Genomic DNA, 57,671 nt, shown 5'->3' on the forward strand with positions numbered 1-57,671 from the left:
GGTGTTCAACGACGGACTGCGTGCGCGGCAGGAAGCCCGCGAGCAGGGTCTGCCGTACCTGTCGGACGCCGAACTGTCCAAGCGGGTCACCGCAGCCAAGGCGACCCCGGAACGAAGGTGGCTTTCCGAGGTGTCCTCGGTGGTCCTGCAACAGGCCCTCGCGGATCTGAATGTGGCGTACCGCAACTTCTTCGCCTCGATCTCCGGCAAGCGCAAGGGCCGCAAGGTCACGCCGCCACGGTTCCGTTCCCGCAAGGACAACCGGCAGGCCATCCGCTTCACCGCCAACGCCCGGTTCAGGGTCCTCGACAACGGCCGACTCAGGTTGCCGAAGATCGGCAACCTGGAGGTGCGCTGGTCGCGGACGCTGCCCTCCGCACCGTCCAGTGTGACGATCATCAAGGATGCGGCGGGCCGGTACTTCGCGTCGTTCGTCGTGCAGAGCACGCAGGACGAGACGCTGCCGCCGGCCGGGGCCGAGGTGGGTATCGACCTGGGGCTGACCCACTTCGCGGTCCTCTCCGACGGCACGAAGGTCGCCGCCCCGAAGTTCCTACGCCGTACGGCCCGCAAGCTGCGCCGGTTGCAGCAAGACCTGTCTCGCAAGCAGCGTGGCAGCCAGAACCGCAAGAAGGCCGTCGTCAAGGTCGCCCGCGCCCACGCGCGGGTGGCCGACACCCGGCGAGACTGGCAGCACAAACTCTCCACGGCGATCATCCGCGACAACCAAGCGGTGTACGTCGAGGACCTGTGCGTCGTCGGTCTCGGCCGACCCGGCTCGCCAAGTCCGTGCACGACGCGGGATGGGCCAGCTTCACCGCCATGTTGGAGTACAAGGCCGCCCGGTACGGGCGCACCTTCGCCCGGGTGGATCGGTTCTACCCGTCCACCCGGATGTGCTCGAACTGCGGCCGAATCAACGACAAGATGACGCTCAACGTCCGAGCCTGGGACTGCCCCTGCGGCAGCACCCACGACCGGGACGTCAACGCGGCCATGAACGTCCTCGCGGCGGGACGCGCCGAGAGCCTAAACGCCTGTGGAGCGCAGATAAGACCGGCACTCGTGCCGGCACCACGCGAGGAAGCAGGAATCCGCCCGGACGCCGCGTGTGCCACCCGCAGCGTGGAGGGAATCTCCGCCCGTCCTTCAGAGCGGAGAGATCGTCAAGTGCTGGAACTCAACGTGAGCGAGCAGCTGAGCGCAGCCGGCGACCTGGAGAAGTCCGCGAAGCTGCTGACCCGGCTGCACCGGGTCGCCGTCGACCCGTTCCGCGAGGCGACGTAGCGCCCCTTCAGATGATGAAGTGCGTCCAGTAGGCCAGCCACACCACGAACAGCGCGCCCTGCACCAGGCCCAGCGCGGCGCTCAGCCAGGCGTCGGCCGTGGCGTTCCTGGCCCACCTGGCCAGGACCAGGCCGACCGGGAACGCGGCGATCAGGTAGCGCAGCAGGCTCTTGTACACCGGCGGCCCCATCGACAGCGGCGCGAGCACCATCAGCACCGCGTAGACGAAGTAGGGCAGCCCGAGCCGGCGGAAGCCGGCGACCACCACCGCCAGCACGGCCACGGCGAACCAGACCCGGACGGCGTCCCGGTGGTCACCGGTCAGGCCGTTCCAGAGCACCGGCAGCGGATTCTGCACGACGATCCCCCAGCCCTTCTCCTGGGCCTGCTTGTAGGCGAACCAGTCCCCGCCCTTCCACCGGCAGAACGCCATGAAGGTGAGCCAGCCGGCCGGGATCAGCAGCAACGGCCAGCCGGCGCGGACGTACGTCCAGAGGCTGCGCGGGTCGAGCCGGTAGCGGTGCTGGCGTAGCAGGACCAGCGCGAGCGGGACGGCAACCAGGAAGCCCACCGAGCGGCTGAGCCCGAGGAAGTAGCCCAGCACGCCCACCGTCACCCACCGCCCCCGCTCGGCGTAGTGGAAGGTGGCCAGCGCCAGGCAGAGGAACAGCGACTCGGTCAGCGCGGCCTGGAACAGGAACGCGGTGGGTAGCAGCACCAGGTAGCGGGTGAACCGGCGGGCGGCGGCGGCGTCGCCGAGCAGGGTCTCGCCTAGCCGCAGGGCGTAGTAGAGCAGCAGCAGGAACGCGACGTTGCTGATCAGCAGCAGCGCCATGGCGGTGTCGCCGCCCAGCGGGACCGCCACCACCCGGGCCAGGAACGGGTAGAGCAGGGGGAAGCCGAACCCTCCCTTCCACTCGCCGGTGAGCGGCTGCCGGCTCAGGCCGTCGTAGATCAGCGCGTCCCAGGCGAACCACATCGAGATCCAGCGGTGCGGCGAGATCGCCGCCTGGTCGAGGCGTGTGTTGATCTCGTCCGCCGGGGGCGCGGCGGGCGCCCCGTCCCAGGCGGCCAGGGCGATCACCCCGACCAGGGCGAGGACGACCTTCGCGCCGACGAACAGGGCGAGCACGTACCGCGAGCGCTCGGGCACCCGGGCGACGAGGTCGCTGGCGTGGCCGAGCAGGTGGTCCCAGCGCGCCGGGAGACCGGTCGCGGGCGCGCGGCCGTCCGCTGCGGTGTCCCGCGGCCCGTCGGTCATCTGGCGCTTCCTCACGGAGTCGGTCCGACCCGCGACCCACCCACGGCGGCCGCGAACCTGCCGGCCGGGCATCCCCCGCCTACGCCGGCTGACACCTCTGCGCCCCCACCGCCCGGCTCCGAGCGGCATGATCAGGAGTTCCGGGCCGGCGGATGTGAGACAGCGCAGAGAACGGGTAACCGCGCCTGTCCGACATGACCCGAGGGCAGGGAGCGGCGTGAGGATGGACGAGCGTCACGGCACGGTGGTCATCGGCGCGGGCCCGGCGGGCCTGACCGCCGCGTACGAGTTGCTCAGGCACGGCGCGTCGGTACGGGTGTTCGAGGCCGACGAGGTGGTCGGCGGGATCAGCCGTACCGTCGAGCGGGACGGCTGGCGCTTCGACATCGGCGGGCACCGGTTCTTCACCAAGGTGGGCCGGGTCGAGGAGTTCTGGCACGAGATCCTGCCCGACGAGGAGTTCCTGCTCCGGCCCCGGATGAGCCGCATCTTCTACCGGGGTGCGCTCTACGACTACCCGCTCAACGCCGGCAACGCCCTGCGCAACCTCGGCGTACGGGAGGCGGCCCGCTGCATGGGCTCGTACGCCCGGGCGCGGCTGCGCCCGCCGAAGGACCAGTCGCACTTCGAGGGCTGGGTGTCGGCGCGCTTCGGCTGGCGGCTCTACTCGATCTTCTTCAAGACGTACACGGAGAAGGTCTGGGGGATGCCGGCCGACCAGTTGCAGGCCGACTGGGCCGCCCAGCGGATCAAGAACCTGTCGCTGGCCCGGGCGGTGCTCAACGCGCTGCTGCCGCGCCGCAACCGCAAGGACGTGACCAGTCTGATCGAGGAGTTCCAGTACCCGAAGTTCGGCCCCGGCATGATGTGGGAGCGCTGCACCGAGGAGGTCCGCAAGCGCGGCGGCGAGGTCAGCACCGGCACCTGGGTGCGGGCGGTGCACCGCGAGGGCGGGCGGGCGGTGGCGGTCACCGTCGACGGGCCGGGCGGGGAACGCCGGCTCCCCGCCGACCACGTCATCTCGTCCATGCCCATCTCGGAGCTGGTGGCCGCGGTGCGCCCGGCCGCCCCGCCCGAGGTGCTCGAATGCGCCGCCGACCTGCGCTACCGGGACTTCCTGACCGTGGCGCTGGTGGTGCCGGAGGAGTTCTCCTTTCCGGACAACTGGATCTACGTGCACGACCCGGCGGTGAACGTGGGCCGGATCCAGAACTTCGGCTCCTGGTCGCCGTACCTGGTCAAGGACGGCCGCACCTGCCTGGGGCTGGAGTACTTCGTGTTCGAGGACGACGAGACCTGGCGGACCTCCGACGCCGACCTCGTCGCGCGGGCCACCGCCGAGCTGGAGCAGCTCGGCCTGGTGCGGCCCGGCGCGGTGGAGAGCGGGTACGTGGTGCGGATGCCGAAGGCCTACCCGGTGTACGACGACCGCTACCAGCACAATGTCGACACGATTCGGGCGTGGCTGGCGCGGGAGCTGCCCAACGTGCACCCCGTCGGGCGCAACGGGATGCACCGCTACAACAACCAGGACCACTCGATGCTGACCGCCATGCTGACCGCCGAGAACATCGCCCATGGCGCCGGCCACGACGTGTGGACGGTCAACGTCGAGCAGGACTACCACGAGCAGAACGACGACAAGGGCGGCGACGGGCGGCGGGGCACCGGCCGGGACGCGCCGACCGTGCCGGCGCGTACCGTCGGCACGACGGCCGCCGGCCGCGCGGCGGAGCGTCGACCGACCGGGGTCAACTGACCCTCGCGCTCGCACCGCGGAACGACCGGACGCGGCGTGCTGACCGGCGCCGGTCACCGGGTGCTCGGCCGTTCGGTCGGCCCGGCCCGGCTGTCCGCGCCGAGGGGATGACCGTCCCGCCGCCGGGACTGCCGTGGCCGGTCCGAGCGACGGATGCCCAGCCGGAACAATCGAGGCGGTCGTCCGCTGCACCCGCAGGTCACGAACCTGAATACTTTTGCTGATCACGCAGTCCGACCCCTCCGCGGCCGTACCGGCGCCGCGACGGTGGCGTGATCGCGCAGAGGAACGGACCCCTCGACACCGCATGAGCACCTACCGGCGGACCCGTGTCGTCGTGGTGGTGCCCGCCTACAACGAGGCGCCACCATCGCCGCGACGGTCCGCGCCCTGCTGGCGCAGACCCGGCCGGTCGACCGGCTGATCGTGGTGCCGAACAACTGCTCCGACGACACCGCGGCGATCGCCCGCGCGGCCGGTGCCGAAGTCTGGGACATGCCGGGCCCGAACCCGCACAAGAAGGCCGGCGCGCTCAACTGGTCGATCAACCTGCTGCTGCCGCAGCTGCACGACCGGGACATGCTGCTGGTGACCGACGCGGACAGCATCCTGGCCCCCGGCGCCGTCGCCGCCGCCGTCCACGGGCTGCAACGCCGGGGCGTCGGCGCGGTCTGCGCCGATTACCGGCTGGACCACCAGCCCCGACTGCTCGACATCCTGCAGGGCAACGAGTACGCCCGGTTCTCCCGCTGGGTGTGGCGCAAGGGCGGCACGGCGGTGGTGCTCTCCGGCGTGGCCACCCTGTTCCGCGTGCCCGTGGTACGCCAGATCCTGGCCGCCCGCGCCTCCGGCGCGCTGCCCGGCTACCCGCGGGAGTTCTACCACCGGGACCCGGCCACCGAGGACATCGAGATGACGTTCGCGGTCCGGTCGCTGGGCTACCGGCCCCGGGTCGCGCCCGGGTTCGACGCGATCACCGACTCCATGCCCACCGTCCAGGCCCTCGTCACCCAGCGGGTCCGCTGGCAGCGCGGAATGCTCGACTCGCTGCGCCTGTACGGCTTCCGCTGGTGGAACGCCGGCAACTGGCTGCGCCAACTCGGCATCTACACCAGCTCGCTGCTGGTGCCGATCTACCTGGCCGCCGTGGTCGCCGGCTGGTTCCTGGTCGGGACGCTGCCCTGGGATCCCCGCTGGTTGCCGGTGACCGCCGTCTTCGTCCTGGAACGGGTGGTCACCGTCCGCCGGCAGGGCTGGTGGGCCCTGCTCACCGCCGCCGCGCTGCTCCCCGAGTGGTGCTACGAGCAGGTCCGCTCGTTCGCCTACTGGCGGGCGCTGGCCCAGACCGTACGCGGCACCGACCGCGTGTGGATCAACTCCTGAGAGAAAGGCACCCCCTATGTACCAGCGTGGATGCGCTGCCGCTGCCGCCGGATGCTCGGCCACCCTGCCGCTGACCGGGGTGAGCATCGGCTGGTCGCTGATCGCCGGCACCACCCTGCTCATCGCCGGCTTGGCCCTGCTCCGGCTCGCCCCGACGATCCAGGGCCGGCGGGCCCGTACCCGCTGACCGGCACCATTGGCGCGGCGGCCGAGCGGCCGCCGCGCCGCCCTACCCGGTCAGGTCGAGCCGCCAGTCGTTGGAGCGCATCAGGTGCCCGGGCGGGTACTCGAACTCGGTCTCGCCCAACAGGGTGAACCCCGCCTTGCGGCAGACCGCGTTCGAAGCCGGGTGGTCCACCGACGGGTACGCGTGCGCCCACCGGTGCCGGCCGTGGGCGCGGGCCTCGGCCACCACGGCGCGGACGGCGGCGGTGGCCAGGCCCCGCCCCTGGTGCTCGGGGAGGATCGCCCAGCCCATCTCGTAGACCGGCTCGTCGTGCCAGCTCCGTTCCCAGTAGCCGACGCTGCCGACCTTCACCCCGTCGGGCAGCACCACGGTGAACATCCAGCCGCTGCGGGGACCGGGCCCCTGCAGGTACCGCTCGTGCCGGGCGAGCACCTGCTCGTCGGTCTCCGGGCCACCGGTGTGGTGCCGGACCTCCGGCGCGTTGAGGCGACGCAGCAGATCCAGGTCGTCCTCGTCCCACCGCGCGATACGCACCTCGGGCATCCGTCTCCCCCGTCCGTCGTGGGCGCTCATTGAAGCAACCCCCACCGACGGCGTGACGTCATTCAACGAAGTGGTTGAACTTTGACGTCGTCGCGACCACCGTCAACCGCATGGTTGACAATCCGGTGGGGACGGACGCCGTCTTCCACGCGCTGGCGCACGGCGCTCGCCGCGACATGCTGCGCCGTCTCGCCGCCGGCGAGCTGACCGTCGGCGAACTGGCCGCGCCGCTGAAGATGTCGCTGGCGGCGGCCTCCAAGCACGTGCAGGTCCTGGAGCGGGCCGGACTGGTGCGCCGCACCGTCACCGACCGCCGGCACGTCTGCCGCCTGCAACCGGCCCCGCTCGCCGACACCTCCACCTGGCCCACCTTCTACGAACGGCAGTGGACCGCACGCCTCGACGCCCTACAGGCGTACTTCGAAGGGAACGACCGGTGAGCACCGTCGTACGACTGGAACGCGTCATCCCGGCACCACCGGAAGAGGTCTACCGGGCCTGGCTGAAGCCGGAACTGCTGCGCCGCTGGCTGGCCCCCGGAGGCCTGGCGGTGATCCGGGCCGAGGTCGAGCCGCGGGTCGGCGGCCGGTTCCGGATCTGGCACGCCGACGGGCCGGCCGACGTCGGCGGCTTCGACTGCGAGCTGGTCGAGCTGGTGCCCCACCGGCGCATGGCGTCGGTGTCGGCGAGCCGGTAGGCCTGGGATCGGCTGATGCCGAGGACCGAGGCGGCGGTGGAGAGAGTGGTCGTCACGCCCAGTGCGCGAACACGGTCGGCCGTCCACACCTTGCCGGAAGCTGTGGTGGCGGGGTTGCCGGCCGCGGTGTTGGTGTACTTCTCGGTTGGATTCGTGTGGGTGTTCATCAGCGGTGTTCTCCCGAATGTTCTGTGGATGTCGAAGGACTCGGTGGCTCCCGGGCGTGGCTTCGGGAAGGTCGCCAGCAGCGCGATGCTCCGGTTGCCCGGCGGACCTGGCGTTCGTCATTCGCTGCCAACTCGGCGGCAGCGGCCGTCACGAGCTCTGGACCGGAGGCGGACCGTCGTGCCCTCTGAGCATCGAGGACGTCTCGGCTCGGAGGATCTGGAGGAGTTCGGAGACCCGGGTGTTGGACACGGTGTGGCCCGCCCGACGGAGGGCGTCGGCAAGTGCTGCCCGTGTGAGTGGACGTCCGTCGGCAACGAGTTGGTCCCGGACCTGTCTCGCTGCGGGGAGTAGCTCCCCCGTGTCTTGGAAGGGCGGCGCGGACCGTCCGCGGCTTTGTCTGCGGTGACGGCGGTCCGGTCCCCGGGGGCGCGAGTCGGCGTCTGGTGGGCGGACGGTCCGGGCCGTGGACCGCTCCCTCGTCGTCCCGGCGGACCGGTCCGGGTCGGCCTGCTCGGTGGAGGGTGGCGTCTGCGCGGTCTGGTCCGGGGCCTGGTCTGTGGGCGGGGAGGTGGTGGTCGGCGTCGGGGTGTTGGCGTAGCCGAGGGCGATCTTGACCATGACGAGGAAGCCGAGCGCGGGCACCGCCGCAGCGATCCACCCGACGGGTGACGGTTCAGCTTCGACGACCTGCGCCGCGAGGGACAGCGTGACCGCGCAGGCCAGCACACTCGCGGGAAAGACCGTCGAGGTGTGGGCGCGTTTTCGGCGGCGTAGCTCCAGGCCGGAGGCGATGGACATCAGTTCGAGGACGACGGCGTCGGCCCAGGCCAGCCATCCGGGTTGACCGTGGGCGGCGGCGACGTTGTGGACGTGGGTAAAGCTGGCCGCTCCAGCGGCTGCGCCGATGGCGAGCATGATCACGATCTGGACCACGCCCTCAGCGCGACTGCCACGCGGACCACGGTCCGCATCAGATGGTGGTGGAGCCGTGGCGGACCACCTCCCCGGACCGAACCAGGGCGGAGACCCGTCCACGTGCGTAGTGGGCTTCGGCAGGAGCGCGGACGGTCCGTGAGCCGGCGCCGCGGACCGCGGCAGGGGCGGACCGTCCCCCGGTGGACCGGGCGCGGGACGGTACCTCCAGCAGGCTGCCGACGGAACGGTCCCCCGCTGTCACCGGTCTGTCAGTTACGGCGCGCTCGCCGGTGACAGACCGGTGAGAGGCGACGCGCGTTGTTGTCAGGCGCGCGGGCGATGTACCTTCCGCGCTCGCACGCCGGTCGCCGATCATGCCGCCTCCCGGCTGTCCGCGACGTAGCGGGACAGGCCGGCCAAGCGATAGCGCCGGCCTCCGCCGGCTGGTACGGCCCAGACCGCCTCAGCGGGACACAGCCCCGCCGTGGCGGCGTGGTCGCGAGCCCCGGTAGCGAACGGCACCTGTGGCGCCGTGTCGGCGAGCAGGCGGCGCAGGTTGGCCTCCCGGGCGGCAGAGTGCAGCCAGAACAGCACCGGCCACACTCTGCCGATCGTGGCGAACAGCTCCCGGTAGCCGTCCAGCTTGCCGATCAGGACCGACAGTTGCTCGCCGCCGGTGTCGTACTCCACGAAGAACGGCACCGTCACGCCGCCCTGCGCCCAGAGGCCGTAGCCGTCCGGGCGGACCCGCGGCTGGTATGCCCGCACCAGACCCGGATCCTCAGGGCGGGTGAACATCGCCGAGCGCTGGCACGCCGCCTCCGACAACCACTCGACCAACTCGACGTTTGTGTGGGTGCGGGCGTAGCCGGCCAGGTCGGTGAAGAAGCCGTTCACCCCGAGGCGGTGAGCCAAGCTGCGGCTCGCAGTCCAGCGTCGCCGCTCCACGCGGGCGTGGTCACGTCGAGGCGGTCGCTCGTCGCGGGCGGCGGCGACGACCTCGGCGCCGAGCTGGTCAATTACGTAGTGGTACGGATATGAGCCGCCGTCGGCGCGCTGCGGCCGGAACCGGGCCACCAACCGCAACCGATACAGCGTCCGCAACCGGCGCTGGCAGAAGTCCAACGACGAGAACAGGGCGCTCGCGATCTGGAACGAGGTCAGCACCCCGTGGTCGTAGAGCCAGCCGAGCAGCAGCCGGTCTCGGTCGGTCAGCTGCGATTGCACCCGCAGAACCGGATCATCCACCAGCCACTACCTCCCTCCGATGCGCAAGCCGCTGCCCGGAGGGGGAGACCTGAGACAGGCAGGGTCTGTCCCAGCACAGCCAGCCTCCGCTGACAGGCCGGCTGAGCTGCGGTGTGAGTGGAAATCGGGGGTCGGTTCGGGGGTCTGGATCAAGACTGACCCCAACAGGGACGTCAACTCTGACCCCCGGACGGGGGTTAAGCCGGAAGTCGTCATTGCCGCCGGCTACGGCGGCCGTCGAAGGTGTCGGCGAAGGCAAGCGAACTCCTTTGGTTCAGAAAGTGGACTGTGGTGCTGGCGGCGTAGCCCGGAGAACACGGCCTGCTGCCGGAGCGGAAGGATCTGGCCAGGTGCCTCGCCGCGGCCCAGGGGCCGTGCCCGGATCGCGGCCGTCAGCGACGTCCGGCTGACGACCGGCAGGAGCGCCGGCTCATCGATCGGTTCAGTGGAATTGCGCGGGGTTTTCGGTCACGGGTTGAGGGCTAACCTCTGGGCCATGTCCGCCTCCGCGCAGCTACGGCTCACAACGTATAGCGGGGGATGGTGCGACTTGAATCGTCGATCGTCGTGCGACAGACGCCGGAACAGGTGTGGGGCTTCCTCGCCGACCCCCCGAACTCGGTGTTGTGGGATCGGAGCGTCGCCGAGCTGATCCCGCACTCCCCGGATCCGGCAGGGGTCGGCTACGAGGCCACCACCGTCGCGCCGTCCGGCATGCGGCAGCAGCTCCGCATCACCGAGTACCGGCCGAGCAGCACACTGAGATTCGTCCTGCTTGAGTCGTCGATGTTCAAGCGGGCGGAGTTGAGCTTCCTGATCGACCACACGCCCGAGGGCACCCGCATCGTCCACGTCATCGAGCTGCACCTCCACCGGCGGCTGTTCTATCCGGTACTGCGCCTCACCAGCAAACCGGCACTCGCCCGGGACCTCGCGCGCCTGAAGGCGGCGCTCGCCGAGGCGTATCCATCGAAGGCGTAGGCCCACGTCGGACACCAGTGTGCCAGGGCATTCAGCCACCACTCGATCCTCGTCCACGAACGCCGCCTCGTAGTCCCAGTACACCCTGTCCCCGTCCGTGCTGTCTGGGTGGGCCGGCACGGTGCCCTGCGCGTTCAACTTCCGCAGGACCGAGCCGTCCTCCGCCCGGTGCAGGAGAGGGGACCCCTGCCCGAGGTCAACGGTCAGGAGGCGCTGGCCGGACGGGCTAACCGCCAGCAGGGATCAGCTCGTCGCTTCGTGACCGCGACGCCAAGTTCACGCCGACGTTCGACGCCGTGTTCGCCGCCGAACGCTGTCGAGGAAGTGCTGGCGGCGGATGAAGCGGTCCCAGCGCAGACGGGGGTCTCCCGTGGTCTCGGACACGGCAACCGCCAGGGGCGGCGGCAGCGGGACGGTGACGGTCGCTTCGACGACGGGCATCGGCCTCACCCTGCCATCGCGAGCATGTCGACAGCTGCGAAGAATGCCATCGGCCGGCCGGGGCGGATGACCTGTTCGAGGAGCACGACCCCGATACGGTCAGCCACGTCGCACTCTGCATCGATGCAGCGCAGCATCGGCCCGGCCGCACCCAGGTGGGGGTAAGTCTCGATGCCGAGCATCACCGCGTTGGCCCCGATCACGACGATGATGAGGATCTCGAAGGGGCGTGACTCGGCGACCCAAGCGCACCAGCCGGCCACGCCGCGCGACTCCGAGCCGTCGGCCGGAGCACCCCGCTGGAGGGGCACGACCGGCCCGCTCACCAGGCGCCAGGCCCCTCCCCGGCGAGCACGTCCGCGAGGACGGCGGCCGATCGGTCACGACGGGGCGAGGATCCGGCGAGCATGTGGATCGGCCTAACCAGCGCGGAGCCCGCTTCTACCGGGCCACGGCAACGGGGAGGGCGCCGGGCACCACGGACCACCGGGCCGGGGTACGCCCCACGATCTCGCCGTCCGCCTCCACGAGGGCTCCGACCGGCCCGGACATCTCGACCGTCTCTCCCCTGCGCCAGCGCACACCGGGGTGCTCGGCGAGCCTTCCCCGGTAGAGCGCCGACACGACACGGGCCAGGCCCGTCGCGCCCACGGCGTCCACCTCCAGCGTGACGAATCGACCCTCGTCGCCGGAGATCGGCACTCCGAGTCGCATCCCGCCGCTGAGCCGTGGGGTCAGCACGACGGCGGTGTCGAGCAGCCGGCCGAGCCTGGGCTCCTCGGAGCCGTGGCGCAGCATCGTGGTGGGCGTCGGCCGGAGGCGGGCGCGGAAGGCGCCGACGGCGGCGGCCAGCGCCACAAGGTCGACCGGGAGGGTACGCATCCGTGACAGGTTGACCCGCCGTGCGGCCTCGGCGACGAGCCCGACGTGCGAGCCGAGGACGGCATAGCGCACGACGGGCCGTCCGTCGTCGTCGTGACACCGGACGCGTAGCAGGTCCCGGCGCAGCACCCGGGGGTTGCGCAGGCGCGCCTCCCAGGACTGGCGCGGCGGCAGTTCGCGGTCGAAGTCGCAGCTCGAGCCGGCCGGGAGGAACGCCACACTCGCGGCGCACCGGGGATCGGCATCGTCCTTGACCAGGCCCTGGACCACCTCGTGCAGGGTGCCGTCGCCCCCGAACGCGGCGACGGTCGTGGCACCCGCGGCGACGGCCTGGCGCGCGAGTTGCGTGGCATGTCCTCGGGCGTTCGTCCAGCTGAACTCGTACCCGATGCCCTGATCACGCAGTCGGCGCTCGGCCGCCCGCCAGCGGGCGCGGGCGCGCCCGCCCGCGGCGGTCGGGTTGCCGATGATCCAGACCGGTGCCGTCATGCCCCGGCGGGTGCCGGCGCGAGGCTGGTCGTCGGCGGGGAGTAGGGGTTGTCCGTGGGCACCGGCTCGTCGGGAGTCCAGCCGTCACTGGCGGCCAACACCCAACGGTTGGGACCGGAGAAGGCGGGCAGCAGATGGTCAGTCATGAACACCTCGGCGGGCGACGGCGGCGGCGACGGCGGGTCGAACATCTCGATGAGGGTCGCGACGATTCCGATCACCGCGAACACCGCGCCGATCACCGGGATGACGACGCCTCCGAGGGCCAGGGCGGCCACGGCGCAGACGGCCACACCGATGTTGGCCGCCATGATGATGCCGTCGAGTGCCTTGGTGCTCACGGGCGCGTCACCGTTGACCTCGTTCACGAAGTCGATGGTGGACAGCACGGCGTAGGCCACGGCGGCGGCCACGCCGATCACCTCGCACGCCTTGCCCACCGTGTTGTTGAAGGCCTTGACCCAGCTGGTGTTCTCCACGGCCATCTCCCGGCTCGCGGTGTCGGCGATCTCCCCCAGCCCCTGGGCGCCGTAGGAGAACACGTCGTCTCCCCCGAACTTCACCATCATGTTGACGAAGGTCTCACCCACGTCCGACGAGCCCGACTCCTGGAAGAACTTGCCGATTTCGGTGTAGCCGACCTTGCCGGCGGAGACGATCTCCGGCACATTCTTGACGATCTTGGCGGCGACCTCGATAGCGGTCACCACCGCGGACGCCTTCTGGGTGTCCTTGAGGGTGTCCCAGCGCGCGAACGCGCTGGCGGCCATGAACGTGCTGCCGGCGATGGACAGGAAATAGATCATGTTGGCGAAGCCGTAGCCGGCCTTGCCCCACAGGGTCTTGGCGTTGGCCAGCTTCTCCCACACGTCCTTGCCCCCGGCGGCCACCGTGAGGTCGGCGAGCGCCGCGGCGAGCTTGGCGACGCCGTCCGCCGCCGCCACCGCCTTCTCCATCTCGCGGGCCGCCTCGACCATGGCCGCCTGCGCCGCCACGTCGGTGCCGGGGATATCCAGGTTGTCGTGCAGGAAGGCGGTGATGAAGGCCGCGATGGTGTCGCTGAGCCAGGAGCGCACGGCGTCGGAGTCGTCGAGGTTGAGGTGCGAGACGGTACGCGACATGGTCGCGGTGGTGATGCGCTCGTGATATTGGCGGGCCAGGTCGCTGCTGGGCTGTAGGGCCTGCAGGACGGTGGAATGCCGGTTCGCCTCGGCCAACCCCTGCCCGGCAATGATCTTGTTGATGGTCATGTTCATCTGCACGGGGGTGAGGAGCTGGTGGTAGAGCTGCGTGGCCCAGTCTTCCGTGGCCTGGGTCTGCAGGTACTTGTCCAGCCGCGGCGTGGTCTGCGTGAACGACCGGAGGAACACGCCCTGGCTCTGCCGGGTGTAGCCGGGGTGGGCGGCGAGCCCGGCCCGCAGGTAGAACTCGAGGTCGAGCTCCTGGCCGGCGGTCAGCTTGGTTTCCGGAGCCGCCGGGCCGCTTATCTCGTTGAGGCTCTTGCCCAGATAGGAGATCGCGAAGCGATCGGTGTAGAAGGACTTGTCGGTGGTGATCTCAGCGATTCGGGCGGCGCTGAGGTTCGGGGGCACCTGGCCGAAGTACGTCGCCACCCAGTCCTGGGTGCCGGAGTTGTTGGCGAGCGCCCACTTGGTGTTCTCCAGCAGCATGGCGAACTGGGTGTCCTGCAGGGTCTTGGGGTCGGGCTGGAGGGTGAACAGTTCCGCGATCGACAGATCCTGCGGCTGGGGATCCCCGGCGGTGTTGGCCAGTGCGGTGGCGGCGAGGCTCGTCACATCGCTCGTACCCGGATCGGGCGCGGACGTCCGGGCGGTGCCGCGCCACGCGTGCTGGGCGGTCTCGGCCTGGTCGCTGGCGGTGTCGAAGTGCTGGAAGGTTCCGCGGAAGCTGCCTCCGTCCCAGGCGAACTCCACCGTGAACGCCGCCGGGAACAGCGGTCCCATCTCGTCGACCGCCACCGAGGTCATCCCGGGGTCGCCCACCGAGAGGGTGAGCATGAAGTTCTGGTTTTGCTCGTCCACCGAGGGCGCGCACCCGTCGAGGTCCAGGTACCTGTCCGGGTCCTGCGGGTCGCACAGTTGGTAGATCGGGGTGGGCAGGCTGCCGGTCCCGGCGAACTCGTAGCCGATGACCAGATCGAGGCCGGGGCTCCACTGGTCCGGGTCGGCCGGTTCCTCCGGCGACCACGCGGGGAACTGCTGGTGGGGACCGGGTACGGCGCCCGATGCGGCGATCTCGGTCGAGTAGTGCGTGGGCGGGGTCACCCCGGCCACGTCGTGGCGTACCGCGCCGTGCTCGGTGGGGCCCAGGAACAGGGTCCCGGTGAACGCGTGCCCGTCCGGCGTGAACGACAGCGCCCCGCTGACGTATTCGTGCGCGGTTTTGTGCGCGAACCGGACGAAGTCGCGGCCGAACACCGGATCGGCGACCTCGCGGCCGTCGATCCAGAGCCGTCCCGCCCGCAGTGTCAGGTTGGCAACCGCCTCATGCGACAGGTAGTCCGCCGCGTTCCGGTCGTGGACGCGTACCGCGAACGAGCGCGAGATCCGCGACAGGTCGAGCGCTGCGGACCAGAGTTGCAGGGACGAACGGACGGCGGGACGTCGGGGTGTGGCGATCACGCTGGTTCCTCTTCCGGTGGAGGGGTGGGTGCTGACGGCCATGGACCGTCAGGAGAGGCCGGCCGGGGCTGCGCCGTGAGCGGTCACGACCGCTCGCCGCAGGGGTGCGGTGACGAATCGGCCCACCGCGTGCTCCAGCAGGGGCGCGATCGCGCTCAGGTGGGCGTCGACGAGCTGACGTTCACTCGGAGTGAGCCGCGCGAAGCCGTCCATCAGCCGCTTCTCGGTGATGACCGGGTAGTTCATGCCCACGCAGAAGCCGTGTGCGTGGTACGAGCGGGCCCCGTGCAGATGCAGGCCGTGCAGCGTCGCCCCGGCGTCCAGACGCGCCTGCGAGATCTGGTCGATGCGTACCTCGTCATAGCGCAATGGGTCGGTCCTGACGACCCGGTGCACGACATCGCCGACCTGCAGCTGTCCGACCTCGCGGTCGGCGTTTTCCTCCAACGCGATCCGCGGCGAGATGGCCTTCCACCCCTCGGTCGTCCAGAACAGGTGGCCGGCGGAGAAGAACGGGTCGAGGTCGTTGATGCCGTAGATCGTGCAGCCCTCCGGTAGCGGCACCACAACGCGTTCGTCGCTGTGCACCCCGGTCAACCCGCCCTGGGCGAGCACCTCGTCGTCCAGGCTGACCCGCTCGACGGGAATCGTGGTGCCGTCGGCGAGGTGCACCGGGGTGCCCGCCACGAAGCACCCGAAGATCCCTCCACTGTTCTCCGTCACCTGGTTGTCCGGCCGCTGCCCGGTGGTGAGGCCGAGCTGGGTCGGCCGGTCCCGCAGGAAGCCGTCCACCTGGTCGCCGTAGACGTAGAACTCCTCCGAGGTGGTGTAACCGCCCTGGCCCTCCCACTTCTTCTGGCCGATGGCCTGGCTGGCCTGGCCGATGAACTGGTCGGCCGAGAAGCCCGACGCGGGAACATGGTTGGCGCTCTGCCAGGTCTGGGTGATTCCCTTGTCGGGGTATGCCGCGGTCCACGTGGCGAGCACGGGGGCGACCTTCGTCGGGTCGAGCCGCTGGATCTTGTAGAAGACGAGGTTCAGCAGGTCCAGCCAGTTGGCCTGACCGGCGATGAGCTTCGCGATCTCGACGTTGACGAAGTCGTCCGTGGTGACGTGCTCGGCGAGCTGGGTCGCCCACCCGCCGCCGGGGTCGGCGAGGTATTCGGCGAACGAGTGGTCCGCCGTGCGACAGTGGTCGGCGAAGGCGGAGCCGTAGAGCAACTGCCCGGCCTGCACCGCCTCATCCGAGACCAGCCTCGTCCGCCACGCCCCGTCGCACCGTCCCTGGTCGACGGTCTGGGCGAACCCGAATTGCGAACTGCGGGAAATTGCCGAGCAGACCAGCGCGCACGCCACATCGTCCACCAGGCCCGGATCGCTCGGGGCAGCCACCGTCGTGTCCTCGCCGGCGAAGAAGACGCTCTTCACCGACGAAGAGTTCTTCAGCTGGGTGGTGAACATGCTGAGCGCTACAGCCTTCACGTCGTCATCCGTCGACGCGTACAGATCCTCCACGGACAGCGGCACAAAGATCACCCTCTCGTCTATCAGCTCAGGCGGCCGCGAACGCTGTCCCCGGTAGCGGAGTCGAACAGGAACGCCCGAAGTGCTCTCAGCAGAGCGGCGGATTCCGCCGGGGTGCCGGCTGGTCTGGCAATTTTGGGACGGTAGTTCGAGGCAGTCAACGTCCAACGGGGCCGAGCGGAAGTCGGCTATTGAACAGTGCGCCGCCGACTGACCTCATCCAGTGCCTCGCGAACGTCCGACCAGTGACGACTGCGTTCGGAGTGTCCGGGTGACCGATAGTCAAGTTGCCGACGAAATCGTCTCTCGATCCGCCGAGAACGTTGCTTGATGTGGCTCGGACAATCGGGAGACGAATTCGAGCGGACCTGGGCCGACCTGCGTCCGGGAGCGCCTGACGACCGACAGCGCCCCCACGTGGGCTGACGAACCACTCCCGAGGCCAGTGGTCAGCGGCCGTGGCCCTCGCCGAACCGGAGCCGCCGGGAGTCGGCGGCCGGATGCCGTGCTTCGGTGCGGCTGACGCAGAGGATGGCGCTGAAGAGTCCGCCATTCCAGAGCTTTCCGAACTTTGGCATCAATTGATCCGTTCCTGGTAATGGTCATTCGACCCTGCCGACCTCGCTGACGAGAACATCAATCCCCAACAGGAGGAGTCAACAATCCCAAGCGCCGAGTAAGGGGTCTTCCGGCCTGTGAGTAAATGAACGGAGGGGGCGGTGGACGCTGTCTTGTCGGCTTCCAGTGCTCAGCGACCGCCCCACCACGAGGCGCGGTGCGAGTCAGTGACGCAGGGCGAGGGTGACTGTTCCGGTCGTGGGACCGGACGGGTCGACGACGATGGCGTACGTGCCGGTGGCCGGCAGGACGGTCGGTCGATGCCGCCGGAGCCGTTGATGACGCAGCCGGTGTTCAGCATCTTGCCGCCCGCGTGGCATAGTTCGAGCGGGGAGCACTGGTCGCGCCGGGTGCTCTCGGGTACCTCGAGGAACACCCGCTGGCCGGGCGGTGCCGGTGAACCGGTAGCGGGCCACGGCGCCGGGCTGTTCGATCGCCGCGGACACCGCCGGGCCGTTCGGTTGGATGGCGCCGGTGGTGTCCCGGGCGACGTAGACCCGCACCGCGGCACCACGACAAGCCGTGGCTCCTGAGGCAAGCGTCGTCGACTGCATGCTGGTCGCGATGTCAGTCCTTGCCTTCCTGGGGGTTCGTTATCCGCCGCGGATGCTGCCGGTGCTGCTGTTCGAGTCGGCCTGGAAGCTGATCTGGCTCAGTGCCGTCGCCGTACCGCTGTGGAGCTCGGACCGGATGGACCCGGCCACCCAGGAGGTGGCATCCAGGTGCCTGTGGGTGGAGGTCGTCCTCCTCGTCATCCCTGGCGCTACGTGTTCGCGCAGTACTAGGGGTCCGTGGCGTTCACGGCCTTCCCGTCGGCCCCGTGGGCAACCCTGACGGCATGGTGACCCAACACCTACTTCGACCGGGCTCAGGAAGCGGTAGCGGTGCAGGCGGTTGTGTAGGTGAGATCATGGCGTTCGACGTTGCCGAACACCTGCCGTAACGCTGCCGCCGTCTCGCCCCACCACGCCTCCGGTTGCGCAAGGGTCCGCTGGATCCGCCGGGGTGAGCGGGCGGGCCACCCCGGACGTCCGCGAGCGCTTCCAAGCATTGGTGACAGCGGGTACCAGTGGTGCACTTGCGGATCCCGCGACGCTGCCCGTCACGGACGCGCACACCCATACTGGCGAAGGCGGCATTCACGACTTCGACTCGGACGGCGATGTGCGGCGCAGAGACCTCCTGACGGGCGTGACGATCAGCGGCATCACCCTGCCGAACGTCGCAACCCTGCTCGAAGCACTGGTCGCACCGCGAGCGCGCAACGCCGAGCCAGTTGCCTTGCCGCTCCGGCAGTTCGCTCGGGACGTGGCCGCCGCGAAGACCGACTATCAGGCGTGCCGTTACGAGCAGGTTCTCGCCGGGCTCGTGGCCCTGTTGCCCGCCCTGGAACCAACTCGTGCCGACGCCGAGGGTGAGCAGCGAGCGCAGGTCGACGCCTTGGCCAGCGACCTCTACCACGTCGTCGGCAGCGTGCTGCTCAAGGTCGGTGACAAGGGCATGGCCTTGGTCGCCGCCGAACGCAGCACCCGCGCCGCCGCGATCAGCCAGGACCCGGTGGCGATGGCTGCAAGCGCCCGGATCATGACCCACGCCCTGATGAGCAACGGCCACGGCCCCCAGGCGCAACAGCTTGCCGAAGACGTGGCCGAGACCCTCCGACGCGACACCGGACTCGCCTCGACCGACGCGGTCGCCGTCTACGGCGCCCTGCTGCTGCGCGGTGCTATCGCCGCCGCCCGCGACGACAACCGAGGCAACGCACAAGCCATGCTCGCTGAGGCCTTCCATGCCGCAGGACGACTCGGCTACGACGGCAACGACCGGTGGACCGGCTTCGGTGCCACCAACGTCCTGCTGCACCGCGTCAACATCGCGCTGACCCTGGGCGACGCCGGCACCGCCATCACCCTCGCCCGCCAGGTGCCGCTGGACAAGATCGGCCTCGCCGAACGTAAGGCCTCCCTGATCGTCGACGTGGCCCGCGCCTACACGCAGTGGGGACGCTACGAGCACGGTCTGAACGCGCTTCGTAGCGCGTATGAGGTGGCACCAGAGGAGATTCGCTGCCGGCCAACGGTTCAGCGCATCGCCAGCGACCTGGCAGTCCTTACCCGGGGGCACGTTCGCAGCGCTGTCCTCGACTTCGCTCAGCAACCCGGGATTCGCGTATGACTAGCGGCCACCTGCAGATCGTCGTCTGCGCTGCCGGGCCCGCCGCGGACGTGACACAACTGGTCACAACCGCGACAGAGCAGTCGTGGACAACGGCGGTCACCGCCACCCCCAGCGCCCTCGAGTTCATCGACGCGGAAGCGATAGAGAGCTGACCGGGCACCCGGTTCGGTCCACTTACCGGTCGTCCCCCGGCACCCGCCGCTCGCTCCCCGCCGCGGACGCGCTCATCATCGCGCCCGCCACCTACAACTCCGTCAACAAGATCGCCCTCGGCATTGCCGACAACTATTCGATGACGACGGTCGCCGAGCTGATCGGCCGGCAGGTGCCGACCGTGGTTGTCCCGTTCGTCAACGCCGCCCTGGCCGCCCGCGCGCCCTTCCAGCGCGCCATAGCGGCCCTTCGCAATGAGCGCGTACGGGTTCTCCTCGGGACCGACGACGGATGGGAGCCACACCCGCCCGGCAGCGGCAACGGTCGCCAGAAGGCTTTCCCGTGGGCGACGGCGTTCGAAGCGGCGACCCGGCTGGCCGGCGAGGTGCCGGCCGGCAGCACTGATCGCAGCTGACTCCAAAGTGCATCACGACTTCGGAGGCGTGAACGAGATCAGACCCCGAGGTCGGTCAGCCGCCGGACGCTGCCGTCCTCGGGCATCCTCCACACCTGATCATTGGGCCAGTACCGATACAGCACCTTCCTGGTGGTTACAGCGATCCTCGGTCGCAGCGGCTCGCGGACCAAGTCAACCAGCAGTTGCTCTTCCCGCTCGGCGTCCTGAACGATGATCAACACCGCTCCGACCGGCAGCGCCCGGTCGGTACGCCGGTAGCTGGTCAGCAATCCGCCCAGCCCCGAAGTCCGCCGCTCATGCTCGGCGACAACGTCACCGACCGCGCCACGGTCGACGTGCACCAGGAACCGCAGGCACCGCCCGTCCTCCAGCCACACGCCGTAGCCGTCGGCCCGCAGCTGCGCCAGGTCGTGCTGGCGCAACCACGCCGAGGTCTCCATCGTCGCCAGCCACTGGAACAGCTCGCACCGCCCGGGATTTCGCCGCGACACCTCGAGCAACGGCAGGAACAGCAGGGCGTCCGCCGCCCCCGGAGGCCGCTGGCCCAACCGCAACGGAACCGGCCGCCCCGACGCCGTCAGGTCGTGGCGGAGCACCTCGGTCCCCTCGGCGGTGACCTCGTACCACCAGGTGTGGGTGCGGTCCTCCTCGGAGCGCTCGCGGCGCACCAGCCCCGCCGCGTGAAGCCAGACCAGATCCCGGTGAGCCGTCAGCCGCGACACGGCACAGACCAGCGCCACGTCCAGCGTCGACGCCGAACCGTGCTGCGCCAGGAACGACAGGACCCGCCACCGTCGCGACGACAACCGCCGCACGGCCACGTGGTCACCCATCTCCCAATGATCCCTCCGGACACCGGCAGTCCGACACCCGGTTTCCCCAGTACGTAACGGAGAGTAGCCAGTGGACCAACCTGGAGACCTTGGCGCCGGGACGCCCGCGACCCGGAAACAACGCTCCGGGCGGGCTGTTAGGCGAAGCGCCGGCGGGACGTGCGAGCACCCGCGTACTCAAATCGGGGTTCCGGGGCCGATCCTGGAGATCACTGTTCAGTGAATCAGCCGAAGAGCTGAGGACAGAAGTGGCGATGCGGTCAAAGCCGCCCACCGCCGGCTGATCTCCAGGAACAGACTCGCGACCCGGTGTCGATCGCCAGATGGCGCTCTGACGCATGCCTCGCCGGCTCGACGAAGACGGTCCGCTACAGCGGTGCCAGCCCGGCGACCGTCACGGACAGCGACACTGCCGAGCCTCGGATCATTGGCGGGACGGGAACCCCAGCCGGGGCGAGACCTTCGCCTCCGCCATCGGACCCGAGCAGGTGTCCATAACCACTGCACCACCTCCACCGACAGCCGGAACGGTCCCACCGCTCCCGAGCACCCACCGAGCACCCAGCCATCGCCACGGATACGAAAAGGCTCCGGCCAGGTGGAGAACCACCAGGCCAGAGCCTTTATTGCTGGTGCGCCGCCAGGGACTCGAACCCCGAACCCGCGGATTAAGAGTCCGAGGGCCACAGCGGGAACGAGCGACTCGTCCAGTTACAGAAACCGCTGATCGACCTGCTCGACCAGAACGAGAAGCGCCGGCCCAGCGGGGAGAAGTGCCGCCTCGTGGAGCAGCGCGAGCGCCGGCTCGGGCAGTTGTCCGCCGGCCGCGAGCGACGCACCTTAGCGGCCACCTCGGTCCGCACCGCGTACGGGCGGGCCCGGGTCGACCACCTCAACCTCGACTGGTCGCCGACGAACAACCAAGCAGCTCATGCTGGCGGTGACCAACACCGGCCCGGCGCCGCTGGACCTGACCGCCGTGGGGGTGCGCTATCACCTGCGCTTCGAGGGCGGCAACACCTCGCTCGTGCCGGAGTGTGACTGGGCGGCGCTGGGTTGCGACCGGATCCGCCGTACCGTTTAATTCTTCCCGCCGCCCGCGCCGCCGCCCGGCTCGCCCTTCCCGACGCCGACGGTCTACCCGGTGCCGGGCACGCCCGTCCCGGGCTTGTCGACCTGGGCCCGCACCGGGTGGATGCGGGTCACGTCGGGCAAATCGTGGAGGTGGGCGAACAGCTCCTCGTACTGACCCTTCCAGCGGACCGGACCGAAGGCGTGGTCGGTCATCATCTCGGGCGCCTCGCGAGCACCCATGGCCCGCGCCACCGCGCGGTCGACGCGGCCGGGATCCCCTTCCGCAACGCCACCGCCCGGCCGAACCCGAACTTCTCGATCGACCACTGCGACGGCCCGTCGGCGACACCCATTCGCGCCCACCCCCCGTGTAGACAAATACACGCTCTGTGAGGTTCCCGCGGATATCGACCGGCGTGAAGGGTTCAGCGGTCACCGGGGCGGGGTCGGGGCAGCTGCCGGTTGTAGCGCGGCCCGAGGGCGAGCACCAGGGCCTCCTTCTCGGCCTCCGGATTCTCCGTCTCCTTCCAGCGGACGACGCACCGGCTCAGCCAGTGGGCGATGTCGCTGGCCGTCGCCACCGGGCCGGTCCGGTCGAGCTCCTGCCCGATCTGGTCGTGCAGCACCGACGAACCCCGATTGCCGGTCAGGTGCTGGCGCAGCCGGTCCCGCAGGTTACCGGTGCGCCCGACATAGATGACGGTGTCGCCCGCGAGGACCACGTGAACGCCGGCGGCGCGGGGCGCGCTTTCTGCCGTGTCCATCGTGTACGGCAGGGCAGGCGTGAAGCCGGCGAGCAGGTCGTCGTACCCGATCTCGGTCATCCCCGGACGGTATCGAGGAAGCGTGCCACCCGGCAGCCCCGTCATCGCACTTGCGGACTGCACATTCTGGCGGCTATGGCGCAGTCGTCCGCCGCGCGGCCCGCCGCGCGGACTGCGTGGTGCGGCGGTCACGCGTCGACCTCCCGCTGCGCCTGCACGATCGTGTCGAAGGGCAGGTCGAGGGCGCAGAGCACCGCGGCCAGGTAGTCGAGCACCGCCAGCACTGCTCATCGGTCCACCCCAGCCGCCGCCAAGCGCCGCCCGTCGGTCGCCCGCCGGTCGGGCCTCCAGCGCCGCAAGCAGTTGCGCCGCCAGGTAGGTGGCGAGCCGCGGACCGTCCACCCCGATGAGGTACGGCGCCAGCTCGGCGTCCGCCGCGACGAGGCGCAGCCAGCGGATCACGACGCCGCGCACCCCGGCCGGGCCGAGCCAGTCGTAGATGTTCCGGGGGCAGGTGATTAGCTCCGTCGTCCGCACATCGATCGGTGCGCATCATCGACCGTCACCAGTTCAGCCCTCTGCCACCAGGGTCAGACGTCGCCGCCGCCCGCTGGTTACCGATCGTCGAGCATTCACTCGATTCCTTGGTCGTGCCGGTGCCGCCGCAACGCCCTCAGGTCCGGCCGGTGCGCGGGATCGACCATCGGCCGCAGCTTGCGGCCGGCAAACTGGGCGTAGTGGCCGAGGCCCTCAACCATCCGCACCCGGTAGGAGTCGTCGATCCAGAGCAGGCCCTGATCGAAGAGATTGTGCAGGTCCGCGCGAAGCAGCAGGCCGTTGATCAGCCGGTTGGTGGCGGGGCCGTCGTACGGCTCGATATGCGCCGCCTGCAGCGTTGCCTCTACGTCGCAACCGCTGATCGCGCACTTGCCGTCGTACGCCTCGATCAGCCGGCGGCGGAACTCCGCCTGGCCCTGCCGAGCGGTGACCTGAGCAAGCCGACGCCGCCGCCCCTCCGGCATTTCCTCGGGTCCCGGCGCACGACCGTCTTCCAAGATCTTCGCCAGCCGGTCAGACTCCGCCGGTTGGAGGGAGCGGACGGTCTGCACCAACTTGTCGAGCACATCAGGCCCAGGCACGGGGTGCGTCAGCAGGAAGCGGGTCAGCGGCACATCCCATCGAATATCCAGCCGCCACTCGGAACGGCCCTCATCGTTCATCCACGGGTAGGGATCGGCCCAGGCTGTGCCGGCGGCGACGATCCGCTGGTACGGCTTCGTGGCGTACACCCAGATCCGGTCGCCCGCCTTGATCTGGTGGAAGCACGAGGAGAGGTGCCAGACGACGAATGGTTTGTTGGCCTTGAAGGCGCGAAAGGTCTCCAGCACGCCCTGGTCATGGCCCCACGTCTCGCTTTGGTCGTTGACCGGGTAGACCCACTCCGCTGTCCGCGCGACGTGGCGCAGGACCTCGTCAACGAGCGGAGCGCTGTGGCCGGCGCCTTGCATCGTCTTCGCGGTGAGCAGCGACGAGGTCAGGTCACGTACCGCTTCGGCGAAGCGCTCGTCGGCGAGCGCGGCGATCAGCCGGTCGTACCGGCCGCAGACCCTGGCCTGGTCCGGACCGGCGTCGCGGTAGTCCGAGGGTTCCTCGGTGAGCCCTGGGAACGCCCTGCCGAGCGCACGGCCAGTCGACCAGTGTCGCTTCAGGATCGACCGCCGGACCACCACGAACCCCTCGGCCATTCCCTCGTTCGCCGGGTCCAAGGGCTCATGCAGGACGAAGGTCTCCATCGTTCGCATGCACACTGCGGAGAGGCGCTGCGGATCCCGGGTTGTGTTCGGCAGGCAGGAGAGGGTCCAGTAGTCGCGCTCGGTGGCGGCCGCGTCGGGCACGGCTACGGCGAGGTAGGCGCGGTTCGCGGCCACCACCGCTGAGTGGTACCGGCTCTTGCTCAGCCGCGCGAACTGACCTCGGGCATCGGACCCGACACGCATCACGGACTCCTCGTCAGGGCCTCACGGCCCACGCCTCGCCTATCGGCCACCGGGTAGCGGCTCACCGAAGAACGGTGATGGTAATGAATCTTCAGTCCGAAGAACGTCCCGATGCAGAGGCCAGACGGGGAAACGGCCCAACACCCGACGCGTGACGGTCCGCTCGGCCGACGGTGACCGGCCGGCCGCGGCGGCGAGGCGGCTGCCCGGAGGTTGCCCGGACGGACGCATCCGCAGCAGGGTCAAGGGCATCGCCGTCTCACCGCCCGTCCGGGCCGAAAAGGCAGGTGCCGCAGTGCTTTCGATAGACGTCGCCGGTCGACCGGTGGAGGACCCGCTGGCGGTGTTCGCGGCCTACTGCCATCGGCACGGCAGGACCATCCGCGCCTACGACTGGCTCGCCGGCACACACCCTGTCCTGACACCGGAGCTCATCAAGGTGACCCGCTCCCCGTGGATGGGCAGCAGGATCAGCCGGGAGCAGGAATACCACCTGCTCCGACTCAGCGAAACCGCCCCCTGGGACGACGTGCCCGTGCACGCCCACCTCCGGGACGCCGATCCGATGCGCGACGACGGCCTCTACAACCGCGCCCTGGGTCTGTACCGCCACTTCTTGCAGGATCGTCCGCGCGCGCTCGGCCATGCCAAGGTCAGCAAAGCCCTGCACCTGGTGCGGCCGGGCCTCTTCCTCATTCTCGACAGCGCTCTACTCAAGCGGTACCGGCAGGCCGCCGAGGTGGCGGCGCGGGATCTCGCCCAGGCCGGCAGCCGGCATGCGCCACCACGGCGGGCCTATTGGGCGGCATACCGGCAGGACGTGGTGCGGGCGGCCGACGGCCTCGCCCAGCTGCGGGCCGCCGCGAGCGCCCACCATGATCCGCTGGTGGTGGAGGCGGCGGGCCGGCTCTCCGACGTGCGCCTGCTGGACATCCTCGCGTGGATGCCGGACCGGCAGGACGCACCGTCCGTCACCTGACAGCGGCCTACTCCCGCTGCCCGGCATGTCGTACGGCAGCTGGATGGGGCCGCCGTTTACCCAGGCGGCTGTACCGCACGTGCTCGACAATTGGCGGTTACGTCCCGCCCAGGTGCGCGAGCATTGTCTGGTTCGCGGCCCAGCCGTCGGGGAACTTGACGGGCACGTCAAGGTGCACCGACTCGGTCGAGGGGTGGGCGTCCAGCAGCTCGCCGATGCCCGCCCGGGTCACCACGATGCAGGCGTGCCGGTGCCGGGACGCCAGCACGCACAGCCGCCCCGACTCCAGGTGGAAGGCCGTGGCATCCCGCCGACCGGACAGCGGGTGCAGCACGATCGTCACGTCGTACTCGCGGCCCTGGAGCCGGTTCGCGGTGTCGACGGTGACGCCCGCCCCGGCCTCGCCAAGATGGGCGCGGATGGCCGCGACCTGATCGCGGTGCGCGGCCCCGACGGCGATCCGGTCGGCGGTGACCGGCGCGCCGGCCGCGTGCTCGGAGACGGCGACCGCTCCCCGCCGCAACACCCGCAGCGCCAGCGCGGCGCACGCCGAAGCCGCCTCCGCGTCGGTGCGCAGGGTGTGCCGGGCCGGCAGTTCGTGCAGCGCCCAGCCCGTCGCCGCGGCCAGCTCGACCGCCGCGTCGAGCGCGTCCCCCGGGCCGGGCTCGGTGAACGACAGCGCCCGGTCGTCGGGGCCGGTGCCGGCGCGGAACCCGGTGAACGGGTAGAACGCCGCCGCTACCACCGGCGCCGCCGACGCCGGCAGCCGCCACGACACGGGCAGGCGGTGGACGGGCAGCTCGGGGTTGTGCCGCAGCAGCACCGCCACCGCCGACTGCATCGGATCCCAGGTCAGGCCGGTCCAGCGCGCGGTCTCGACGGTGGAGAACGGATCTAGCTGGCCCGGGTCGCCCACGAACAGCGCCCGCTCGAACCGGCGGGCCACGCGCAGCAGGGCGTCCGACCGCATCTGGTACGCCTCGTCGACGATCGCCCAGGGCCACGAGCCCTCGGTGACGGTGGCCCACTTGGCGGCCGTACCGATGATGACGGCCGGGCCGGCGAGGTCGGCGACCTTGGCGGCGACCCGGACCGTCTCGTGCGCCCTGACCCGGTCGGAGGGCCGGTAGTCGGCGGCGGAGAGGCGGCCGATGCGCAGCTCGGGGGCCTTGTGGGCGAGGCGCTCGATGAGGTCGTCGACCTGCTCGTTGGTCTGCGCGATGATGATCAGCGGCTCGCCGGCGGCGGCCAGCTCGACGGCAGCCCGCACCACGAGGGTCGACTTGCCGGCGCCGGGTGGCGAGTCGACCACCACGCCGCGGTGGTTGCCGGAGCCCAGGTCGGCCAGTACGGCGGTGATCACCCGCTCCGCTTCGACGGCGGGCGGCACCTCCAGCCCAGCAAGCATCGACCACACCTCCCCACAAGGCATCTCCGGGACCCTACCGGCAATCCCCCGGCCACCTCACGGCCGCTCGTGTTCCGGCACAGCGCCGTCCACGGCTCTACGGCGACTGATCCCGCCGGCTGCCGACGCCCCGCCGGGAGAATGCCGGAAGCGGGCACTGACCAGAAGTCGTCGTCCTTGACGACGTTGCGTTCCCGAAGCCTGGGCAGCGACCGAAGACGATCTCGGCGGTGAACCCCTTCCGCTCTGCTCGCCGTGCCCGACCCGCCCGACCGGATCCTCGGCGCCATGCCGTTTCTCCAGCCCGGCCGGGCCCGGACAGTGGACCTCTCCGGGCCCGCAGCGCCTCTCTCGCCGGAGCTGAACCTCACCGAGTCCGCGCGGAGCCGCCAAGGTTGCCGGCTGCTTCGGAGCACACACCGTCCGTTAATCCGGCACACTGGGGACATGCGGCCAGAGATGATGATCGCAGTGACGTCTGCCGGTGTATCGCTGGTCAGTGCCCTGCTTAGCAGCAGAGCGACGTACCGAGCTGCGGTCCTGCAGCATCGACTGCAGGAACAGGCTCACCGACGAAGCAAAGCGGAACTCGCCGAAGAGTTGTTCCGACGGTACCGCGAGCCTCTACTCTGGGCCGCCCACTCGCTTCAGTCGCGGCTGTTCAACGCCATCAGCCGGAACTTCTTGACCACGTACCTGCATGGCGGCGACCCGGAGGAAGAACGTTACGTTCGCGACAACACCGTGTACGTCCTAGCGGAGTACCTGGCCTGGCTGGAAATCATCCGCCGAGATCAGCGCTTCCTCGACATCGGCGATGTCGAGGGCACCAAAGAGTTCTTTGCCCGAATCGGACGCACGAGAGACATCCTCGGGACCGACAGCGTCGAGGGACCGTTCCGCCTCTTTCGCGGCCAACAACGCGCCATCGGCGAGCTAGTGCTGACGCCGGGGGAGTCTTCAAACGGCGCCGGGCAAGAGGTGATGGGATACGCGACATTCTGTGAACGGTTGGACAACGATGCCCGATTCGCTGCCTGGTTCGACCGCCTCCGCTTTGAGGTTGACGCAATCGAGCAGGGTGGCATCGACGGGAACCAGCGGTTGGTCCAGCTGCAAAATCGACTGATCGACCTGGTCGAGTCCCTCGATCCCAATGGGGACCGGCTGCCCAGGAGTGATCGGGATCGGCTCGTGGAGCATGGGCACCTGCCAACCCAGCGTGCGCTGGCAGACACGGACTGATGCGAGTTTGCGCGGTTTCCGTCAGGAGCCACCGGGTGCATAATCCAGGACCCACCTCTGGCCGGTCATGAACGGCGGCCAACACCCGACGGAGGCCTTCGCCGACTTGAGCGCCGGTTAGGCGGCGCGGCCCTGGCACATGCCGGTTGAAGCGCGGCTTCAGGGCCAGGACCAGGGCTTCCTTCGCACCCTCCGGGTTGTCGGCCTCCTACCAGCGGACCTCGCACCGACCCAGCCAGCCCGCGATGTCGGCGGCCGACGCCGCGTTGCCCGGGGCGTCGAGGAGCTGACCGACCTGCTCGTGCAGCACCGATGACTCGCGGCTGCCGGTCAGGTGCTGCCGGCGGCGATCCCGCAGACCCCGCCTCGTCCGGCCGACATAGATGACCACGCCGCCGTCGAGGACCACATGCATGCCGGGCGCGCGGGGAGCGCCGGCGACGGCCTCTATGGTGTACGGCTGGGGAGCCGTGAAGCCGGCCAGCAGATCGTCGTGGGTGGCGTCGGGCCTCCCCGGAGGCTACCGGTGGGGGCCCTCGTCCGTGGCCCCGCACGGGCCGTCGTGGTCGTTGCGGCGTCGGCAGCGGGCGGCCCCGTCGAGCTTGGCGTCGCACCAGATCCGGGTACGCAGGAACTGCTGATCCTCCTCGCTGAGGGTGGTCTCGCCGAAGTCGATGGCGGCGACGTGGCCGAGCGAGTCGCGTAGGGCTGCGGCCAGGGTGATGGCCCCGTCGAGGCTGGTCAGGGTAGTGGGAAGATGGATGATCCAGCGGGGTGGGGTCATCGCTGCCACCGGCTGTTCGGTGGACCTGGATCGGTGAGGCGGCAGCCGGTGTGCCGGGACTGCCACTGCCGCAGCGCCTGGCGGATGCGTTCGGCCTCGGTGTTCGCCGTGGTCAGCTCGCGGTGCAGGCGTTCGAGTTCGTCGGCCACCCGGTTGAGGTAGTCGTGCACCTGGCCGGGGTCGAGGCCGCGCCAGCGGGTGTCGAAGGAGGCGATGCGGGCGTGGGGCGGGTGCAGGCGTTCCCCAGTCACGTAGATCATCGCTGCGGCGCCTCCCGCTCGGCGACCAGCGCTCGGATCCGCCGGTCGGTGAGGTCGCGGTGGTCGAGGACCCGGCGGCCCCAGCGGTGCAGCTGGCAGGGGTGGGGTGCGCGGTCGTTGCGGCAGCGCAGGCCGTCGGGCCACTGCTCGGCGACATGCACGGTGACCGCCTTGACGGCGAAGCCGATGCCTTCGGCGGTGACGTAGGGCGGTAGGGGTAGTTCGCCGAGGATCTCTCCGATCGAGTCCATGGCCCTCCTTGAACGGTTGTTGCGGCGCCGAGGCGGGCGGGGTCGTCGGTACGACCGCGCGTCCGTACCGACCGGAGCCCAGGACCCACCCCGGGCCTGCTTAGCGTTCCGAAGCCACTTTGAGCAGCGGAAGCATTCACATGTTGCTGTTGGCGCAGCCGGTGCTACGTGCCGAGTCGTCGGGCCCCAAGAGCCGCAGTCTCGGGATGCCGGGACAGCTCTGACGACATGAGGAGCTCTGTCACAGCCGCTGCCCCGACACCGTTCGGGCATTCACCCAAAGCGCGGGAAACCAAGCTGCCGAGCGAGGAAACCCGCGTCAACGACGTTAGGTGACGTACTTACCTAAGTCAACATGCATCTTGTAGTTGATGACGCCCTCGTGCTCAAATCGAAGAGCCGAGCGAGGAGTGCCATCACATGCCCAACCGACCCGCGGACTATCTACGTGTCGTCAACGCCATCACAAAGCAGATCGACAGCGGAGAGCTGGCGCCAGGCGACAAGCTGCCCACGTACGCGCAGCTGGCCGAGCAGTACAAGGTCAGTATTTCCACCGCACAGGCGGCACTACGGATCCTTCGCGACCGAGGCCTGGTCGAAGGCCAACAGGGGAAGGGAACGTTCGTCGCCGACCGAGCTGCCAAGTCCCCTAACGGATGAGGGCAAGAAGCCGTCGGTTCGACCACCGACGCTGCTATCAGCTCCCTGGTGGCCGCCGGCGGCCATGACCGGCCGCCCGTCCAGCTTCTGGTCGAAGTCGGAGGTCCGGTAGACGATGGTGTCGTTGCGGTTGCCGGGCTGCGGGTCGACCAGGGCGACGACCAGGCGGGTGGTGGCATCGATGGCGACCTGCAGGTTGGTCGAGTCACGGTAGTTCTTGCTCGGGGCGGCGAGGCGGTGGTCGCAGGTGGGGATCAGCGTGCCGTCGACGATCGCGACCTGGTCGACCGGACGTCGACGGGTCGGCGCCAGGGCCAGCAAGGGTCCGAGGGTGTCGATGACGCGGTGGGCGGCGGAGTGCGATACCCCGAACAGAGGCCGATCTGGCGCATGGTCAGCTTGGCACGCCAGTACGTGGCGACCAGCAGCACCCGGTCGGGCAGGTCGAGGCCCATTGCCAGCCCGGCCGCCCGCCCGCGATGACGTCCCCGCCACGCCCGGCGCGCAGTTCGAAGATGGCACGATGTGATCATGAAGCCCCGCATCGTCCGGACGCACGACATCCTTCGCTACGCGCGCGATGCCAGCCACCTTGAGGAGACGCTGGACGGCTACCTCAACTACTACTTCGTGATGCCGTCGCCGGACAGTAGCCTGCCCCGCATCATGCTGGAGCGAGGAATCAACGCGCCGGCAAACGTCCACGGGCCGGACGGGGTACGACGGCCGGTCATTGCCCTTCGATCCAGTCCCTGGAAGGCTGGGCATGCAACCAATCCCTGGCACGACAAGTTCGACCTGGACCACGGCCACGTTCGCTACTACGGAGACCACAAGGCAAACACCCCTGGTTCGCTCGGCACCACCGCTGGCAACAAGGCCCTGCTCGGGGCCTGGCCCCTCTTTGCAGCTACCACCATGGAGGACCGACTGCTCGCTCCGCCACTCTTGCTGTTCCGCTCCGTGACGGTAGAGCGAGACGGACAGACCCTGGTTAAAGGCCACGTGGAGTTCTGCGGGGTTGGAGTCATCCAGCACCTCGAGCACGTTGTACAGCAGGATGAAACTACGGGCGGCAGCTTCCCGAACCTTGCCCTGGACATCGCGGTCGTAGACGCCTCCGACCGCGGCGACGCGATCGACCTGCGCTGGATCGACGACCGCCGCAATCCCGATCTGGATAGCCTCCAGGCGAACCGGTACGCCCCGCTCTCCTGGAGTCGCTGGGTCAGAGAAGGCGACCAAGCACTTCCGCGAGTCCGACGCTCCGTCGTTCCCGGACCGAGAACAGGCTCCTGAGAGCCGTTGCAGTCGTGGCTGAGCCAGGGTTGACGATGCGAGCGCGACGTCTCCGGCCTCCTCCCGGCGGCGCCCGCATGGCGCGGCTCAGGATGCCCGGCTCGTCGGTGGCCTCCCCATGGGTGAGACGCGAAGGCTCTTCAGCTACGCTGCTGGACCGCAAGTCTCCTCCCATCCTGCGGTCGAGCACTGCACGGACCGGCGGGCAACCGATGTCGTAGGTGGCCTGTACGGTCGGCGCAAACGTGTCCGGAACCCTTGATCGACGAAAGAAGAGGGCCGTTGGAACACCTCCCCCCTCCCGCCACCGGGCGGCCGGCGCGCCTCCGCAGCAGCGGCGAACTTGATCAATACCATTGCTCCATTGCCCCCAACGATCTGTTCGTGGCGGCGGCTTCCGGCAGGAGGAAAGGGTGACCGACACGTTGGACGGCGGGTCGGACAAGCTTCGAGTCGTCGACCTCTTTGCCGGTTGCGGCGGTCTGACGTCCGGCTTTCACAGCACCGGCCGCTACCGGTCGGTGGGGGCCGTCGAATTCGACCTCGCCGCTGCAGCGACGTACGCAGCGAATTTCGGCGAAGAGAACGTCTACTGGGGCGATATCGCGGAATGGGTGAAGGGAGATCTGCCATCCGCTGACGTGGTAATCGGCGGACCACCCTGCCAGGGCTTCTCCAGCCTGGGCAAGCGCGACATCGGCGATCCCCGCAACTCGATGTGGCGCCAATACGTCCAGGCTTTGGTGAAGATCAAACCCGCGGCGTTCCTGCTCGAGAACGTACCGCAGTTCCAGCGCTCCGGTCAATTCCACAGTTTTGAGGAAGAGACGATGCCTGATGGACTGCTCAGCAACTACTCGTTGAGATACAAGACGGTTCTCGCCGCGAATTTCGGAGCGGCGCAGCTGCGCCGCAGATTCATCGTCATCGGGACCCACAAGGACTATCAGCGGATAGAGGTACCGGACGGGGATCTACCCCGAGAAGAATGGAGAACCGTACGCGACACGATCTGGGAGCTCCGCAACTCCGTCATCCCGGAGAACACCGAGCTTCCGGACGACACGGACCGGTTCTTCGGGCAGCAGGTACCAGGAGCTTTTAAGGCGTCGGCCCTGGACTTCGCACGAAGGTACACGGAGATTTCGATCGAACGCATGAGGAGCATCCCGCCGGAGGGGGATCGGCGTAGCCTCCCTCCACACCTCCTTGCCCCATGCTGGGTGGGACGGACCGACGGCATGGACGTGTTCGCACGCCTTCGCTGGGACCGACCTTCAGTCACCATCAGGACAGAGTTTTTCAAGCCCGAGAAGGGTCGTTACCTGCACCCTGAGGAACACCGGGCATTGAGCCACCACGAGGCGGCACTGCTGCAGGGCTTCAAGGACGACTTCAAGTGGTGCGGAACCAAGATCCAGATCGCCCGACAGATCGGCAACGCCGTGCCGGTAGAGCTGGCGGCAGGTCTGGCGAAGCACATTGCCGCCACATTGGACCGACACTAACCACGCGGTGCGTCTCGCGGCAGACGCATGATCGTCTCGGCGGTAAGCGCAGAACACAGATCTCGTACCTGCTGGTCGCTCAGAGCTCGAACATCGAGGAACGCCAGGTACCGCAGTAACCGGAGTGTGACGTCGCGGATGACCCGTCTCCGGGGAGTATCGCCGGGAAGCTCTACGACGGCGCGAGCAGTCTCACGTACGAGGCGTGGATCGCCGCCGATGCTGCGCCGCTCGAGAAGCTGGTTGAGGTCGCTCTCACTGAGGGCGACGAGGATCTGCTCGTGGCCGGCGAAGACCACTGCCTGCCACCAAAGCCGCGCCCACGTGTGCCTGGTCAGATCGGTCGCCACCCACCGTTCCCTGTTGTCCCGGCCGAAGCGCCACAAGGTGACGTGCGGTAGAGCGACGAGAGAGATGAAGGACCACACGTCTCGGTTGCCCGCTTCGGCCCAGGATAGATCCATGTGCCTGCGGATCAGCCCGGCGGCGTCCCGGTCGAAGGCGATTCGCGCATCCGGGCCGGCCGCCTTGGGAAAGCCGTGCTTCTCGGCGAGCGTCGACACGGCGTCGATCAGCTCCCGTACCCCCTTCCCGGACACGCGACCACCGACAGGGGCCCAGGTCTGATCCGGATGGCTCTCAGACGGAACAGAGGGCCTCCCTTCACTGATCTGGGCATACATTGCCGCGCCTACAACCGCCGGAAGATGCGGCCACAGTTCACTCACTGGAAGATCCGCCCCCTCCCGAGATGCCTGATCGCGCCTGAGACCTGGGTCCTGAAGTCGGCCAGTTCGGCTGGCGACGGTGGAGCAGCAACTGGCAGCGGCGAAGCAGCTACCGTCCTCGAGAGGACGTCGCCGACGCTGTCCGATGGCCATTCCTCGCGCTCGGCAAGTTCGTCACGAAGATGCAGCGCAAGCTCCAGCAGCAGCGCGGCGACATCCCCGTGCAGTTCGTCCAGCAGGGCCTGTTGCCTTCGGTCCTTCGCGCCACGGGCAACGGCTGCGCTCAACTCGCGATCACGCTTGTTGATGAGCACGCGGAACGTTCCGTAGAACGGTGCGGTGAGGTCTGTGCTGGTCTCTAGATGCCAGCTGGCGGCTGGCGAGAGACGCGTGTGCGAGAAGTCGATCTCATGCACGGGAAACATGGAGGACACGCTTTCCAGCACAACTTGCTGGACGTGTTCGGCAAGCACGGAGCCAGGAACGGCCGCCACCCCGATCGCTCGCCTGTCCGAGGGGCGAACCAGGCTGACAGTAGTGCGAAGCGTCAGGATCCCGGACAAGCGCTCCCCAACGAGGATGGTGTCGGCGACTGTAGCGCCACTCGGATCGAACCGCACCGGAGGAGATGCCTCTGTCATATTGGTCGTCGAACTGGTCCACGAAACGGTCAACGCCACGTCATCGAGCTCGAGTCCCGTCTCCTGACGAAACCTTTGTGCATCGACCTGTACGCGCCGCGCGACACGCAGGTCCGTGCCCGGATCCCACCCGTCGACCGCGGCCGGCAACGGGCACCACTCCTGGGCGCCGAGCAACATCCACGGTTGCCACACAACAATGCCGGGTTGCGGTACGAGATAGGGACGGACGTCAGCTGGCATTGGACGCCACCTGGCTCACTCGGAACCGCACGACGGCGTCGGGAACATGTGTGGCATACACGTACCACTCGGATTCCTCACCGGCGGGCACGTGAATGCTCCTTCCCGACACGACAACGTTCCCGGTAACGGACTGCCATTGCATGACTTGCGGCAGCGCGGCACCCAACGGGGGCTCGTTCTCGCGGCCGCCGCCTTCCACGACGACCTCCACGTCAGCTGACACGATCCTGGCGGTTACATCCGCAGGCACCATGACGGGAGCGACGAGGTACGGATGTCCATGATGAATCTGCAGAGACGGTGTGCCGGTCAGGCGAGGCTTCCGTCCCCGCCGCGACGACGAACCGCTGCCCGAGCTACCGCCCACCATCGGGCCTACCACTCCACCACTTGAAGGGCCACCCCTCCCGCCCGGCCCGTCGGTATCCCGGCCAACGCCGATCCGAGCGGGCACAATTCCCGCGAGCAGAGCCGACAGTTCCCCCAGGCCATGGTCGCCTGAGCCACCAGCCTGGGTTCCGAAGCCGAGTTTCTCGTCCACCTGCTTTTGGACGAAGGTGCGCGCTCCGAGGACAACGCCTCGCGCTGACCCGCTCAGCCCCTTGGCGATCCAGTCATCGTGCGTTGGCGGCTCGGCGGACGCGAACAGTGCGTCCGCGTCCTCGGACGCCTTGAACACCCCACCGTAGGACAGGCGTGTGTCAGGGTGGGGCGGACCCGGCAGGTAGTCCACGACCAGTTCAGCGACACGCATCCGAGCGACGTGGTGGGACGGTCCCTCAAAGGGCTTCGCCGCCGCGATCACCAAGCGGGTGTCTCCTCCGCCAGCGGCCCCCAGGGCCAACGCGAAGGACCCAGCGTTTCTCGGCGGGACGGTACGCGAGTATGAGGCACCCTTACCGGCCCGAACGTCATGCAGGGCCTCGACGAAGGTTGCCAGCTCGTCGAAGCTGTCAGGTTCGGGGACAGGTACTCGCGAGCCGTTGACGCCCACGACGAAGCGCATACAGCGACCGCGCTCGTCTGGAATCATCTTGGGCCACAAGTTCCACAGTACGGAGGAGGCGATGAACGTAGCGGCCTCCGCGGGCGTCCGCTCCCGTGCGTACGACTCCCACCCGGTGGAGCCCAGGTCGGCGGCGAGAACCACGATGTCCGTGCCGGTACGGCCGTCGGCGAATCCGGGTAGGCCCAGGGCCTTCGCTACTGAGTCCGCCTGCCCGGCCAGGATCGGGTCCGGTACGTCGTCCGGCGCCACATGCCCCCACCAGTGCCGACCGGTGAACCGCCGATCGCCCAGGAACCAGCTGTGTCCGAGTGCGGCGCCCATCAGCCGCCGGCCAGCCGGGCCGCCCGCGGCCGTGTTGGTGTCCACCAAGATGGCGCCCACCTGACTGAGTCGGTAGAAAATGCCCTTCCCGAAGCCGTACGTGCCACCGCCGAACTGATGATCGCTCGGTTCCCCGACGTTCCGGAGGAACTGCACGAAGTCCGGTGTCTCCTCGTCGCGCGCCCGCTCACCGGCACGGAGCGGACCGCCCAGACCGCCGGTATTTCGGTCGGAAACGACCAGTACCACGGCGTCGGGCCGCAGAGCATTGTCGAGGTCGACGTTCGAATCGCTCGGCGGTCCAGGCAGCAGCAGTTGGCGCCAGGCGTCGACGTTCTCGCCCAGCACACGAACATCGACTCCGAACTCCACCGCGCCTTCCGGTAAGTGGGCGTCCCAGCTGTTCTGCGCCGCCTCTCTCACCAGAACGGTGAGCGGGTCAAGCGCAGGGCGGCCCAACTGTTTGACGATGCCTTCCGCGGCGGCCGATCCTTCCGGCGCGAACGGCTGTGACCACCAGCGGCCGCTCAACGAACAGTCTCCTCGGCGATCTCGGCCAGCGATGCCCCGGCGGTCAGCGGAAGCAACGCGGCGAGGTCGACCTGATAACTCAGGTCTCCGACGCCGTGCGGAAGAGCGCCGGCGCCCAGGGACGACGGAACGAGGCGAGGTGTGCCAACGCCTACCACGAGCCTGAGCACTTCCTCGATCGCGAAGGTGTCGAGGTCGGGTCGATCGGGCTGTTTGGACCAGCCTGCCGCCGACAGGCGTGTACGGAGCGCGGCCCGCGACGCTACGGCGTCGCGGAGCTCGTCGACGAGGTCACCCACACTCCGCCCGTCAGGGTCTTCCACCACCCGCAGTAGGACAAGGTCCAACGGACGTTCGTCATGGGTGTTCAGTTGCTCCAGCCCGTGCACGACAATGGCATCGCTCGCGGCGCTCAGACCCTTCACCTCAAGGCACCGGGCGGTTGCCTCGAAGTCGTGCGGCTCGTTGAGCGGTCCCCGCCACGCTTCCAAAGGGAACCCGGGGTCCGCTTCGACTAGGGAGGAGAGCACGGTGAGCTCGGCGAACAGCCCTAGCTTGGCCTGACGCGACAGACCACGGAGGAGACGGCTCCGGAATAGTCTCCGCCAGCGTGTCACGGCCCCGATCGCGGCCGACGCGGGTCGCTGCGCCCCCGACACTGCCTCCAGCACGTCCGTCACGACCTCGTCGAACTCGGGGAAGAGGTCGGACTCGGCGCACGCCACATCGACGTACGCCACGGCAGGGCCCCCGAAGCCGAGCTTACGAACCGCCATGCCCAGCACCGCCGGCTTGAAGTCGACGGACACAGCCTCGTCGCCCACAGGAACAAGAAGATGACGGGTGCCGGCGCCGTCGAGCGCCACGCGGCACGGCTCCGCACCGCACACGACCTCGAGCGGGAAGGACACCAGCTCCTTCGCGCGCGGCGGCACCAGAACCGCCCACGCACGCTCGAGCGTGGTGGGTTCAATCTCCGTCACACCATCTCCTCGGTGTCGACGTCGAGCGCCTCGTCGACGTTTTCGCTCTCGACGTCGGTGAGGTCTACGGCGACGTGCGTAGCCTGAATGCTCTTCGTCTGGACGTCTCCCGGGAAGGTGATGCCCATACCGACCACCGGCCCCACTGCGTCGAGCGCGGTACGCAGCAGCGTCTTACGGTCAGCGCCCTGCTTCGGGCTCACGGGCTCGCTCGTCGGCTCGATCAGGTAGAGGACGATCAGCCCCCGGTCGTGACAGACCGGGTCGTTGTTGCGCAGCGCAACAAGATCGCTCTCGCCCAGAGCCCGCGCCTGGGCGGGCGTCAGACCGAGATCGAGCGCGCGGTCCTGTTTACTCATCAGCGTCTTGATGTCGGCACGCTCAGCTTGACCGTCGTTCAACCGCGACCGGATCGAATACTGGATGTCCAGGCCGCCCAGCCTCTGGGGCTCCCCATCACCGATGACGACGGCTACTGACCATGTGGCAAGACTCGGCGGGTCGCTCGTGAGCTGTTTGTCGATGTACTTGACCATGAGGTCTGGGTCCAGGTCCGGGGAGTCCTCGTGCACCTGATAACGCGAGAGAAAAGTCTTCACGAGCGACACGGGGACGTCTCGAACTAGCTGCGCACCGTCCACGTCCTCGTCGAGCCGGCCATGCCGGACCGCCTCCTGAACGAGGTACTCCGCGGCCTGGAGGTTGCTGTCCAGCCAGTCAATGTCCCCGTGCCGAAAGTACCGCGTCTGTAGGCGACGTCCGGCGTACGAAATGAAAGCTGGCTGGGCGGCGCCCATCTTGGCCGTGATCCGCAGAGCCGGGTGCGTGCGGATCCTGACCGCTGCCTGGGTCGGCGTCAGGTTTTCCCGCTGATAGCGGTCGATGTCGTCACGCATTTCGTGTTCGACAGTCGCCAGGTGCCGGAACGCCCCTGCGAGACTCGGCGTCATCCAGATTCGGGGCAGGTCCTCGAACCCAGTGCGGTACCCGAACCAGCGACCCATCTGAAGCAGAGTGTCGTACGCCGTCGCCCCCCTGACGAAGAAGCTGACGACGAGCCCTTCCAGGGTCAGCCCTCGGGAAAGTGTGTTCCCGCCCACGGCGATTGCCACTGTGGAGGGCTCGGAGTAGTCGAGCCGGTCCTGACTTCGGTAGTTGTCGAGAACGACTCGCGTCGAGGCGATGACAGTGTCCAGGTGCGGCAGCACCTCGTCGAACGAGTTCTGCTTACGGTCGAAGTCCTCGGCGGGTACTCGTGACGACTCCTTCTCCCACAGGTTCCGCCAATGATCGAGCACCTCAGGTCGGCCGGAGGCCAGTCCGGCCCTGGCTTTCCGTTGGAGCGCCTCGAGGGGCGCTCGGTAGCTCTCATGGACGGCGATCTTGACGGACGTGTGGATGAGCATGGTGCTGTGGTCGTTGTCGCCACGGGCCCGGCGAGCGGCCGTGGCCAGCCAGAACCAATGAACGGCCGTCACCAGCTCGTCGATCATGGTGGGGGTGAACCCGTCCGCAGGCTCCTTGCTGCCTGGACGCAACAGGGGGACGTCCTCCTCGGCCACGAGACGCACCATGTCGTAGCCGTCCGGCGGACCCTGCTCGTCGCCCGCTTCCCATTCGACGGCATCCCGACCGAAGATCTTTTCGGCCCGAAATAGCCGTCTGGACGTGGCAGATTGAGGATGAACGACTTCGGATACAGGTCGTCCTGGGCAGGATCCACGAAGACATTGGCGAAGGGCGTTGCGGTGTACCCGACGTAGGTGCACCGGGGCATGAGGCTCAACAGCCTGCGGATGAGCGGGTTGATGCGTCCGGTGGCCACCGAGGCCTGATCGGCCTCGTCATCAATGATCAATACCGGAGCGGACTCGAGGGCCTTCCTTCCGTTGGGCGTGTCGAGCCACTTGATGAGCTTGCCGAGGACGGCGGCATTCTTCTTAACGACAGCCAGAACCGTCTTCTCCGGGCTAAGAGCGGCCGAGGCGTCGTGCGACGGCTTCACGAAGTCTCGTGACTCCTCCGTCAGCGTCACCCAACGGTCCGGGTTGAGGTCCTTGAGATACTGATCTAGGCGCACCTGAGTCTGGCGGCGAAGCCCGTTGTGGATGCCGGATAGAACGATCACAAGGCGGTACTGCACGTCTGCCAATTTCGCCACGACGGCGGTGAAGTTCGTGGTCTTGCCGCTCTGTACGTAGCCGACCACGAGACCCTTCGAGTCCCACTTGGGCCGGTCCGGCCGAGGGGTGTGGGCCACGACGGTACTGGACGAATAGTCCACGGAACCGATCCGTTCAGCCGGCCATCCTTCGGCATCGAAGCGGGCCTTCAACGCGAGCCAATAGCGGTCGGCATCTCCAGGCCCGCTGTACCAGTCGTCAGATCCGGCAGTGATGATCGGCGGGCCGCCGGCCTGCACCTTCGCCTTGTCGGCCTCGAACTGACGTCGAAACTTCTCGACGAGAGCTTCCGGCAACGACTCCGAAAAGCTGAGCACGGCCGCCTCGACGCCGTTTCGCCTGGCCCAGTCCGCGAAGACGGTGTACAGGCCCAAGATCCACCACCTTTTTAGTTTCCCCCGGAGGAACTTAGCGGAGCGGGAGCCGAAGAAACACCCCGGCGACCACGGCAGAGATCACACGACTACGGTGAGGCTGTGCCCGACGGTCCCGTGCCGAGTTCAGCCGGCGTCAGTGGTCGCATGCAACGACAGCGCCGGAAGGACACCCAGCCCGAGCTGGCGATCCGTCGTGCCCTGCACCGCGCAGGGCTTCGGTACCGGATCGGCGTACCAGTCACCAGCTCGCGTCGCCGGACGATCGACATCGCCTTCACCCGTATCAAGTTGGCTGTTTTCGTCGACGGTTGCTTCTGGCACGGCTGTCCGCAGCACGCAACCTGGCCCAAGGCCAACGCCGCGTGGTGGGAGGCGAAGATCTTGAAGAATCGCGAGCGGGACCGCGAGACCACCCGGCAACTCGAGGACGAGGGCTGGACCGTGATACGAATCTGGGAGCACGAGCCAGCGGAAAACGCCGCAGACCGCCTTGTCGACGTGGTGAGGGGCATGCAGGCGTCTACTGCTCTACCGCTGCCCGACGCAGTCATCGCAAGCGACAGTCGGGACCTCACGTAACAGCAAGGGATGCGACTGCTGCGCCAGCGCGTGGACCTCGCCCTGCACCCCGAACAGGTCGTCGTTCGGCTCGTAACGGCTGACGATAAGGGTGCGGTCACCTGGGCACGTTCCGCAGGTTGGCCGAAGCCATCGTGCCGACTTCCCGGTCAACCACGACACCAGTCGTCTCGGCTACCGCACCAGGCGGTGAGTCAGGAACGGGCTGGGCGTTCCGTGCCAGAAGACGGCCAGCTCATCGCGAGCGCGCGTCGCCGCCACGAAAAGCATCGACCGGTAGCGCTGGCGCTCCCGCTGATAGCGCTTGGGATCGTTCTCCCGCCACGAGTTGATCACCTGGTGCGGCACGAGCCCATCGCTGACCCCGGCGATGATCATGCGCATGTACTCCAGGCCCTTGAACCGGTGCATGGTGCCGATGTGCACGCCGTCCGATCTGACCGGCCCATCGGGGCCGATCTCCACCACGTCCACGTCGTCGGACTGGAGACGTGCAGCGAGGTCGGCGGCGAGCTCTCGGGTCGGTACGCAGATCGCCACCGACCCGCCGGGCAGATCGCGCCATGCCTGCATCTGGGCGGCGATGAGATTCTTCTCCTGCTCCCAGGTCGAGGCGCCGCGGAAGGTCGGCTTGCCGCCTCGCAGTAGGGACCGGTAGCCGGCAAGGGTGTCCTTACCGCCGTCGAGGTCGTCATACACCTCGCCGCTCAACAGCTCTAGGGCGGTGGCGAGGATCTGCCGGGTGGTGCGATAGCTCAGGGTTAGCCGGTGCGAGCGGCCGCGGATGTTGATGCCGAGGTTCGACAGCATCACGTGGTTGTCGTAGATGCGCTGATGGGTGTCCCCTACGAGGAACATGTCGTCAGGTCCGTCGGGCACCATGGCATGCAGCATCTTCCAGTGTGCGGGGCTGAGATCCTGAGCCTCGTCGACGACGACGTGCCGGTATCGGTGGCGTGGTGGTGTGCCGGCCACGCGATTCGCCTCCAGACGAGCCGCGCGCACGGCGACCTGCCGCCAGGTCCAGACCCCCCGACCGTCTAACCAGCTGGTGAACCGCTCGGCGAGCTGCCAGACCTCGCCGCGAGCCTCTCGGCTGAGCGGCCTGCCGCGGCCGGGACGGCGGGCCTTGAAGTAGTCGGCCGGGGAGTCAAGCATCTGCCCCAGAATGATCTGAGCCCACTCGGCTGCCAGGAACTCGGCACTCCACCTCGTCACTCCGAGCTCAGACAGGAACGACTGCCAGTGCTCAGTGATGCGGTACTCGTCGACCAACTCTCTGCCAGCGCCGCCGTCTGCTTCTCGTGCGACCCGCATGGCGAGCCGATCGATGTTGACGACGTCGACGCGGCGCAGCAGTTGCTGCCCGCCCAGGGCGAGGAGCCGGGTGCGCAGATCCGCGGCAAAATTTCGATTGAACGTCGTCAATAGAATTGGGCTGTCGTCGCCCGGATCGAGGGCAGCGGCCAGATGGGCTACCCGGTGCAGTGCGACGATCGTCTTGCCCGTGCCAGGACCGCCGCTGACGCGGGTGGCACCGGTGGTTTTCTTCTCCACCAGCTTTCGCTGCGTCGGATGCAGGAAGACCTGCCAGCGCTCGAACGACTCGCCCAACATGGCCTGCAGAGCCTCATCGTCGGACGTCGCCTGGGTTCCCGGGCGGATGACGGCGGCCGCCAGATCCTCGGGGTCGATGACATCCTCTGCCCGTACCGGTTCGGTGACCTGTTCACGCACCTGCTTGACAGTCTTGCCGTCGTACAGGGCCAGCAACACGTCAACAGTCAGTTGCGGCGCGTGATCGATGAGGGCGAGGAGCTCGTCTTCCGTGTTTAGCGCGCGGATGTGAGGCAGCAACGGCTCCGCCACACCAAGCGCCACCAAGACGTCGTCGTCGTAGGCGGCGAACAGCGGCGCGGCCTCCGGGGGGACCATCCGCCCGAGGACGCCCTCGTCCACGGGTCCGAGGTCGATGACCTCCAGCCCGCCGGTGACGCGGTTGACTCGGTAGGCGTAGCGGCCCAGATCGTCATACACCTCTCGGCGGTGCTTGACGTCGATGAGCAGGTACTCATGCTCGGAAATGTGCAGCAGGACGGCGCGCAGCTCGGCGTTGACCCGCGCGGACCACAGCTTCTCGCCGCCCTTGAGCTGTTTGAGCCGCAGTCCGGGACTTTGGGGGTTGTTGCGGAACTTGTGTTGGAACTCGTAGACGGCGCCCTTGTCTGCCCGCGTCAGCTTCATGATCTCTTTCTCGGCGCTTATCAAGACGAGCAGCCGCGCCCCTGTGTTCACCGATCTTCCTCCCCGCGACCTGTGGTGATGAGTTGTACCCCCATCGTCTGCTTGGCCCGTCGGCGATGCCGCAGCGCGGGCCTTCATGCTCTTGATCAGGTTCGCGGTGCAGATGACCCGGCACGCTCTGGCCTGGAACAGCGGAAGCAGGGTGAACTGCGCACACCGTGCTGGCTACAGCGGCACGACTGGCCGGTACGACGGGCGCAAGCGCTCCAAGGGCGTCCTCAAGCCTCTGCTGGAGTTCATCCAGGTGGTGGCCGAGTATCTGTCGACCTCATCGTCTTCCGACCTCGTCGTGGATTGCGTTCAGGCTGGGCTGAAAAACCCCATTCGAGGCTGCTCCGGCCAGCCGATGAGAAGTCCACGGTCTAGGAGTGTGTTGTTGAGTTCGCAGCTCGTCTCAGGCAGCAGGCTGCAGACGTGGCATGCGGCGAGGTTCAGGGAATCTGATCCGCTGGCCCCCGACTCCATGCACAGCGGGTCCGCCGAACACCACGTCGCCCTCTTCAGCGCCGACGTCAGCGTCCGGCGGAGCCGCTCGGGTTCGCCTTGGCGGACGATGCCACCCAGGCTTCCCGCGGAGTCACTGGTCGCCGTGTAGATGAGCAGACCGGCCATGCCTTCCTCTGTGTAAAGGCGTTCGCGCATGGCGGAGGCGGAGTAACCGGAGTCGAGGCTCCACTCATTGATCAGTGCGTGGGCGAGGCTGTGGATCAGAATCGAACGAGCGGTCACGCGGGAAGGTGGCGCCGGCCGCCCCGACTTCTCGGCACGTCGGGCGAGCAGCTTCTCGGAGTTGCGGATGACCTGCTCGGCGCGTTTGCGCACCTCAGGCTGAGCCTCCCACGCGGGCAGCCTCTCATCCGACAGCCCGAGGAACACACCCTCCCCCGCCACCTCCATGGCGGGCAGCCAGTCCAGTTCACCCGCCGACAGGGCGGCCCTGCGGGCGGCCGGGTCGGCCGCGCTCGGCGGCTCGACTCGGGTGAAGGACTGCAGCACCCGTACCTCGCGCAGTCGTGTCACCAGCATGACCTGACCGATCTCGGGGAGGGGCGCGTCACCGTCGATGGGCCGGCACTCGAAGTCATCGCTTTCGTCGACGCCGTCGGCGGTGGGGGTGCACAGCTGTTCGTACTCTTCCGCCTTGAGGTCCATCTCCAGGTTGACCTCGTCGGATGGTCCGAGGGCCTCGAGCCGCTCGCGTCGTCGAACCGCGTCGATGATGTGCTGGGCGGTGACGTTGCCGCTGAGCAGATTGGCATTCTTGGCCTGACGCGCGATGACGTCATCGTTCTCGCCCCGCCACATGGCGAAGTGGGGATCGATCAACTGCTGCAATTTTGTCGACCAGGGCGGAATGGCCAGGGAGGATCGCACCACGCCGAACCATGCGGCCGAAGAACCTCGCTGCATCGTTCGGGGCGCTTTGGTGCAGCCGGCCACCCGTTGGCCGCCGCTCAGCCAGGGACGTGCGCCGGAACACATGATCTTCAGCTTGCGAAGTTCATTGCGCCGGAACGCGCCCTGCATCGACGCCTTCCGGCCGCAGCCGCAGACGATTTCGATTGACCGAAGGGACGCCGTTCGGCCCGTGGTGACCATCCGGAGGTCCCGTGTACAGGGACTGTCGTCTTGCGCGCCGCGGTGCACCCAGGCTCGATACGGGAAGTCGTCTAGATGGCCGTCTTCGCAGGCCAGCACGAACCGGGAGGGGATCAGCGAGCCGCCACAGGCACAGCTGGACCCCTTGCCGCCGAACCGGCCGTAGGGCTGCAACAGTGTGCAGCGCTGGCACGAGTAGTAGTTCGGGAACCGTCGCAGCGCCGCCCCGTAGTACGGGCTCTCTGCGGGTGGCAGGTAGAGCTCGGAGACGCCTAGCGCGCGTTGAAGGCGAGGCTCGTGGGTCTGCTGCGCGCGGTTGACCTTCCATTCCTCGAGTCCAACGACGATGTAGGACGCCTCGTCGATCGCAATCATCGAGCCGACGCCGTAGGTGGTAATCATCTGAGCACGACGTACCTTGCCCGTAACGGCGGGGGCGGGAGCGGTGGGTCGTCGCATCGGGCGCCGGCCCTTCGATCCTCCTGGCCTGGTCATCGTCCCTCCCGGTTCAGCAGGTTGGTCTCGACGTCGACGTCTCGAAGACTGTTCATGGTTGGGAACGAGTGCGGCAGGTCGTCGTCTTCGAAGGTGCGCAGGAGCGCAGCGGAATCCGGTCGACGCTTGGTGTCGCCCGCCCACTTGGGCTTGTGGTACAGGAGGTCGCTGTTCCAGTCGACGAGACCGGTCCAGTCGCTGATGATGTCGTCGAGATCCTTCTCGGTCGAATCCAGCTCATCGGGTGCGATCCGCTTCACCCGGTCCAGAATGCGTGTTGCCAGATCCTGTAGCTCTGGCATGAAGTCGTCGAGGCGACCCGCCCCGTCGTCCTCGCGGGCATCCGGAATCGTCAATCGGGCGGCCCCGATCAGCGCGGCGTGCAGCGCACGGTCGCGGGCGCGCGCGGAGAACGGTGTGACGCTCGTGGACTCGACCTGTCGATACAGCGCCGAGTGGTAAGCGCGGAAGTTCTCGTAGTGCGAGCGGTCACGCGAGCGTGCGGCGTTGTACAGCATCACGACCAGGCCGGGGTAGCGGCGGCCGACCCGACTGGTCGCCTGAATGTACTCGGCGGTCGTCTGCGGCTGGCCGGTCACCGTCATAAGCCCCAGCCGATCGACGTCCACGCCGACGGAGATCATGTTTGTCGCCAACACGACGTCGAGCGCGTAATTGTCAGGATGGCGCACGTCGAGTTGACGGAGCCGGGAGGGAATGTCGCTCGCGGCGACGCGGCTGGTCAGCTCGGTGGTCTCCACCTCGCGGAGGTTGCCGTCCCCGGCGAGTAGCTTCAGACGCCCCGCGACGTCGTCGTTGACCTGAAGTTCGGCTGCGGCCAGCAGCCGCAGGCTGTTGAAGTAACCGATAAGCGTCCAGTAGGCATCGCGGACGTCGTCCTTCCCGTCGATGATCGCGGCATGATGCAGCAGGGCGGCGTACGCCCGCACCAACAGAGTCGCCTGGCTGGTTCCGGGGGCGAACAGGCCGACGTACCGTCGCGAGGGTTTGCGTTCCGGGGGGGCCTCCACGGCGAACCAGGAGTCGCGGGCGTCGAGTCCGGACGGGGGGAACTGGTGGACGTCCCGGTCGAACAGCGCCTTGCCCTGCTCGCGGGCACGGCGGATCGTCGCCGTGGACGCGACCACCTTGGGCCTGTTCGCGGCGATGTCGATGGCTGCCTCGTAGAGACCGACGAGCGTGCCGAGCGGGCCCGAGATGAGGTGCAGCTCGTCCTGGATGATGAGTTCGGGTGGCGGTGTGCCGTCGGGTGCGTTGCGTCGGTTGAACAGTGCAGCCGGGTCGGCCTTCCAGGTCATCTGAGCGAACTTGTCGACCGTGGCGATGATCAACGTTGGTCGGTGCTGATACACGGACTCGTCCACGAGGTGTACCGGGAGCCCGTCGCGGAACTCGCAGTCTGCGTTGCCGCAGGCGGCCACGAGTCGCTGCGCGCCGAGGTCGACGCGATACTTGAACTCGTCGATCGGGATGCCGCACCAGGGGCAGCGGCGCAGCTGCACGGGATTGTTGTCCTGCAGCGTCTCCCCCGCGCGGAGCTTCTTGAGCGAAGCCTCGGCGTCCTTCAGTTTGTTCGGGGTTGCGCTGGAGCCCACCCACATGCCGATCGAGATCTCCTCGCCCGGGAGGTCCCGCTGGTCCTGCCGCACGCGCTCCATGGCGCAGATCAGTGTGGCAGCACGTTCGAACTGCTGGAGCGTGAGCAGGCGCAGCGTGTAGCGCATCAGCACGGTCACCCCGCCGCCGAGCTCACGCCGACGGATCCTGCGCAGGAACACGGTGAAGGCGACGAGCCCGAGGTAGGCCTCCGTCTTGCCGCCGCCCGTGGGGAACCAGAGCAGGTCGGCGATCTGCCGGTCCTCGTCGTCGGAGTCGGCGATGCCCTTCAGACAGAGCAGGATGAACCCAAGCTGGAACGGGTACCAGCGGCCGATGCCCAGGTCGACGTCGGACGTCTTGTCGCGCATCATGACGGTCCGGGCCCGCTGCGTCGCCATCGCCCTGTTGGCGAGCTTGAAGGCGCGCATGACCTCGGGATCGCGGGCGAGGAGATCGACGCCAGCGGCCATCCGGCGGTAGGTGGTGCGGCATTCACGTGCCTGGTCCAGGGCCACCTCGGCGTACGGCGACGTCGACATGCCGGCCGCCTCCGCCTCGCGGTCCTCGACCCACCTCCGGTACCCGTCGGTCAGCTTCCGGATCGTACGCAACACCTGGTCGGTGTCGCCTTCGGCGAGATCGATCATCCTCAGGCCGGAGACGTCGATCTCTGTGTTCGACTCGGAGAGCCGCACGTCGAAGATCGGCGTGAAGGAGGAGCACACCCTGGCGACGGCTCTCCGACTGTCGGACGCTCCTCGGGTCGTGGGTTCGCTCCACTCTGCGGCGCAACCATGCCCGGTGGCGAACGTCGGCGCGTGGCGGTAGAGCATCGCCGAGACCAGGGTCTCGTCGTCGTCGCCGACGGACGGCGCGAGTTGTTCGACGATCGCCGGCTTGTCGGAGTCGGACGTGACGGTTAGGCCGCACTGGAAGAAGCACCAGGGGTCTCGCAGAAAAGAGCCCTGCACGGTGTGAACGTTGACCAGCGTCACCGTGACGGTGAGGTTTCCGCGTGTTTGGTCCGGCTCTCTAACCAGCGCCCGGATCTCCAGCCCGGGGACAAGGGGGTGCGTGCGCCGGCCGGGCAGCGTGAGGTCGATCGTGACCGGCGCGGCGTCGACCGCGCGGCGTCGCCACCTGATCGGTGACTCGTCGGTGGAGCGAGCATTCTCCACCTCGGCCTCCACAGGATTGCCCGCCTCGTCGACCGGCTCGTAGACCGCGGCTTCGACGGAGATCGTGAGGCTGCCGCACCGCCGGTCCACGGCGAAGGTCAGGCCCATCGTGGAGGGGCTCTGGACGTTGGCCATCGACACGCCAATGTCTGGCTGCTCATCCGTATCCAGCCGAGCGCCCGCTACGTCGATGTCGGCCTCGGCGGCGTCCTCGGCGGCGTCCTCTGCCCCACGCTGCGGGAACAGCACTCCGGTCAGGTAGGTGTTCACCGGCTCGTCCGTCAGGATCTCCTCTGTTCCGCCCGCCGGGCCGAACAGATCGAGAACAAGGCGTTCGGTCAGGTCCGTTCTGAACCGGAAGTGCTCGTCGAAATCACTCATCGTCGGACTCCGCCTTTGCGTATCGGAACCAGCTCAACCCGCTCAGCCGCGGTGCCAGCCAGACTCCGTGTTCTCCGAAACCGGCACGCCGCCCCGCCGCGGTGCTGCCAGCGACCGCCTCGACATCATCGATCCAGCAGTTCGTGATCGAGTCGGGCCAACGCAGATGCGCATCGAGTTGCTTGCGGCCGTACATGTATCGGGCGAGAGCCTTTCGAAACAGTGGTGACACCACTCCGATGGGTTGGCCGTCGTGCTCGACTATGTACAGCGGGATGGACAGGTCGTCCTCGGCGAGCTCTGCACTGCGGGTCAGGGTGACGGGATCGCCCGGCCGAACCTTCGTCGCGAGATACTCCTGCAACTTCACCGGGTCCGCGCTGAAGGCGACCATGCCGGCCGGGAAGTCCTTACTGACGTCACCACTCTCCAACGCCATACCGTGGCGCTGGCTTCGGTTCCGGAAGTGATAGCGGCACCAGCGGCCTGAGCTCGTGTCACGCCTGATGTACACGGCGCCGTACTGGGGGAGCTGCTCCAGCCGGAACATGTCGTCTCGGCATCGGGTCATCGCCATGTACAGCAGACGTGCCTCCTCCATCGGATCGTCGTCCTCCCGGCGCCTGTGCTCAATCACGAACACGCGGTCGTATTCGAGGCCCTTGGCCCGGTGCATCGAGGAAACCGTCACGGCATCCGATGGCGACTGGATGGCGAGCCTCGCCAGACGACCGCGTGCGAGTGCCGAACGAAGCCGACTGAGATCGATGCGGTCGGCGCCCGTTCGGCTGGCCGGCAGCAGGGCCTCCCACGCCGCGGCCAGCGACTCGCCGGTCAATCCGGTGTGCTGTGCGAACGCAGCCAGGTCGGCAGTGAGGCCATCGTGCCGACGGAACAGGTTCGCCAACCACCGGGGACTGACATCGTCACCGGCGCGGCGCTGCAGCCGATGCTCGATACCCGCCTGGTGAAGGAGTGCCGACACCTCCAATGCCTGACCGTTGTCCCGGCACAGGATCGCGCAGCTGCCTTCCAGGTACATGAAGCCACCGAGGACGTCGTCCAGACGCCCGGCGGTCGAAACGCCGAGGAACTCCTCCCTTATGCGCCTGGGGATGTCGGCCCCGTAGGCCGCGGTCGGCACGCGGAGTGCCTCGCCGCACGCGAGGAGCCCGGGCGAGCGTGGCGTGCGGGCCCTGAAGTCCCGGGTGAGCGCCAGCTTGATCAGCCCAGCCCCGTAGGTGTCGCGTACCCACGAGAAGATGTCCGGCTCACTCCCGCGGCTGCGGACCTGGAACCCGTAAATGGCCTGAGCCGGATCACCCATCATGGTGAAGCCGCAGTTCACCGATGTCAGCAGCGCTTTGACTAGCTCTCGGCGGTCGCCGACGAGGTCCTGCACCTCGTCGAGGAGCACGTGCCGGAGCGAGCCGATGTACGCGTTGGCGTGCCCGTCGAGGATGGCGCCCGTGGCCTCACGGATACGTTCGTCGAAGGGCAGCTGGTGCCAATCCTGGTCGGCGTAGGTCTGATTCAGCAGGTCCAGCGCCCAGGCATCGAACGTACGGGCGGTCACGAACCGGCTGCGGCCGGTGGAGGCCGCGGTTCGAGCTGTGAGCTCGCGCACCGCGGCCCGCGAGAACGAGAGCATCAGGACCTTGTCGGCGGACAACTCCTGGTCGAGAAGATGGTCGAGACGGCGTACCAGCGTGTACGTCTTCCCCGTGCCCGCTGGCGCGATGACGAGGGTGCGCGAGTCGGCCGGGAGGGCCGCGACGAGGGCCTGCTCCAAGGTAGGTCCGTCGACAGTCATCTGTGCGCTCACGACTCGCTCCACATCTTTTCGAACTCGGTGAAGGCGAGCTCCTCGCCGTAGTTGACGATGTTGTCGCGTACGTTGAGGATCAGGCACCGGTCCGTCCCACCGTTGGCGGGGCCGCGCAGGCCACGGCCGATCATTTGCTGGTAGACGTTGGGGCTGTACGTCGGTCGGGCGACCACGACGGCACGTGTGGCAGGCGCGTCGAAGCCCTGGTGCAGCACGCCGTAGTTGGTGAGAACCCGAATCCGCCCCCGGCCGAACTGTTCGACGATGCGCCGCCGGCGTGCCGGTGGCGTCTGCGAGTCGACTGCCGCGGCCCTGGCGCCCTGGTCGTCGAGCACAGCGGCGAGGAACCGCGCGTGGTTGACCGAGGTCGCGAAGACCAGGATCGGCCAGTCCCGATCCAGGTCGAGCAGCGCCTTGATCAGGGCCTCGTTCCGCACATGGTCATCGGCAAGCCGCCGTTCCGCCTCCGGCGGTAGCGTGCCGCCGCGCAGCTGGGACATCCGAGACACCTCGGAGTCGGTGAGCGTCAGCTTGCCCCCCTCAAGGACGCGGTGGTCGACGCGGGCCAGTACTCCCATGTTCTGCAGCACCCGATACGCGTCCTCGCCGAACACGTCCTTGTCCAGCCGGCTCTTGCCGTACCTGCTGACCAGGCGACTCGTCTCGGCGCTGTTCTTCCCCCGGAACGGCGTCGCGGTCAGTCCGATGAGCGGGCGAGCCGTGCGATGCTGGGTCAGCCCGAATTGCTCCAACAACCGGGTGTAGCTCTTCGTGGTGGACCCGTGTGCCTCGTCCACGATCACCAACGCTGGCTCGCGCAGCCAGGCGTACGCCGGCTTGTCGAGGTTGTAGGTGAGCTTGTCGTCGCTGGCGATGACGAGATGGGGGTTGTCCGTGACCGGGCCAGCGTCGCGGGTGCTCCAGAATCTGCTGATGGTCAGCCGGGTCTTCCCCACGCCGACCTTCTCCCAGACGTAACGCCAGCTCTGCACCGCCTGTTCGCACAGTTCCTCGGACTGGGCGATCCACAGGATCGGTCCGCCAGGACCCTCTGATCCGTACTCCTTGAGGTAACGGATCACCGCTTCGACGGCGATGCGGGTTTTGCCCGCACCGGTCGGGAGGCTGAGCATCGCACGCTCCGGTGACTCCTGCATCAGCAGTCGATGCATCCGGCCTGCCAGCTTCTCCTGGTAGTCGTGGAGCGGGAAATGGGGCGTGGGGCCGGCGACGTGCTCGGTCTCCAGCGGCTGCTCCTCCCGCACGCCCGCCAAGGGGTTCGGCAGACCCAAGTCGGCTACGACGCTCATAGATTTCCGGTCGCCGGTGAAGCCAACCGCAAGCACCTCGTGGGTCTTCCTGAGATCCTCCCGATGGTGCCGCAGGATCCCTTCACCGTGGGCGTGCAGCGCCAACTCGGCGATGCGACGATCGCCGACGGGCGCGCCCGCGCCTGCCTCTTCCCAGGCGAGCAGCCCCTCGGGCAGCCCGCGGCGTAGCCGCTCCGCGCCGATCAGCAGAAGAACCTTCTCCGCGGTGTTCTTCGTTGCGCGGACCTGCTTGAGCACCTCCTGGTTCTTGGCCTCCTCGCTGCGGGCGAGGACGATCTCGATCTCCTGCGGGGACAGGTGCAGGTCGAGTTCTCGCGAAATGGCCAGAAGAATCGAGCGCTTGTCCGTCGCATGACGAACGTAGACGACGCCGTCGTGTGCCGCGACCTCCAACGGGCTGGTGCGCATGCCGTTCGGGGTGCGCGTCACCTCCTCCAGTTCGCTGCACTGCACGAAGGACCACCCCTCGGCCATCCGCCCGCGCAGGATTCGGAGGTGGGGGTACTCCGCGACGACGGCGATCGGTTCTGTCTCCTCGACCTTGCGCAGCTCGGTGCTGATCGTCGCGGCGTACCGGCGCATGCCCCAGTGCTGCACCATCGCGTCGACGTCGGCTGCAGTCGGCGCCAGCAGCGCGGGGACAGTCTCCAACACCAGTGCGTCGTATTCTTCCCGACTCGACGTAACGCAGATCTGGTCGTCGGGCCGAGTACCCCACGTTGCGCCGATCCGGCAGCGGGTGTCACCACCGGGCCAGTCGGCCCCCGATCTCAACACCAACGCGTAGACCATGCCGGGTAGGGCGTCTTCCTCGGTGGTGGCGACGGCCTGCACCAGGTGTCGCCAGAGGCGCTCCGGTATCTGGTCGACAGTCGCGGGCAACCCGAGCACGTCGGCGACGCCACGGTCGATCAGTGCGACCGGGAGTGCGACGCGGTACTCGTTCAGCGAGGGACCGACCGCGAGTTTCACTGGGACGAGGCCCCGGCTGCTCTGCAGCATCCCGTACCGGCGGACCATCCACACCAGGGGAGAGGCGACCTGCTGCGCGTGCCGGCCGGCGCGGGCGTTCCAGTCGCCTACCAGCCGGCCGGCAGGCAGGTACTTGATGAACAGATGCTTGGCCTCGTCGCTGAGGCCCGTGAGCACGCCGAGCGGTCCGGGCGGGTTGGTGCCGTCGACGACGAGGCTGCTCAGCTTGGGATGTACGACTCCAGCCGGGAGTTTTGCACACATCGCATCGAGGGCACGGGCCCGGTAGTCCTCGAACCACGCCTCGCCGCGCGGGTCGCGGTCGGCCACCGGCACGTCCGACATGCCAAGCGCCTCGAGCACCGGTCGGTCGGCGGAGTGAACTCGTAGGTCCACGGCGGCATCCCGGTCACGGCTGCCGTCAGCCGGGACGACTCGACCTGGAAGCAGGCAGTCGATCGGGCGGCGATAGCTGCCGCCGACGGTGCGGAGGCGCAGGTCATGCCACCAGCCGGGAGTCGACTTCGCAATAGCGTCGGCGGCCTCGCGCGGTGTCACCCGGCGGCACAGCTTCCAGAAGCCCTCCCACTCCCGCCCGTTGTAGTGGACGAAACCCTTGTCCAGGACAGCGGTGAGCCGCCCGGCGGGGCTGGCCTCGTGGACGCCCAACGCGTCCAGCGCGCTGCGCACCCCGATCACGTCCGTCACCCGCGGATCGACGTAGACGAGGTCGTCGGTCAGCTCGTCCTGTCCACTACGTTGGAAGACATCGGTGGCGCCGATGGACACCATGCCGTACGACTCGGTGAGCAGGATTCGCGCGTTGCGTGCGCTGTCCGCCTGTTCGTGGTTGCCGGTGACCATCGCAGCGGCGATCTGGACGGCATGGGCGGACGCGTCTGCGGTGCCGTCCGACACGAGCGCCTCCAGCCACTCCCGGGCGGTCGCCTCGCGACGTTCGGCACGGTCGAACATGAGGCGCGCCTTCGCACGACGCTCCCTGTTCTCGATCGACTTATGCGTCCAGTCGACCGGCCTGCCGGGGTGGTCCGCCCACAGCTTCAGCCACGCGTCTGTCATGTTCTCCGGCGGCATCTGCAGCTCGGCGGGCCGACGGAGATTGCCGGTCTGGTCGGGCAGGGAGGGCAGCGACGCCGCGGCTGTCCACACGGCCTTGGTCAACCGCTCGTCTGCCCACTGCGGGGCTTCCCGGCCACGGCCGGGAAGCAGCATCAGGTAGGAACCCGGGTCCGCCGGATCGACGAGCTCCGGTAGGGACTCCACGACGAGTCGAGCGGCCTGCTCGATCAGTTCGTCGTTGAAGGCGTTGTGATCGAAGAGGTTCTGTCGGTCCTCACTGGTCTTCCACGGCGCGTTGAGTAGACCACGCAACGTTGTGGCGTAGTTGGTGGGGAAGTAGGCCCAGAACGTGCCACGATCGCCGAAGCCTCGGCGCGGTACCGCCCATGCGATGTCGATCTCGGGGCGGTCGTGCAGCTCTCCGGCGCTGGCCAAGGCCGTCTCCGATGGAGAGAACGTGCGACGGAAGACGTGCCATTCCGTCGTCGTCTCCTTGCCGTCGGCGCTGAAAGCCTGCAGGGTATGCAGCGTGCTGGCGAACTTGACGAACAGTTCGCGGATCACCGGTTGCTGGCCGGAGCGGTCCTCAAGAGTCAGCGAGGCGACGTGGGGCGAGAACAACTGAAACTGCGAGGGGAAGTTTCTGAGGTCCTGGCTCAGTCGCGCCACGCTGCCGGGCAAGAGGGGCAGCCGCACTACGGTGACCGCCCACTCGAGTAGCTTGGCGAGCAGCGGGTCCTGCACCGCCGCCTGCTCGGTGTCGATGGGGCGGGCCATTCTGAGCACGGGGATGTCGATCGCGCTCGGTACGACCGCGCGGATGGCCTGCTGCGCCCACTCTCGGTCGAAACCGAAGGAACCGGTTGTGCTGAAGAACTGGGGCGCGTCGCTGACGGTGAGGACGGATTTGACACCTACGCCGAAGCGGCCGATCTGGCCGCCTCGCTTGCGGGAGACGCTCATCCGAAGGATCGTGTCCGCGCCCTCGGGGGTCATCGGGTTGCCGGTGTTGGCACAGTAGAGGAATCGATCGGTGAGAATGACCCGGATTTCGCCGTTCTTCAGACCGCGCATCTCGTCGGCGCCGTTCTGGACCAGCTCGTAGACCTGGCGCTCGCCGTAACCGCCCTGATTGATGCGCCGCTCACCGTTGGCGTGCTCCTGGATCAGGCCCGCATCGATGCGGTACGTCTCGAGGACGCGTTGCGACTGCTCCTCGACAACCTGTCGCACTGATTGATCTGATACGTCCGCATCGGAGGTTGAGGGCCTCATGTTCCGCCTACGCAGGGATTCTGTGGGTGGACAGGTGGACCAGGACTGCTTGGTTCGCTTCCCAGCCATGGGTGAATTGACTGGGACGTTGAGATGGACCGGCTCGGTGGTGGGATGAGCGCCGAGCAGCTCGGGATTCGCGCTCGGGGCTACCACGTCGCAGGCCTGCCAGCGGCGTGACGTGAGCACGCAGAGCCGCCCCGACTCCAGGTGGAAGGCAGTGGCGTCCCGCCGCTCCGAAAGCGGATGCAGCTCCGGTGCCCTCTGCGCGGGGCGGTCGATAAGGTCGTCGACCTGCTCGTTGGCCCGCCCGATGGCGATCAGCGGCTCGGGTAGCCCAGGCCAGCTCTACGGCGGCGCGCACCACCAGTGTCGACTTGCCGGCTCCGGGCGGCGAGTCGACGACGGCGCCTCGGTGGTGGCTGGAGCGCAGCTCGGCCAACACGGCGGTGATGACACGTGCCGCCTCGACCGCCGGTGGTACCTCCAGCCCAGCAATCATCGCCCCTCACCTCCCCACAAGGTGTGCCGGGGACCTTACCGGCAAGGTTCCTGCCAGCAGGACCCCTGAGTATTCACCTGTTCAGCCGGTCTCGCATGGCCTCTTTGCGCTGTCAATAACCTACGAAGTTGATATTGCTCAAGGGCAACTACTTGCCAGAGCTGCGGCTTCTCCCCAGGTCAGGGCATAGGTCGTAGAGAACTAAGCCATACCCGGCCGCAGCGAGTTACGGACTGGGCAACTACTGCAACGATGTAGAGAAAATCTGTCGTGGAGCCGACAGCAGAACTTTTCGGCTGCTGCAAGTGCACGCTTGCTACTGCCGGAACAAGGCATGTGTGGTTTTCGGGAGGCGAACCGGGGTCGCTGCGCGAGGGGGTGAGGTGGCTTGAGTTGAAGCAGGCGGACCTCTTCTTCGTCACGCTGGTCAAGTCCGAGGAGCACTACTCCCCCACGACGATGTACGCCGACCGGGCCATCACCGACAGCCTGTTCCAGTGGGAGTCGCAGAGCACCACGTCGTCGGCGTCGGGGACCGGGCAGCGCTACATCCAGCACGCCGAGCGCGGGTCGACGGTGCACCTCTTCGTTCGGGAGAGCAAGGTGGCCGACCGCGACCTGGGCGCGCCGCCGTACCTGTACGCCGGGCCAATGACGTACCAGGAGCACACCGGCGACCGGCCGATGCGAGTCCTCTGGCGCCTGCATCACCCGCTCCCCGCCGACATGTACGCCGCGGCCCGGGCAATCGCCGCCTGATGTCAAACCCAGCGGAAGCCGGCTGACCTCGCTGCCACGCCGGGGTGCATCAGGCACTCAGTACGGGCCGGCGTTTCACAGTCTGGTGGCCGCCGACCCATGGTCGGCGGCCACCAGTGTTCAAGCGGTGAATTGGGCTATTGGACGCCCACCCTCTGCTTGTTGTAGTTCGTGCCCTGACCGTCCGGCTTGTAGTTGCTCTCCACGTTGCCGGCGATGTCGATCGAGAACCAGTTGACGGTGGTGTCACTGTTCACCGTGATGTTCTGGACGCCCTCGCGCATCCCAGCCAGCGCCAGCTTCGGCGAGCCATACGTTGGCCGGCCTCCGTCGAGTGTGTAGTACACGTTCGCCGGCTCACTCGTGCTGAACGTGAAGGCCGTAGCACCAACCTCCTGCTTGACGACCTTCAGCGCAGTCTTCGGCTGGATCTCGTCCGTCGCGTACGCCCGGGCCACCTCGAGGATGGCGATGTTGCCGTTGGCGAACTCCATCGCCTCCTCGTGCCCCTCGGCGAACGGCGGCTGGAAACCGACCGCGGTGAACCGCTTGGTCGTCGGGTTGTAGATGTCCGCGCCGACCTCGAAGTCCCAGCCGATGATGCCCCGGTTGTACCAGTGCTCGTCGGCGCTGTTGCCGGCCGCCGAGTAGAGCACGTCCGTCACCGGTCCGGTGCGACCCGGCCAGATCGCCGTGCCCCGATATTCCTGGACCCGGGAGAGGATGTAGTCCGAGGAGGTCCAGAAGTACGCCTCGGTGCCCTGGTCCACCCGCGGCAGCACCTCCCGCCCCTCGGCCTTGTACGCCCCCGGCGGCCACATGAAGTACCCGCCGTAGGAGTGGGTGTTCATCGAGAGCTTGATGTTCGGGAAGGTGTCGACCAGCCAGACCTCGTTGCGCGCCTCCGGCTCGGACAGCTCGCTCGGCCCGGCGAACGTGTCGCTGGTGCAGTTGGTCGCCGACGCGCCGACGTAGCCGTCGAAGACGGAACCGACCGAGAAGTTCCGGTTGAGGTCCACGCCCCAGGAGTTGCGGCGGCCCGGGTCCGCGTTGGACGCCGGGCAGTGGTTGGTCATGTTCCGCCGCTGCATGTTGAAGTCGTACATGCTGTAGTGCGCGCCGTCCGGGTTGACGACCGGCAGGATGAAGATGTCCAGGTCGTCGACGATCTTGCGAGTGTTCGGGTCCTGGGCGTAGTTGCGCAGCAGCCGCTCGGCCGACTCCACGCAGACCAGCGGGGTCACCCACTCCCGGGCGTGCTCCTGGCAGTAGAGGAAGACACCGACCTTCGAGCCGTCGCGGTGCTTGCCGATCCGCAGCACCTTCATCTGGAACGGGTCGCGGGACACGCTCGCCGGTGCGTTCAGGTTGTCGGCCAGCTTGGTCACCGCAGCCGCGGCCACCACGCCCGTGCCGGCGTTACCCCGGTATGTGCTGGCCGTGAGCAGCTTGGCCGCGTCGGGATTGCCGTTGACCGCGGCGACGACCTGCGCCGCCGTGCTGGTGATCGCACCGGAGCCGTTGGTGGCCAGACTCACCGTGACCGCCCTGCCGGACACGCTGAGCGTCAGCGGGGCGTTCGCCGTGCCCGGGTTGACCTGCGACATGGTGACGCCGTTGCCGCCCTCGGAGCCGTACGCCGTCGAGGTGACGTAGACGGTGCTCGCCGCGGCGGTGCCGAACTGCGCCTGCGCCTTGCGCCGGTAGCCGTTCGTCTTGTACGGCAGGTCGATCAGCTCGGTCAGCTTCGGGAACTCCGCGGCCAGGCCGGCGAACCGGGCGGTGACCTCGGTCGGGTCCATGTAGTGGTCGACGAAGTCCGACACGTACGGGTGCTTGCCGGGGTTCTTGCGCGGACTGCCCAGCCACTTGGCGACGTCGACCGTGGCCGAGCCGCCCTTGTTGCTGGT

The 57,671-nt window shown here is 68.2% G+C and carries 46 protein-coding genes and 5 pseudogenes (1 of these 51 running past the window's edge); 18 read left to right on the forward strand and 33 right to left on the reverse strand.

The genetic code is table 11. From position 1 onward, the window contains the following. Window positions 1-931 (forward strand): transposase (locus JNW89_RS00005; protein ID WP_238447055.1); only part of this gene is annotated, 931 nt, incomplete at its 5' end. After that, entirely contained in the window at window positions 823-1,287 is a 465-nt protein-coding gene (locus tag JNW89_RS00010; RefSeq protein ID WP_238447056.1) for a transposase, read from the forward strand. The genes JNW89_RS00005 and JNW89_RS00010, both read left to right, overlap by 109 nt. Window positions 1,288-1,294: 7 nt before the next feature. Here the strand turns inward: JNW89_RS00010 and JNW89_RS00015 are convergent, their stop codons facing one another. After that, the gene (locus tag JNW89_RS00015; protein ID WP_238447057.1) at window positions 1,295-2,548 is read right to left on the reverse strand and encodes a hypothetical protein; all 1,254 of its coding nucleotides are present in this window, start codon (window positions 2,546-2,548) and stop codon (window positions 1,295-1,297) included. A 223-nt stretch (window positions 2,549-2,771) separates the two neighbouring features. Here JNW89_RS00015 and JNW89_RS00020 point away from each other — a divergent pair, with 223 nt between their 5' ends. From JNW89_RS00020 to JNW89_RS00030, 3 genes and pseudogenes are all read left to right on the forward strand, one after another. Then, window positions 2,772-4,307: an NAD(P)/FAD-dependent oxidoreductase gene (locus tag JNW89_RS00020; RefSeq protein ID WP_238447058.1), complete on the forward strand. Its 1,536-nt coding sequence runs from the start codon at window positions 2,772-2,774 to the stop codon at window positions 4,305-4,307. 366 nt (window positions 4,308-4,673) lie between these two features. Continuing rightward, window positions 4,674-5,690 (forward strand): annotated as a pseudogene (locus JNW89_RS00025) (glycosyltransferase); the annotation flags it as partial. 16 nt (window positions 5,691-5,706) lie between these two features. After that, a complete protein-coding gene (locus JNW89_RS00030) occupies window positions 5,707-5,877 on the forward strand; it encodes a hypothetical protein (protein ID WP_238447059.1) in 171 nt (56 codons plus the stop codon). A 42-nt stretch (window positions 5,878-5,919) separates the two neighbouring features. On the opposite strand, the gene JNW89_RS00035 is transcribed toward JNW89_RS00030, so the two are convergent. Continuing rightward, window positions 5,920-6,420 (reverse strand): GNAT family N-acetyltransferase, encoded by a 501-nt coding sequence (locus JNW89_RS00035; protein ID WP_238447060.1) that lies wholly within the window; start codon window positions 6,418-6,420, stop codon window positions 5,920-5,922. 110 nt (window positions 6,421-6,530) lie between these two features. Here JNW89_RS00035 and JNW89_RS00040 point away from each other — a divergent pair, with 110 nt between their 5' ends. Together JNW89_RS00040 and JNW89_RS37930 are read left to right on the forward strand one after the other, a co-directional pair. Beyond that, the gene (locus tag JNW89_RS00040; RefSeq protein WP_238447061.1) at window positions 6,531-6,860 is read left to right on the forward strand and encodes a helix-turn-helix transcriptional regulator; all 330 of its coding nucleotides are present in this window, start codon (window positions 6,531-6,533) and stop codon (window positions 6,858-6,860) included. Beyond that, the gene (locus tag JNW89_RS37930; protein ID WP_238447062.1) at window positions 6,857-7,117 is read left to right on the forward strand and encodes an SRPBCC domain-containing protein; all 261 of its coding nucleotides are present in this window, start codon (window positions 6,857-6,859) and stop codon (window positions 7,115-7,117) included. Before JNW89_RS00040 ends, JNW89_RS37930 begins: the two co-directional genes overlap by 4 nt. Before the next feature lie 315 nt (window positions 7,118-7,432). Here the strand turns inward: JNW89_RS37930 and JNW89_RS00055 are convergent, their stop codons facing one another. Both JNW89_RS00055 and JNW89_RS00060 read right to left on the reverse strand, forming a co-directional pair. Next, window positions 7,433-8,200, reverse strand: a complete 768-nt coding sequence (locus tag JNW89_RS00055; protein ID WP_255540192.1) for a DUF2637 domain-containing protein — start codon at window positions 8,198-8,200, stop codon at window positions 7,433-7,435. Window positions 8,201-8,572: 372 nt separating this feature from the next. Next, window positions 8,573-9,448 (reverse strand): replication-relaxation family protein, encoded by an 876-nt coding sequence (locus JNW89_RS00060; protein ID WP_238447064.1) that lies wholly within the window; start codon window positions 9,446-9,448, stop codon window positions 8,573-8,575. A gap of 540 nt (window positions 9,449-9,988) precedes the next feature. On the opposite strand from JNW89_RS00060, the gene JNW89_RS00065 reads away from it, so the two are divergent. Further along, entirely contained in the window at window positions 9,989-10,429 is a 441-nt protein-coding gene (locus JNW89_RS00065; RefSeq protein WP_255540187.1) for an SRPBCC family protein, read from the forward strand. 276 nt (window positions 10,430-10,705) lie between these two features. Here JNW89_RS00065 and JNW89_RS00070 read toward each other — a convergent pair whose 3' ends face one another. The 6 genes from JNW89_RS00070 to JNW89_RS00095 form a co-directional block, all read right to left on the reverse strand. Further along, window positions 10,706-10,870, reverse strand: coding sequence for a hypothetical protein (locus JNW89_RS00070; protein ID WP_238447066.1), 165 nt, complete (start codon window positions 10,868-10,870; stop codon window positions 10,706-10,708). A gap of 5 nt (window positions 10,871-10,875) precedes the next feature. Then, complete coding sequence (locus tag JNW89_RS00075; RefSeq protein WP_238447067.1) at window positions 10,876-11,196, reverse strand: hypothetical protein; 321 nt, start codon at window positions 11,194-11,196, stop codon at window positions 10,876-10,878. A 115-nt stretch (window positions 11,197-11,311) separates the two neighbouring features. Continuing rightward, window positions 11,312-12,241, reverse strand: coding sequence for a diacylglycerol kinase family protein (locus JNW89_RS00080; RefSeq protein ID WP_238447068.1), 930 nt, complete (start codon window positions 12,239-12,241; stop codon window positions 11,312-11,314). Next, window positions 12,238-14,883 (reverse strand): hypothetical protein, encoded by a 2,646-nt coding sequence (locus tag JNW89_RS00085; protein WP_238447069.1) that lies wholly within the window; start codon window positions 14,881-14,883, stop codon window positions 12,238-12,240. Before JNW89_RS00085 ends, JNW89_RS00080 begins: the two co-directional genes overlap by 4 nt. A 48-nt stretch (window positions 14,884-14,931) precedes the next feature. After that, window positions 14,932-16,410 (reverse strand): hypothetical protein, encoded by a 1,479-nt coding sequence (locus tag JNW89_RS00090; RefSeq protein WP_238447070.1) that lies wholly within the window; start codon window positions 16,408-16,410, stop codon window positions 14,932-14,934. A 779-nt stretch (window positions 16,411-17,189) separates the two neighbouring features. Next, a complete protein-coding gene (locus JNW89_RS00095; protein WP_238447071.1) occupies window positions 17,190-17,528 on the reverse strand; it encodes a hypothetical protein in 339 nt (112 codons plus the stop codon). A 442-nt stretch (window positions 17,529-17,970) separates the two neighbouring features. On the opposite strand from JNW89_RS00095, the gene JNW89_RS00100 reads away from it, so the two are divergent. Next, window positions 17,971-19,200, forward strand: coding sequence for a hypothetical protein (locus JNW89_RS00100; protein WP_375155020.1), 1,230 nt, complete (start codon window positions 17,971-17,973; stop codon window positions 19,198-19,200). Then, window positions 19,197-19,771: pseudogene (locus JNW89_RS00105) on the forward strand (flavoprotein). Before JNW89_RS00100 ends, JNW89_RS00105 begins: the two are co-directional and overlap by 4 nt. A gap of 38 nt (window positions 19,772-19,809) precedes the next feature. On the opposite strand, the gene JNW89_RS00110 reads toward JNW89_RS00105, so the two are convergent. Beyond that, window positions 19,810-20,607 (reverse strand): DeoR family transcriptional regulator, encoded by a 798-nt coding sequence (locus tag JNW89_RS00110; RefSeq protein ID WP_238447073.1) that lies wholly within the window; start codon window positions 20,605-20,607, stop codon window positions 19,810-19,812. Window positions 20,608-21,538: 931 nt separating this feature from the next. Here JNW89_RS00110 and JNW89_RS00115 point away from each other — a divergent pair. Continuing rightward, entirely contained in the window at window positions 21,539-21,691 is a 153-nt protein-coding gene (locus JNW89_RS00115; protein ID WP_238447074.1) for a cellulose binding domain-containing protein, read from the forward strand. Window positions 21,692-21,744: 53 nt separating this feature from the next. On the opposite strand, the gene JNW89_RS00120 is transcribed toward JNW89_RS00115, so the two are convergent. The 3 genes from JNW89_RS00120 to JNW89_RS37465 all read right to left on the reverse strand — a co-directional run bounded on the left by JNW89_RS00120 (window position 21,745) and on the right by JNW89_RS37465 (window position 24,376). Beyond that, window positions 21,745-21,921, reverse strand: coding sequence for a hypothetical protein (locus JNW89_RS00120; protein ID WP_238447075.1), 177 nt, complete (start codon window positions 21,919-21,921; stop codon window positions 21,745-21,747). Between the two features lie 185 nt (window positions 21,922-22,106). Continuing rightward, the gene (locus JNW89_RS00125) at window positions 22,107-22,505 is read right to left on the reverse strand and encodes a hypothetical protein (protein ID WP_238447076.1); all 399 of its coding nucleotides are present in this window, start codon (window positions 22,503-22,505) and stop codon (window positions 22,107-22,109) included. A gap of 572 nt (window positions 22,506-23,077) precedes the next feature. After that, a complete protein-coding gene (locus JNW89_RS37465) occupies window positions 23,078-24,376 on the reverse strand; it encodes an HNH endonuclease (protein ID WP_238447077.1) in 1,299 nt (432 codons plus the stop codon). Between the two features lie 217 nt (window positions 24,377-24,593). Here JNW89_RS37465 and JNW89_RS37935 point away from each other — a divergent pair, with 217 nt between their 5' ends. Further along, complete coding sequence (locus JNW89_RS37935; protein WP_238447078.1) at window positions 24,594-25,421, forward strand: DUF6308 family protein; 828 nt, start codon at window positions 24,594-24,596, stop codon at window positions 25,419-25,421. A 97-nt stretch (window positions 25,422-25,518) separates the two neighbouring features. Here the strand turns inward: JNW89_RS37935 and JNW89_RS00140 are convergent, their stop codons facing one another. Further along, window positions 25,519-26,829 carry an AAA family ATPase gene (locus tag JNW89_RS00140; RefSeq protein ID WP_238447079.1) on the reverse strand — a complete coding sequence of 437 codons (1,311 nt, stop codon included), beginning with the start codon at window positions 26,827-26,829 and terminating at the stop codon, window positions 25,519-25,521. Window positions 26,830-27,276: 447 nt separating this feature from the next. Here JNW89_RS00140 and JNW89_RS00145 point away from each other — a divergent pair, with 447 nt between their 5' ends. After that, window positions 27,277-28,074: a hypothetical protein gene (locus JNW89_RS00145; RefSeq protein WP_238447080.1), complete on the forward strand. Its 798-nt coding sequence runs from the start codon at window positions 27,277-27,279 to the stop codon at window positions 28,072-28,074. Window positions 28,075-28,282: 208 nt separating this feature from the next. On the opposite strand, the gene JNW89_RS00150 is transcribed toward JNW89_RS00145, so the two are convergent. From JNW89_RS00150 to JNW89_RS00165, 4 genes are all read right to left on the reverse strand, one after another. Then, a complete protein-coding gene (locus JNW89_RS00150) occupies window positions 28,283-28,489 on the reverse strand; it encodes a hypothetical protein (protein WP_238447081.1) in 207 nt (68 codons plus the stop codon). Window positions 28,490-28,594: 105 nt separating this feature from the next. Further along, window positions 28,595-28,858, reverse strand: coding sequence for a hypothetical protein (locus JNW89_RS00155; RefSeq protein ID WP_238447082.1), 264 nt, complete (start codon window positions 28,856-28,858; stop codon window positions 28,595-28,597). After that, on the reverse strand, window positions 28,855-29,118 hold the full coding sequence (locus JNW89_RS00160; protein ID WP_238447083.1) for a DivIVA domain-containing protein: 264 nt from the start codon (window positions 29,116-29,118) through the stop codon (window positions 28,855-28,857). Before JNW89_RS00160 ends, JNW89_RS00155 begins: the two co-directional genes overlap by 4 nt. Continuing rightward, window positions 29,115-29,369, reverse strand: a complete 255-nt coding sequence (locus tag JNW89_RS00165) for a hypothetical protein (RefSeq protein ID WP_238447084.1) — start codon at window positions 29,367-29,369, stop codon at window positions 29,115-29,117. The genes JNW89_RS00160 and JNW89_RS00165 overlap by 4 nt, the downstream gene beginning before the upstream one ends. Window positions 29,370-29,789: 420 nt before the next feature. On the opposite strand from JNW89_RS00165, the gene JNW89_RS00170 reads away from it, so the two are divergent. Further along, entirely contained in the window at window positions 29,790-30,032 is a 243-nt protein-coding gene (locus JNW89_RS00170) for a winged helix-turn-helix domain-containing protein (protein ID WP_238447085.1), read from the forward strand. Between the two features lie 42 nt (window positions 30,033-30,074). Here the strand turns inward: JNW89_RS00170 and JNW89_RS00175 are convergent. Further along, a pseudogene (locus tag JNW89_RS00175) lies at window positions 30,075-30,534 on the reverse strand (transposase family protein); the annotation flags it as partial. A 29-nt stretch (window positions 30,535-30,563) separates the two neighbouring features. On the opposite strand from JNW89_RS00175, the gene JNW89_RS00180 reads away from it, so the two are divergent. Next, window positions 30,564-31,331, forward strand: coding sequence for a hypothetical protein (locus tag JNW89_RS00180; RefSeq protein WP_238447086.1), 768 nt, complete (start codon window positions 30,564-30,566; stop codon window positions 31,329-31,331). A gap of 413 nt (window positions 31,332-31,744) precedes the next feature. Further along, window positions 31,745-32,839, forward strand: coding sequence for a DNA cytosine methyltransferase (locus tag JNW89_RS00185; protein WP_238447087.1), 1,095 nt, complete (start codon window positions 31,745-31,747; stop codon window positions 32,837-32,839). On the opposite strand, the gene JNW89_RS00190 is transcribed toward JNW89_RS00185, so the two are convergent. The 6 genes from JNW89_RS00190 to JNW89_RS00215 form a co-directional block, all read right to left on the reverse strand. Then, entirely contained in the window at window positions 32,836-33,438 is a 603-nt protein-coding gene (locus JNW89_RS00190) for a hypothetical protein (RefSeq protein ID WP_238447088.1), read from the reverse strand. The two genes, JNW89_RS00185 and JNW89_RS00190, sit on opposite strands and share 4 nt — an antisense overlap. A 125-nt stretch (window positions 33,439-33,563) precedes the next feature. Then, window positions 33,564-34,451, reverse strand: a complete 888-nt coding sequence (locus JNW89_RS00195) for a hypothetical protein (protein WP_238447089.1) — start codon at window positions 34,449-34,451, stop codon at window positions 33,564-33,566. Then, window positions 34,441-36,315 (reverse strand): hypothetical protein, encoded by a 1,875-nt coding sequence (locus tag JNW89_RS00200; protein WP_238447090.1) that lies wholly within the window; start codon window positions 36,313-36,315, stop codon window positions 34,441-34,443. Before JNW89_RS00200 ends, JNW89_RS00195 begins: the two co-directional genes overlap by 11 nt. Next, window positions 36,312-37,298, reverse strand: a complete 987-nt coding sequence (locus JNW89_RS00205) for a PD-(D/E)XK motif protein (protein ID WP_238447091.1) — start codon at window positions 37,296-37,298, stop codon at window positions 36,312-36,314. Before JNW89_RS00205 ends, JNW89_RS00200 begins: the two co-directional genes overlap by 4 nt. Further along, window positions 37,295-38,860, reverse strand: a complete 1,566-nt coding sequence (locus JNW89_RS00210; RefSeq protein WP_238447092.1) for a Z1 domain-containing protein — start codon at window positions 38,858-38,860, stop codon at window positions 37,295-37,297. The genes JNW89_RS00205 and JNW89_RS00210 overlap by 4 nt, the downstream gene beginning before the upstream one ends. Beyond that, complete coding sequence (locus JNW89_RS00215; RefSeq protein WP_238447093.1) at window positions 38,788-39,855, reverse strand: hypothetical protein; 1,068 nt, start codon at window positions 39,853-39,855, stop codon at window positions 38,788-38,790. The genes JNW89_RS00210 and JNW89_RS00215 overlap by 73 nt, the downstream gene beginning before the upstream one ends. A gap of 102 nt (window positions 39,856-39,957) precedes the next feature. On the opposite strand from JNW89_RS00215, the gene JNW89_RS00220 reads away from it, so the two are divergent. Further along, complete coding sequence (locus JNW89_RS00220) at window positions 39,958-40,437, forward strand: very short patch repair endonuclease (RefSeq protein ID WP_238447094.1); 480 nt, start codon at window positions 39,958-39,960, stop codon at window positions 40,435-40,437. A 174-nt stretch (window positions 40,438-40,611) separates the two neighbouring features. On the opposite strand, the gene JNW89_RS00225 is transcribed toward JNW89_RS00220, so the two are convergent. The 6 genes and pseudogenes from JNW89_RS00225 to JNW89_RS00250 form a co-directional block, all read right to left on the reverse strand. Continuing rightward, on the reverse strand, window positions 40,612-42,732 hold the full coding sequence (locus JNW89_RS00225) for a UvrD-helicase domain-containing protein (protein ID WP_238447095.1): 2,121 nt from the start codon (window positions 42,730-42,732) through the stop codon (window positions 40,612-40,614). 309 nt (window positions 42,733-43,041) lie between these two features. Next, window positions 43,042-44,835, reverse strand: a complete 1,794-nt coding sequence (gene drmB, locus JNW89_RS00230; protein ID WP_306344770.1) for a DUF1998 domain-containing protein — start codon at window positions 44,833-44,835, stop codon at window positions 43,042-43,044. Further along, a complete protein-coding gene (locus tag JNW89_RS00235; RefSeq protein ID WP_238447097.1) occupies window positions 44,832-48,014 on the reverse strand; it encodes a helicase-related protein in 3,183 nt (1,060 codons plus the stop codon). Before JNW89_RS00235 ends, drmB begins: the two co-directional genes overlap by 4 nt. After that, a complete protein-coding gene (locus tag JNW89_RS00240; protein ID WP_238447098.1) occupies window positions 48,007-49,839 on the reverse strand; it encodes a UvrD-helicase domain-containing protein in 1,833 nt (610 codons plus the stop codon). The genes JNW89_RS00235 and JNW89_RS00240 overlap by 8 nt, the downstream gene beginning before the upstream one ends. Further along, window positions 49,836-54,458, reverse strand: a complete 4,623-nt coding sequence (locus tag JNW89_RS37470; RefSeq protein ID WP_238447099.1) for a DEAD/DEAH box helicase family protein — start codon at window positions 54,456-54,458, stop codon at window positions 49,836-49,838. The genes JNW89_RS00240 and JNW89_RS37470 overlap by 4 nt, the downstream gene beginning before the upstream one ends. Before the next feature lie 49 nt (window positions 54,459-54,507). Then, a pseudogene (locus JNW89_RS00250) lies at window positions 54,508-54,752 on the reverse strand (helicase); the annotation flags it as partial. Between the two features lie 549 nt (window positions 54,753-55,301). On the opposite strand from JNW89_RS00250, the pseudogene JNW89_RS00255 reads away from it, so the two are divergent. Then, window positions 55,302-55,761, forward strand: a pseudogene (locus tag JNW89_RS00255) (DUF3427 domain-containing protein); the annotation flags it as partial. Window positions 55,762-55,898: 137 nt separating this feature from the next. On the opposite strand, the gene JNW89_RS00260 reads toward JNW89_RS00255, so the two are convergent. Next, a protein-coding gene (locus JNW89_RS00260) for a M14 family zinc carboxypeptidase (RefSeq protein WP_238447101.1) crosses the window boundary here: on the reverse strand, window positions 55,899-57,671 show its 3' portion. The gene runs 633 nt beyond the window's last position; only the last 1,773 of its 2,406 coding nucleotides appear in the window; its start codon lies off the right edge, out of view; the stop codon is at window positions 55,899-55,901.

Source organism: Micromonospora sp. 4G55, from assembly GCF_016803375.1.

Excerpts from the sequence above, each read along its gene's own strand:
- JNW89_RS00010 (WP_238447056.1), top strand. The coding sequence starts at position 823 with ATGTTGGAGTACAAGGCCGCCCGGTACGGGCGCACCTTCGCCCGGGTG.
- JNW89_RS00015 (WP_238447057.1), bottom strand. The coding sequence starts at position 2,548 with ATGACCGACGGGCCGCGGGACACCGCAGCGGACGGCCGCGCGCCCGCG.
- JNW89_RS00020 (WP_238447058.1), top strand. The coding sequence starts at position 2,772 with ATGGACGAGCGTCACGGCACGGTGGTCATCGGCGCGGGCCCGGCGGGC.
- JNW89_RS00030 (WP_238447059.1), top strand. The coding sequence starts at position 5,707 with ATGTACCAGCGTGGATGCGCTGCCGCTGCCGCCGGATGCTCGGCCACC.
- JNW89_RS00035 (WP_238447060.1), bottom strand. The coding sequence starts at position 6,420 with ATGCCCGAGGTGCGTATCGCGCGGTGGGACGAGGACGACCTGGATCTG.
- JNW89_RS00040 (WP_238447061.1), top strand. The coding sequence starts at position 6,531 with ATGGTTGACAATCCGGTGGGGACGGACGCCGTCTTCCACGCGCTGGCG.
- JNW89_RS00055 (WP_255540192.1), bottom strand. The coding sequence starts at position 8,200 with ATGCTCGCCATCGGCGCAGCCGCTGGAGCGGCCAGCTTTACCCACGTC.
- JNW89_RS00065 (WP_255540187.1), top strand. The coding sequence starts at position 9,989 with ATGGTGCGACTTGAATCGTCGATCGTCGTGCGACAGACGCCGGAACAG.
- JNW89_RS00070 (WP_238447066.1), bottom strand. The coding sequence starts at position 10,870 with ATGCCCGTCGTCGAAGCGACCGTCACCGTCCCGCTGCCGCCGCCCCTG.
- JNW89_RS00080 (WP_238447068.1), bottom strand. The coding sequence starts at position 12,241 with ATGACGGCACCGGTCTGGATCATCGGCAACCCGACCGCCGCGGGCGGG.
- JNW89_RS00110 (WP_238447073.1), bottom strand. The coding sequence starts at position 20,607 with ATGGGTGACCACGTGGCCGTGCGGCGGTTGTCGTCGCGACGGTGGCGG.
- JNW89_RS00115 (WP_238447074.1), top strand. The coding sequence starts at position 21,539 with ATGCTGGCGGTGACCAACACCGGCCCGGCGCCGCTGGACCTGACCGCC.
- JNW89_RS00120 (WP_238447075.1), bottom strand. The coding sequence starts at position 21,921 with ATGGGTGCTCGCGAGGCGCCCGAGATGATGACCGACCACGCCTTCGGT.
- JNW89_RS00125 (WP_238447076.1), bottom strand. The coding sequence starts at position 22,505 with ATGACCGAGATCGGGTACGACGACCTGCTCGCCGGCTTCACGCCTGCC.
- JNW89_RS00140 (WP_238447079.1), bottom strand. The coding sequence starts at position 26,829 with ATGCTTGCTGGGCTGGAGGTGCCGCCCGCCGTCGAAGCGGAGCGGGTG.
- JNW89_RS00145 (WP_238447080.1), top strand. The coding sequence starts at position 27,277 with ATGCGGCCAGAGATGATGATCGCAGTGACGTCTGCCGGTGTATCGCTG.
- JNW89_RS00150 (WP_238447081.1), bottom strand. The coding sequence starts at position 28,489 with ATGCATGTGGTCCTCGACGGCGGCGTGGTCATCTATGTCGGCCGGACG.
- JNW89_RS00155 (WP_238447082.1), bottom strand. The coding sequence starts at position 28,858 with ATGACCCCACCCCGCTGGATCATCCATCTTCCCACTACCCTGACCAGC.
- JNW89_RS00160 (WP_238447083.1), bottom strand. The coding sequence starts at position 29,118 with ATGATCTACGTGACTGGGGAACGCCTGCACCCGCCCCACGCCCGCATC.
- JNW89_RS00165 (WP_238447084.1), bottom strand. The coding sequence starts at position 29,369 with ATGGACTCGATCGGAGAGATCCTCGGCGAACTACCCCTACCGCCCTAC.
- JNW89_RS00170 (WP_238447085.1), top strand. The coding sequence starts at position 29,790 with ATGCCCAACCGACCCGCGGACTATCTACGTGTCGTCAACGCCATCACA.
- JNW89_RS00180 (WP_238447086.1), top strand. The coding sequence starts at position 30,564 with ATGAAGCCCCGCATCGTCCGGACGCACGACATCCTTCGCTACGCGCGC.
- JNW89_RS00195 (WP_238447089.1), bottom strand. The coding sequence starts at position 34,451 with ATGCCAGCTGACGTCCGTCCCTATCTCGTACCGCAACCCGGCATTGTT.
- drmB (WP_306344770.1), bottom strand. The coding sequence starts at position 44,835 with ATGACCAGGCCAGGAGGATCGAAGGGCCGGCGCCCGATGCGACGACCC.
- JNW89_RS00235 (WP_238447097.1), bottom strand. The coding sequence starts at position 48,014 with ATGAGTGATTTCGACGAGCACTTCCGGTTCAGAACGGACCTGACCGAA.